56 protein-coding genes, 1 pseudogene, 2 riboswitches and 1 other annotated feature (1 of these 60 only partly in view) are annotated in these 57671 nt (G+C 33.2%); of the genes and pseudogenes, 25 read left to right on the forward strand and 32 right to left on the reverse strand.

From position 1 onward, the window contains the following. Positions 1 to 174: 174 nt before the first annotated feature. Positions 175 to 1794 carry a putative polysaccharide biosynthesis protein gene (locus tag V5E38_RS17105; RefSeq protein WP_499210881.1) on the reverse strand — a complete coding sequence of 540 codons (1620 nt, stop codon included), beginning with the start codon at positions 1792 to 1794 and terminating at the stop codon, positions 175 to 177. 151 nt (positions 1795 to 1945) lie between these two features. Here V5E38_RS17105 and V5E38_RS17110 point away from each other — a divergent pair, with 151 nt between their 5' ends. Then, entirely contained in the window at positions 1946 to 3217 is a 1272-nt protein-coding gene (locus V5E38_RS17110; protein WP_499213594.1) for a BaiN/RdsA family NAD(P)/FAD-dependent oxidoreductase, read from the forward strand. A gap of 234 nt (positions 3218 to 3451) precedes the next feature. Here the strand turns inward: V5E38_RS17110 and V5E38_RS17115 are convergent, their stop codons facing one another. From V5E38_RS17115 to V5E38_RS17140, 6 genes are all read right to left on the reverse strand, one after another. Further along, entirely contained in the window at positions 3452 to 3667 is a 216-nt protein-coding gene (locus V5E38_RS17115; protein ID WP_069034724.1) for a DUF2553 family protein, read from the reverse strand. 198 nt (positions 3668 to 3865) lie between these two features. Continuing rightward, positions 3866 to 4162, reverse strand: a complete 297-nt coding sequence (locus V5E38_RS17120) for a rhodanese-like domain-containing protein (RefSeq protein WP_286133694.1) — start codon at positions 4160 to 4162, stop codon at positions 3866 to 3868. A gap of 167 nt (positions 4163 to 4329) precedes the next feature. Beyond that, a complete protein-coding gene (gene leuS, locus V5E38_RS17125; protein WP_499210882.1) occupies positions 4330 to 6747 on the reverse strand; it encodes a leucine--tRNA ligase in 2418 nt (805 codons plus the stop codon). Positions 6748 to 6826: 79 nt separating this feature from the next. Beyond that, positions 6827 to 7044: a binding site (T-box leader), on the reverse strand. 65 nt (positions 7045 to 7109) lie between these two features. Continuing rightward, complete coding sequence (locus V5E38_RS17130) at positions 7110 to 8309, reverse strand: MDR family MFS transporter (RefSeq protein ID WP_499210883.1); 1200 nt, start codon at positions 8307 to 8309, stop codon at positions 7110 to 7112. A 235-nt stretch (positions 8310 to 8544) separates the two neighbouring features. Further along, a complete protein-coding gene (locus V5E38_RS17135) occupies positions 8545 to 8694 on the reverse strand; it encodes a glycogen biosynthesis protein GlgD (protein WP_097979244.1) in 150 nt (49 codons plus the stop codon). A 61-nt stretch (positions 8695 to 8755) separates the two neighbouring features. Further along, entirely contained in the window at positions 8756 to 9019 is a 264-nt protein-coding gene (locus tag V5E38_RS17140; protein WP_097979245.1) for a DUF2524 family protein, read from the reverse strand. Between the two features lie 193 nt (positions 9020 to 9212). Here V5E38_RS17140 and mnmL point away from each other — a divergent pair, with 193 nt between their 5' ends. The 4 genes from mnmL to V5E38_RS17160 all read left to right on the forward strand — a co-directional run bounded on the left by mnmL (position 9213) and on the right by V5E38_RS17160 (position 13416). Further along, complete coding sequence (mnmL, locus tag V5E38_RS17145; protein WP_248268038.1) at positions 9213 to 10175, forward strand: tRNA modification radical SAM protein MnmL/YtqA; 963 nt, start codon at positions 9213 to 9215, stop codon at positions 10173 to 10175. Further along, on the forward strand, positions 10172 to 10747 hold the full coding sequence (gene mnmM, locus V5E38_RS17150) for a class I SAM-dependent methyltransferase (RefSeq protein WP_499210884.1): 576 nt from the start codon (positions 10172 to 10174) through the stop codon (positions 10745 to 10747). The genes mnmL and mnmM overlap by 4 nt, the downstream gene beginning before the upstream one ends. Positions 10748 to 10921: 174 nt before the next feature. Beyond that, on the forward strand, positions 10922 to 11395 hold the full coding sequence (locus V5E38_RS17155; RefSeq protein ID WP_097979225.1) for a hypothetical protein: 474 nt from the start codon (positions 10922 to 10924) through the stop codon (positions 11393 to 11395). Between the two features lie 869 nt (positions 11396 to 12264). After that, positions 12265 to 13416: a cation:proton antiporter gene (locus V5E38_RS17160; protein ID WP_499210885.1), complete on the forward strand. Its 1152-nt coding sequence runs from the start codon at positions 12265 to 12267 to the stop codon at positions 13414 to 13416. Positions 13417 to 13475: 59 nt separating this feature from the next. Here V5E38_RS17160 and tbcS read toward each other — a convergent pair whose 3' ends face one another. Then, a complete protein-coding gene (tbcS, locus tag V5E38_RS17165) occupies positions 13476 to 14570 on the reverse strand; it encodes a tetraprenyl-beta-curcumene synthase family protein (RefSeq protein ID WP_499210886.1) in 1095 nt (364 codons plus the stop codon). 161 nt (positions 14571 to 14731) lie between these two features. On the opposite strand from tbcS, the gene V5E38_RS17170 reads away from it, so the two are divergent. From V5E38_RS17170 to speE, 5 genes are all read left to right on the forward strand, one after another. Beyond that, a complete protein-coding gene (locus tag V5E38_RS17170) occupies positions 14732 to 15259 on the forward strand; it encodes a gamma carbonic anhydrase (protein WP_097979228.1) in 528 nt (175 codons plus the stop codon). 503 nt (positions 15260 to 15762) lie between these two features. Then, a complete protein-coding gene (locus V5E38_RS17175) occupies positions 15763 to 16296 on the forward strand; it encodes a phosphatase PAP2 family protein (RefSeq protein WP_499210887.1) in 534 nt (177 codons plus the stop codon). Positions 16297 to 16308: 12 nt separating this feature from the next. Beyond that, on the forward strand, positions 16309 to 17460 hold the full coding sequence (locus V5E38_RS17180; RefSeq protein ID WP_499210888.1) for a glycosyltransferase family 4 protein: 1152 nt from the start codon (positions 16309 to 16311) through the stop codon (positions 17458 to 17460). Positions 17461 to 17671: 211 nt separating this feature from the next. Then, positions 17672 to 18508 carry an adenosylmethionine decarboxylase gene (speD, locus tag V5E38_RS17185; RefSeq protein WP_097979231.1) on the forward strand — a complete coding sequence of 279 codons (837 nt, stop codon included), beginning with the start codon at positions 17672 to 17674 and terminating at the stop codon, positions 18506 to 18508. After that, complete coding sequence (gene speE, locus V5E38_RS17190; RefSeq protein ID WP_499210889.1) at positions 18505 to 20835, forward strand: polyamine aminopropyltransferase; 2331 nt, start codon at positions 18505 to 18507, stop codon at positions 20833 to 20835. Before speD ends, speE begins: the two co-directional genes overlap by 4 nt. Positions 20836 to 20949: 114 nt before the next feature. On the opposite strand, the gene V5E38_RS17195 is transcribed toward speE, so the two are convergent. The 5 genes and pseudogenes from V5E38_RS17195 to V5E38_RS17215 all read right to left on the reverse strand — a co-directional run bounded on the left by V5E38_RS17195 (position 20950) and on the right by V5E38_RS17215 (position 23042). Continuing rightward, positions 20950 to 21375, reverse strand: coding sequence for an OsmC family protein (locus tag V5E38_RS17195; RefSeq protein ID WP_097979296.1), 426 nt, complete (start codon positions 21373 to 21375; stop codon positions 20950 to 20952). Positions 21376 to 21413: 38 nt separating this feature from the next. After that, complete coding sequence (locus tag V5E38_RS17200) at positions 21414 to 22109, reverse strand: pirin family protein (protein ID WP_097979297.1); 696 nt, start codon at positions 22107 to 22109, stop codon at positions 21414 to 21416. Between the two features lie 203 nt (positions 22110 to 22312). Then, a complete protein-coding gene (gene fosB / locus V5E38_RS17205) occupies positions 22313 to 22735 on the reverse strand; it encodes a metallothiol transferase FosB (protein WP_499210890.1) in 423 nt (140 codons plus the stop codon). Positions 22736 to 22756: 21 nt separating this feature from the next. Next, positions 22757 to 22882: pseudogene (locus tag V5E38_RS17210) on the reverse strand (DUF2332 domain-containing protein); the annotation flags it as partial. A 22-nt stretch (positions 22883 to 22904) separates the two neighbouring features. After that, positions 22905 to 23042 (reverse strand): hypothetical protein, encoded by a 138-nt coding sequence (locus V5E38_RS17215; RefSeq protein ID WP_499210891.1) that lies wholly within the window; start codon positions 23040 to 23042, stop codon positions 22905 to 22907. A 126-nt stretch (positions 23043 to 23168) separates the two neighbouring features. Between V5E38_RS17215 and V5E38_RS17220 the strand changes: the two genes are divergently transcribed. Continuing rightward, positions 23169 to 23678 (forward strand): DinB family protein, encoded by a 510-nt coding sequence (locus V5E38_RS17220; RefSeq protein WP_499210892.1) that lies wholly within the window; start codon positions 23169 to 23171, stop codon positions 23676 to 23678. A gap of 45 nt (positions 23679 to 23723) precedes the next feature. Here the strand turns inward: V5E38_RS17220 and V5E38_RS17225 are convergent, their stop codons facing one another. Beyond that, positions 23724 to 25031 (reverse strand): amidohydrolase family protein, encoded by a 1308-nt coding sequence (locus V5E38_RS17225; protein ID WP_499210893.1) that lies wholly within the window; start codon positions 25029 to 25031, stop codon positions 23724 to 23726. Between the two features lie 74 nt (positions 25032 to 25105). Beyond that, a riboswitch (purine riboswitch) is annotated at positions 25106 to 25205 on the reverse strand. 88 nt (positions 25206 to 25293) lie between these two features. Further along, a complete protein-coding gene (locus V5E38_RS17230) occupies positions 25294 to 25749 on the reverse strand; it encodes a MarR family winged helix-turn-helix transcriptional regulator (RefSeq protein WP_499210894.1) in 456 nt (151 codons plus the stop codon). Positions 25750 to 25909: 160 nt separating this feature from the next. Between V5E38_RS17230 and V5E38_RS17235 the strand changes: the two genes are divergently transcribed. Continuing rightward, positions 25910 to 26515: a hypothetical protein gene (locus tag V5E38_RS17235; RefSeq protein ID WP_499210895.1), complete on the forward strand. Its 606-nt coding sequence runs from the start codon at positions 25910 to 25912 to the stop codon at positions 26513 to 26515. 471 nt (positions 26516 to 26986) lie between these two features. Next, a complete protein-coding gene (locus V5E38_RS17240) occupies positions 26987 to 27151 on the forward strand; it encodes a hypothetical protein (RefSeq protein WP_176522696.1) in 165 nt (54 codons plus the stop codon). Between the two features lie 125 nt (positions 27152 to 27276). Here V5E38_RS17240 and V5E38_RS17245 read toward each other — a convergent pair whose 3' ends face one another. Further along, positions 27277 to 28266 carry an NAD(P)-dependent alcohol dehydrogenase gene (locus V5E38_RS17245; RefSeq protein ID WP_499210896.1) on the reverse strand — a complete coding sequence of 330 codons (990 nt, stop codon included), beginning with the start codon at positions 28264 to 28266 and terminating at the stop codon, positions 27277 to 27279. A 149-nt stretch (positions 28267 to 28415) separates the two neighbouring features. Next, positions 28416 to 29612: a methionine adenosyltransferase gene (gene metK, locus V5E38_RS17250; protein ID WP_056473295.1), complete on the reverse strand. Its 1197-nt coding sequence runs from the start codon at positions 29610 to 29612 to the stop codon at positions 28416 to 28418. A 210-nt stretch (positions 29613 to 29822) separates the two neighbouring features. Next, a riboswitch (SAM riboswitch) is annotated at positions 29823 to 29936 on the reverse strand. A gap of 311 nt (positions 29937 to 30247) precedes the next feature. Between metK and pckA the strand changes: the two genes are divergently transcribed. Further along, a complete protein-coding gene (pckA, locus tag V5E38_RS17255; RefSeq protein WP_097979305.1) occupies positions 30248 to 31834 on the forward strand; it encodes a phosphoenolpyruvate carboxykinase (ATP) in 1587 nt (528 codons plus the stop codon). Positions 31835 to 32032: 198 nt separating this feature from the next. Further along, entirely contained in the window at positions 32033 to 32560 is a 528-nt protein-coding gene (locus V5E38_RS17260) for a hypothetical protein (protein WP_499210897.1), read from the forward strand. 70 nt (positions 32561 to 32630) lie between these two features. Here V5E38_RS17260 and V5E38_RS17265 read toward each other — a convergent pair whose 3' ends face one another. Next, positions 32631 to 33074 carry a carboxymuconolactone decarboxylase family protein gene (locus tag V5E38_RS17265; protein WP_499210898.1) on the reverse strand — a complete coding sequence of 148 codons (444 nt, stop codon included), beginning with the start codon at positions 33072 to 33074 and terminating at the stop codon, positions 32631 to 32633. Between the two features lie 238 nt (positions 33075 to 33312). Here V5E38_RS17265 and V5E38_RS17270 point away from each other — a divergent pair, with 238 nt between their 5' ends. From V5E38_RS17270 to V5E38_RS17285, 4 genes are all read left to right on the forward strand, one after another. Beyond that, on the forward strand, positions 33313 to 33801 hold the full coding sequence (locus V5E38_RS17270; RefSeq protein WP_499210899.1) for an RrF2 family transcriptional regulator: 489 nt from the start codon (positions 33313 to 33315) through the stop codon (positions 33799 to 33801). A gap of 172 nt (positions 33802 to 33973) precedes the next feature. After that, positions 33974 to 34966, forward strand: coding sequence for an ABC transporter substrate-binding protein (locus V5E38_RS17275; protein ID WP_499213595.1), 993 nt, complete (start codon positions 33974 to 33976; stop codon positions 34964 to 34966). Between the two features lie 12 nt (positions 34967 to 34978). Then, on the forward strand, positions 34979 to 35743 hold the full coding sequence (locus tag V5E38_RS17280) for an ABC transporter ATP-binding protein (RefSeq protein WP_499213596.1): 765 nt from the start codon (positions 34979 to 34981) through the stop codon (positions 35741 to 35743). Further along, the gene (locus tag V5E38_RS17285; protein WP_499210900.1) at positions 35736 to 36542 is read left to right on the forward strand and encodes an ABC transporter permease; all 807 of its coding nucleotides are present in this window, start codon (positions 35736 to 35738) and stop codon (positions 36540 to 36542) included. The genes V5E38_RS17280 and V5E38_RS17285 overlap by 8 nt, the downstream gene beginning before the upstream one ends. Before the next feature lie 921 nt (positions 36543 to 37463). On the opposite strand, the gene ytkD is transcribed toward V5E38_RS17285, so the two are convergent. Continuing rightward, on the reverse strand, positions 37464 to 37943 hold the full coding sequence (gene ytkD / locus V5E38_RS17290) for an RNA deprotection pyrophosphohydrolase (protein WP_097979311.1): 480 nt from the start codon (positions 37941 to 37943) through the stop codon (positions 37464 to 37466). Positions 37944 to 38109: 166 nt separating this feature from the next. On the opposite strand from ytkD, the gene ytzI reads away from it, so the two are divergent. Together ytzI and yidD are read left to right on the forward strand one after the other, a co-directional pair. Continuing rightward, a complete protein-coding gene (ytzI, locus tag V5E38_RS17295; RefSeq protein WP_097979312.1) occupies positions 38110 to 38256 on the forward strand; it encodes a YtzI protein in 147 nt (48 codons plus the stop codon). 24 nt (positions 38257 to 38280) lie between these two features. After that, on the forward strand, positions 38281 to 38535 hold the full coding sequence (gene yidD / locus V5E38_RS17300) for a membrane protein insertion efficiency factor YidD (RefSeq protein WP_098233478.1): 255 nt from the start codon (positions 38281 to 38283) through the stop codon (positions 38533 to 38535). A 47-nt stretch (positions 38536 to 38582) separates the two neighbouring features. Here the strand turns inward: yidD and menC are convergent, their stop codons facing one another. The 6 genes from menC to V5E38_RS17330 all read right to left on the reverse strand — a co-directional run bounded on the left by menC (position 38583) and on the right by V5E38_RS17330 (position 46150). Then, complete coding sequence (gene menC / locus V5E38_RS17305; protein WP_097979314.1) at positions 38583 to 39692, reverse strand: o-succinylbenzoate synthase; 1110 nt, start codon at positions 39690 to 39692, stop codon at positions 38583 to 38585. Positions 39693 to 39703: 11 nt separating this feature from the next. Beyond that, complete coding sequence (locus V5E38_RS17310; protein WP_499210901.1) at positions 39704 to 41146, reverse strand: o-succinylbenzoate--CoA ligase; 1443 nt, start codon at positions 41144 to 41146, stop codon at positions 39704 to 39706. Between the two features lie 207 nt (positions 41147 to 41353). After that, complete coding sequence (menB, locus tag V5E38_RS17315) at positions 41354 to 42172, reverse strand: 1,4-dihydroxy-2-naphthoyl-CoA synthase (protein WP_098429601.1); 819 nt, start codon at positions 42170 to 42172, stop codon at positions 41354 to 41356. Continuing rightward, on the reverse strand, positions 42169 to 42996 hold the full coding sequence (menH, locus tag V5E38_RS17320; protein ID WP_499210902.1) for a 2-succinyl-6-hydroxy-2,4-cyclohexadiene-1-carboxylate synthase: 828 nt from the start codon (positions 42994 to 42996) through the stop codon (positions 42169 to 42171). The genes menB and menH overlap by 4 nt, the downstream gene beginning before the upstream one ends. Positions 42997 to 43014: 18 nt before the next feature. Next, positions 43015 to 44754, reverse strand: coding sequence for a 2-succinyl-5-enolpyruvyl-6-hydroxy-3-cyclohexene-1-carboxylate synthase (gene menD / locus V5E38_RS17325; RefSeq protein WP_499210903.1), 1740 nt, complete (start codon positions 44752 to 44754; stop codon positions 43015 to 43017). Beyond that, entirely contained in the window at positions 44744 to 46150 is a 1407-nt protein-coding gene (locus V5E38_RS17330) for an isochorismate synthase (protein WP_499210904.1), read from the reverse strand. The genes menD and V5E38_RS17330 overlap by 11 nt, the downstream gene beginning before the upstream one ends. A 154-nt stretch (positions 46151 to 46304) precedes the next feature. On the opposite strand from V5E38_RS17330, the gene V5E38_RS17335 reads away from it, so the two are divergent. The 3 genes from V5E38_RS17335 to V5E38_RS17345 all read left to right on the forward strand — a co-directional run bounded on the left by V5E38_RS17335 (position 46305) and on the right by V5E38_RS17345 (position 48650). After that, positions 46305 to 47228 (forward strand): prenyltransferase, encoded by a 924-nt coding sequence (locus tag V5E38_RS17335; RefSeq protein WP_499210905.1) that lies wholly within the window; start codon positions 46305 to 46307, stop codon positions 47226 to 47228. A 99-nt stretch (positions 47229 to 47327) separates the two neighbouring features. After that, a complete protein-coding gene (locus V5E38_RS17340; protein ID WP_097979321.1) occupies positions 47328 to 48077 on the forward strand; it encodes a TraR/DksA C4-type zinc finger protein in 750 nt (249 codons plus the stop codon). 108 nt (positions 48078 to 48185) lie between these two features. Next, positions 48186 to 48650, forward strand: a complete 465-nt coding sequence (locus V5E38_RS17345) for a TspO/MBR family protein (RefSeq protein WP_499210906.1) — start codon at positions 48186 to 48188, stop codon at positions 48648 to 48650. 59 nt (positions 48651 to 48709) lie between these two features. On the opposite strand, the gene V5E38_RS17350 is transcribed toward V5E38_RS17345, so the two are convergent. Then, positions 48710 to 48910, reverse strand: coding sequence for a cold-shock protein (locus V5E38_RS17350; RefSeq protein WP_056473269.1), 201 nt, complete (start codon positions 48908 to 48910; stop codon positions 48710 to 48712). 474 nt (positions 48911 to 49384) lie between these two features. On the opposite strand from V5E38_RS17350, the gene V5E38_RS17355 reads away from it, so the two are divergent. After that, the gene (locus V5E38_RS17355) at positions 49385 to 50173 is read left to right on the forward strand and encodes an AIM24 family protein (protein WP_499210907.1); all 789 of its coding nucleotides are present in this window, start codon (positions 49385 to 49387) and stop codon (positions 50171 to 50173) included. A 78-nt stretch (positions 50174 to 50251) separates the two neighbouring features. On the opposite strand, the gene V5E38_RS17360 is transcribed toward V5E38_RS17355, so the two are convergent. From V5E38_RS17360 to glgB, 6 genes are all read right to left on the reverse strand, one after another. Beyond that, on the reverse strand, positions 50252 to 51046 hold the full coding sequence (locus tag V5E38_RS17360; RefSeq protein ID WP_499210908.1) for a lipase family protein: 795 nt from the start codon (positions 51044 to 51046) through the stop codon (positions 50252 to 50254). 63 nt (positions 51047 to 51109) lie between these two features. Next, a complete protein-coding gene (locus V5E38_RS17365; protein WP_499210909.1) occupies positions 51110 to 53518 on the reverse strand; it encodes a glycogen/starch/alpha-glucan phosphorylase in 2409 nt (802 codons plus the stop codon). Between the two features lie 25 nt (positions 53519 to 53543). Continuing rightward, positions 53544 to 54977, reverse strand: coding sequence for a glycogen synthase (gene glgA, locus V5E38_RS17370; protein WP_499210910.1), 1434 nt, complete (start codon positions 54975 to 54977; stop codon positions 53544 to 53546). Then, positions 54971 to 55990 carry a GlgC family sugar phosphate nucleotidyltransferase gene (locus V5E38_RS17375; RefSeq protein ID WP_097979327.1) on the reverse strand — a complete coding sequence of 340 codons (1020 nt, stop codon included), beginning with the start codon at positions 55988 to 55990 and terminating at the stop codon, positions 54971 to 54973. Before V5E38_RS17375 ends, glgA begins: the two co-directional genes overlap by 7 nt. Before the next feature lie 48 nt (positions 55991 to 56038). After that, positions 56039 to 57166 carry a glucose-1-phosphate adenylyltransferase gene (locus tag V5E38_RS17380; RefSeq protein WP_069034771.1) on the reverse strand — a complete coding sequence of 376 codons (1128 nt, stop codon included), beginning with the start codon at positions 57164 to 57166 and terminating at the stop codon, positions 56039 to 56041. Continuing rightward, positions 57114 to 57671 carry the end of a 1,4-alpha-glucan-branching protein gene (glgB, locus tag V5E38_RS17385; protein ID WP_499210911.1) on the reverse strand. 1374 nt of this gene lie beyond the right edge of the window, so 558 of the gene's 1932 nt are visible here — the last part of the coding sequence; its start codon lies off the right edge, out of view; the stop codon is at positions 57114 to 57116. The genes V5E38_RS17380 and glgB overlap by 53 nt, the downstream gene beginning before the upstream one ends.

Consider the following 57671-nt stretch of genomic DNA (forward strand, 5'->3'; position numbering starts at 1 on the left):
TTAAGAAAACTCGCCGATTAGCGAGCTTTTTTTGCGAAGTCAAAGGCGTAGTTGCATTTATAGTTAATTCCTTAAATCAGCTTCTACGTCATTTTTCTTCTCCGCTGTCAATTTATACACTCTTAATGTGTAAAAAAAGGTGAACCACTACAAAAGAAGGTTCACCATATATTTTTATCCTCTTTTTCCAAACTTAAAACGATTCTTTAAACGAGCTCCTAAAATAATTTCAAATAAGTTTAATTTGTATGCGACACCTAAATAAACAATGGCCCCTACAATCGCTCCAATGATGACAAGGAACATTGAAATCATTCGACCATCTTTATAAGTCCACCAGAAACCTAATAAGTATTCTACAGCATAAACCGCTCCGGCCATTAAGCCAGATAAGATAATCATAAAGATGATCCTTCTAAACACTTTATTGAAAGAGAACTCCGCATTTTTACGAATATAATAGAAATTGTAAACGATTGAAAATAAATAGCCTAATGCGGTCGCTGATACCGCGCCATAAGTTTTGAATAAATGAATTAATGGTACATTTAATATAATTTTTAATATTACTCCGCCTATTAAACCAATAATCGCATATTTTTGTTTATCTAAACCTTGTAAGATTGCTACATTTACTGTGAAAAGTGAATACAATAAAGCTACTGGAGCATAAAAACCTAGTATACTTCCACCAAGTGTACTTTTTTGATAAAAAGCACTATAAATCGGTTCAGCCAAAACTGATATCCCTACTACAGCAGGAAGTGTTAAGAAAAATACAACCTGGTAGGTTTGGGTAATTTGACTTTGTAGCTTTTTATGATTTTTATTTACGAATGCTTCAGTTATAGCAGGAACAAGTGTTAAACCAAATGCCGTTGCTAATGAAACTGGAATCATTACTAGCTTGTGACTTGTGTATGAAAACATTACATAAGTATTCTCTGCAATATCTTTTAATCCAATTGCTTCCATTGCTCTATTGTAAGTAAACTGATCCACTAATTGATATAACGGGATAGCAAGTCCGACAAACACATATGGAATTGAATAAGAAAATAATTCTTTAAACATTTCTATTTTAGTAGGATAGATTAATCCTTTTGATTTTGGAAGAAGTTCATCTAAATGAACTTTTCGCTTTCTCCAATACCATAGTAAGTTTAAAATACCACCTACAGCACCAATTGTAGCTGCAAACGTCGATAACCCAACTGCTTGAGTAATTGTTCCACCCATAACTTTTAAAATGATATAACTTCCAACTAATGTAAATACAATACGTACAATTTGTTCAATTAGCTGTGAAACAGTAGTTGGGCCTGTTGATTGATGCCCCTGAAAAAAACCTCTATACAAACTCTGAGAAGGTACTAATATTAAAGCAGTACTTACTATTCGCATAACTGAAACTACATCCTCTACACTATTACCTTTTGTATCCTTAGGTATCATAAAAGGTGCGATATAAGGTGCAATGATATATAACGTTAAAAACGAAAAAATACCTGTACATATTAAGAGTAGCTGACTTGCATGAAAAAGCCTTCTACTTGTTTCATATTCTTCAATCGCATTGTACTTTGAAACGAACTTTGCTACAGCTAACGGAACACCTGCAGTAGCTATACTGATGAACAATGTATATGGAACATAACCATAATTATATAATGCAGACCCTTTTGAACCAACTAACGCATAAAAAGGGAATGTATAGATCATTCCTAGAAATTTTATTAAAAATGTACCAGCAGTTAATATGAAGGTACCTCGTAGCAATTTTGAATCTGACATAAACTGCCTCCTACCAATTCTCGATCAAACTAACTAATCTATCTTACCATATCATCTAAAAAGAAAAAATTAAAAAATGATAAGAAGTTGGAGCTTACTTGAAATAATGGTAAACTTACTAAAAGAAATTTGTAACGAAAGTAGTGAAATAATGGTTTATGATGTGATTGTAATTGGTGGCGGAACTTCTGGTCTGATGGCTGCAATTAGCGCTGCTGAAAACAAAGCTAAAGTTCTTTTACTTGAAAAAGGAACTAAATTAGGACAAAAACTCCTTATATCAGGTGGTGGTCGTTGTAACGTAACAAATCGCTTACCTATAGAGGAAGTTATTAAACATATACCTGGAAATGGTCGATTTTTATATAGCGCATTCTCTATTTATAATAACGAGGATATCATACAGTTTTTTGAAAACATGGGAGTCGCTTTAAAAGAAGAGGATCACGGGAGAATGTTTCCTGTATCAAATGACTCAAAATCAGTATTAAATGCATTAATGCAAAAACTAAAAAAACATCATGTAGATATTCAGACCAATCGAGCTGTTAAAGACGTACTCTATGAAGATGGTAAAGTAGTAGGAATCATATTGGATGATCGAACAGTCATTCACTCAAAAAGTGTTGTCCTTGCAGTAGGTGGTAAATCTGTTCCACACACAGGCTCGACAGGTGACGGATATGCTTGGGCAAAAAAAGCTGGTCATACAATAACTGAACTCTTTCCTACAGAGGTACCTATTACTTCAAGTGAAGATTTTATTCAAACTAAATCATTACAAGGCCTTGCTTTAAGAGACATTGAATTAAGTGTATTAAATCCAAAAGGCAAAAAAGTGATAGCCCATAAAATGGACATGCTCTTTACTCATTTTGGAATTTCGGGCCCTGCCGCACTACGTTGTAGCCAATTTGTATATAAAGTACAAAAAAAGTTTAAAACAAAAAATGTATCGATGGCGATTGATTGTTTTCCAGAGCAAAACGAGGAATCACTTTTCCAAGACGTAAACAGTATTCTTAAAGATGAACCTAAAAAAGCGATTAAGAACGTTCTTAAAGGTTATGTACCTGAACGATATTTACTATTTCTGCTTTCAAAATGTGGAATTGATGAGGCAACTCCTTGTAATGAAATTGCTACGATGAAATTAAGAGAACTTGTCCAATTATTTAAGGGCTTTTCATTTGTAGTAAACGGAACTCTTTCAATTGAAAAAGCATTCGTTACAGGCGGTGGCGTCTCAACAAAGGAAGTTCATCCAAAAGAAATGTCATCTAAAATCATGAATGGTCTTTATTTTTGTGGAGAAATATTAGATATTCACGGTTACACTGGTGGCTATAACATAACCGCTGCATTGGTAACTGGCAGATTAGCAGGAGGATCAGCTGCGGAATATTCTCAAACGAATTTTTAAGAAATAAACAAAGGACCGAACGAATACATTGTTTCGCTAGGTCCTATAATGTTTACATATGGAAAAGCATAAGGATTGATTCTTAAGAAACTTTATAAAAGTTAAACTGTTATTCCACAAACGTATTGTCTTAGTTGTATTCGAAAAACAATCAAACTGATTTTCTAGTTTTAACTTATGCTTTTCGCTTATTATATTTTTCTTTGGCACAAATCCACCGTCCCTAGTTTAAGGTCAAAGGCGAGCGTTCGATTGTTCGTGTTGCAAGTTCACTAATAAATAGAATCGTCCATCCTCTTCAACATACCCATCTGCCAATTGGAAAGATTGTTTTAAGTCTTTAAAGTAAAACTTTCCAATTAAATACTTTGAAGAATACAACTCCATATGCCCATCTTTAAATTTACCAATTATTTTATCGGTAATATCAATTTTTAATGTTTTAGGCAAATCAACCCCCTCCTTTCTAACAAGCAAAGACCTCAATGAAAAAATATATGAGGTTCTACTTTAATATATGTCACAACTCCATGGTTAATATTCCTTATGCCAAAAAACATTAGCCTAAATTAACCAATTAAATAAAAAATCCAACAAAAACGTTGGATTTCAGTAGGTAGACAAAATATCGATACAGATAAAATTTTTTTATTTGACCTCGCCTTCCCAGGCCATCATTCCACCTTCCATGTTGATCGCCTTATAGCCTAGCTCATTTAAATACTCACAAACATTCTCACTACGAACGCCTGCCTTACAAATAAAAATGTATTCAAATTCTTTATTAAAAACATCTAATTTGCTCGGAATTTGTCCCATTGGAATATGAACTGCTTCAGGAATTTTCCCATACTCAACCTCATAGTCCTCTCGTACATCTACTAAAAATAGCGTTTCTCCTGAATCTAAACGCTCTTTAACTTCATTTGCAGAAATCGTATTCATCATTGCTCATCCTTTCTTTATAGCAACATCTTAACAACTAATTATTTTCTATGCAAAAAGTAAGTTTAATTCTATCCACCTTAAAGGGGGAGGATGAGTTAGTAGAAAAGCAAAAATAAGAAATAACAAAGAAAAAACCTCAAAAGAGGTTTTTTCGAATTAACTATTTAGTTAGCAACGATATTTACTAATTTACCTGGTACAGCAATGATTTTTCGAACAGTTTTACCCTCAACTTGTTCCTTAACTGCATCATCTGATAATGCAATTTGCTCCATTTGCTCACGAGAAGCATCTTTTGCAACAAGTAATTTTGCTTTTACTTTACCATTAATTTGTACTACGATTTCAATTTCGTCTTCTACAAGCTTAGCTTCATCGTATGCTGGCCATGTAGCATATGCAATTGAATCACTATGACCTAGCTTACTCCAAAGTTCTTCACCGATATGAGGAGCAACTGGTGCTATTAATTTTACAAAACCTTCAACCATTTCTTTTGGTAATTGATCAGCTTTATATGCTTCGTTAATAAACACCATCATTTGTGAAATTGCAGTGTTAAAGCGTAAACCTTCAAAGTCCTCTGTTACTTTCTTTACTGTTTGGTGATATGTTTTTTCAAGACTGCTAGAAGTAACGCCTTCTACAATTTTATCTGAAAGCTCTTCATTATCAGTAACAAATAAACGCCATACTCGGTCTAAGAAGCGACGAGAACCATCTAATCCATTTTCTGACCAAGCGATTGATGCATCTAATGGACCCATGAACATTTCATATAAACGTAACGTATCAGCACCATGGCTAGCAACGATATCATCAGGATTTACAACGTTTCCTTTAGACTTAGACATTTTTTCATTATTTTCCCCTAAGATCATTCCTTGGTTGAATAGCTTTTGGAATGGCTCTTTTGTAGGAACTACACCTAAATCATAAAGGAATTTATGCCAGAAACGAGCGTATAGTAAGTGAAGAACTGCATGCTCTGCTCCTCCAATATATACATCAACAGGTAACCAATGCTTTAGTAATTCAGTATCTGCGATTGCTTCGTTATTATTTGGATCAATATAACGTAAGTAATACCAGCAGCTTCCGCCCCATTGTGGCATTGTATTTGTTTCACGTCTTCCTTTTTTACCTGTTACTGGATCTACTACATTAACCCAATCAGAAATATTCGCTAATGGTGACTCTCCAGTACCACTTGGGCGAATATCTTCTGTTTTCGGAAGAATTAATGGTAATTCCTCATCAGGAACAACTGTCATCGTACCATCTTCCCAGAAAATTACTGGAATTGGCTCTCCCCAATATCTTTGACGAGAGAATAACCAATCACGTAGACGATACGTAACTTTTTTCTCACCTGCTTTTGAAGAATCTAACCAATCAATTATTTTTTCAAGAGCTTCTTGTTTATTTAAACCGTTTAAGAAATCAGAGTTAACATGTTTACCATCTCCAGCGTAAGCTTCTTTTTGAACGTCTCCACCTTCAACAACTTCAACGATTGGTAATTTAAATTTAACTGCAAATTCGTGATCGCGCTCATCATGTGCTGGTACTGCCATAACTGCACCAGTTCCATAGCTTGCAAGTACATAATCAGCAATCCAAATTGGAAGCTTTTCGTTATTTACAGGGTTAATTGCATATGCTCCTGTGAAAACACCTGATTTATCCTTCGCTAAATCAGTTCTCTCTAGATCACTTTTCGATTTAACTGAATCGATGTATGCTTCGACAGCATCTTTTTGACTAGCTGTTGTAATTTGATTAACTAAATCATGTTCTGGAGCTAATACTACATAAGTTGCACCGAATAATGTATCAGGACGTGTTGTAAATACTGTTACTTTTTCATCGAATCCATCAACATTAAAGTAAACTTCAGCACCTTCAGAACGGCCAATCCAGTTACGTTGCATTTCTTTTAAGCTTTCTGGCCAATCTAATTCTTCTAGATCTTCTAATAATCGATCGGCATAAGCTGTGATTTTTAAGATCCATTGCTTCATTGGGCGACGCTCAACTGGATGTCCTCCGCGCTCACTTTTTCCATTGATTACTTCTTCATTAGCTAAAACTGTACCAAGAGCTGGGCACCAGTTAACTGGGATTTCATCTACATAAGCTAATCCTTTTTCAACCATTCTTAGGAAAATCCATTGAGTCCATTTGTAATAATCAGGATCAGTTGTATTAATTTCACGATCCCAATCATATGAAAATCCTAGTGCCTGAATTTGATTACGGAAAGTATTTATATTCTTTTCAGTAAACTCAGCTGGATCATTACCTGTATCTAATGCATATTGTTCTGCAGGTAGACCAAATGCATCCCAACCCATTGGATGAAGTACATTATAGCCTTGCATTCTTTTCATTCTTGAAAGGATATCAGTTGCTGTGTACCCTTCTGGATGACCTACATGTAATCCCGCCCCAGATGGATAAGGGAACATATCAAGTGCATAAAATTTCGGCTTGCTTGTATCGTCAGTTGTTTTAAACGTTTTATTTTCTAACCAATACTTCTGCCATTTCTGTTCAATAGAACCATGATTAAAACTCATATAATTGCCTCCTTTTTTCATGTATAAATGGCTCGGCTGTGGTCCTAGCGGTCTACAAATAAAAAAATCCTCCCATCCCAAAAGGGACGAGAGGATTTCCCGCGGTACCACCCAAATTAATGTAAAAAAACATTCACTTGTTTCCGTAACGTGGAACACGACATTTATTACTTGGTAAAAAACCGTTCACAAATGTGGCTTATGGGCGAGTTCATGAATAGAATGGATTGACTTTCACCAACCGTCAACTCTCTAAACCTCTTCATATTCACTACTATTCCCAATCATTGCCGATCATTTAGATTTAATTTATACCATTTTATTATAACCAAAGAAAAAGGTCAATTATACATTGCCTATTTTTAAGAAGCAAAAGTTTGATTATCAGCTTTTACTACTTTTTTTGCTAATCTTTCATAAAGCACAGAGAAAACCATGCTTATTACTAAAAAGACAACTAATATGATAAATAATACCCTCATATTAAAAGTATCAACAAGTGCCCCTCCAATAACTGGTCCGAGCATTCTTCCAACTGTTGCTGCACTATTTACAATCCCTTGATACATTCCTATACGATCTTTTGGAGCAAGCATATTTGCAATAGTTGGTACTGCAGGCCAGACGAACATTTCTCCAATTGTTAAAATGATCATACCCGTCATAAACATTGAGAAATGATCAGCAGTGCTCACAAGAATAGTCGAAGCGATAAAGAATCCAATTCCGAACAACATTTGCTTTCTCATACTTAACTCAAATTTACGTATCGCAGTTGATACGATTGGTTGAGCTAAGACAATAAGTGCACCATTTACAGTCCATAACAGACTATATTTTTTTAATCCAATGTGTAGATTTTGCATTTCTGAAGCAATCGTAGTTTGCCATTGAACATAAACTAACCAACATAAAACATACGCAACACAAACAATCATCAGAGCCTTCATTGAAGGTGTAAATGAAAATTTTTGTTTCTCTGCTTTTTCTACATAGGTTTCTTTTAATTGCTTAGGTTCACCAATATCTTTAAATCCAAATAAAGCTACTAAGAAGAAAATAATATATAATAGCAAATTAGCGGAGAAAATATAATTAATATTAGCGGCCGCAACAACTCCACCTAAAGCCGTACCAATCGCAACACCAAGATTTTGAGCTACATAAATTGCATTAAAAGCTTTACGACCACCATCTGGCCATGCCGCTCCAACCATCGCATACATTGATGGAAATACAATACCAACACCAAACCCTAATATTACGAAGAAACAACTGTAATATGTCCAAGAATGATTAATAACCAAACCTAATATCGCCAAAAACGTAATACTAATACCAGTAAGGATTGACCTATATCCCCCAAATTTATCAAAAAGCCAGCCCCCCAGCATATTTCCAAATACACCGGCCAATGAATTAAACATTAAAATAAGCCCCGCTACAGACAAGGACTTTCCTAAATAAATATGGATGTATACTGTATTGAATGGCCATAAAAAAGAATTACCTGTTACATTTAAAATCATACCGATTAACAAAAACCATAGTTTTTTTGGCATCCCTTACTCCCCTCAAAGCTGTCCCTTTTTATCTATTTTTATCTCGTTAACTCATTAATTGTAGAGGAGAATCTTCCTAGTTTCAAGGGGCACGCATTAAGTGGCGATAGATAAGAAGGACAAAAAACCTAGAAGGTATTAGAGAAGCACCATATAATCCCTAAAATTACCAAAATAAAACGAAAAAAGGAAGGCAAACCTTCCTTTTCCTTTACACCCTATTCCCTTTTCTACCTTACCCCTGCTTTGATCTCTGTGGTTGACCTTTTTTAGCGTTATTCATTTTGACTTGATCTACTGCTGAAAGTTCACCTGAGAATTCTGTTATCGTTTTATTCTTTGTTGTTTGTTCGGGATTACTACTTTTTGATTTCTTTTTAACCATTTTTGGTTTCCTCCTAAGGATTGCATATTCTTGAACATATTCTTGCATATTCTAGTCTCCTTTAGTGCGGAGTAATAATCATTTGATGTTGTAGCTGTGTTAATTGTCTACGTAAACGATTAAATTCATCTCTATTTTCTAAATTTGCAAGGTTTTCAACTTTTTCTAACTGCATAATTGCTTGCTCAAGCCCTGCCTGTGCTTCAGAATACTCGATTCCGTTAAAATGCTCTTGTTGCATGCCAATTTCTAATTGTTGTACTGCATAATCATAGGCTTGTTTCGCTTGTTGTACTTGTTCTTGTCCGAAATTGCGATCTGTTATTCCCAAGAAAATACCTCCTTTGAGACTTTAATGAAGTATCCGCTATGTAGGTTACCTCAAGGATAGTATTTCCGAACCTTTCAATCAGAGTACAATTATTTCTTTACAAATAAGAAAGGTTTTTCCATTTGGTTTTCTTTTTAGAGCATGATAAAATCGATAATATTGACTTAAATTAAGGGAGGGATGAGGAATGACAAAAAACAATCCTTTTCCATATACAATAGATCATAAAAGATATCACTCTTGGAATTATCATTTAAGACAACAATTTGGCGAAAAAGTTTTTAAAGTTTCAATTGACGCTGGATTTGATTGTCCAAATAGAGATGGTACAGTTGCGTTTGGAGGTTGTACTTTTTGTAGCGCATCTGGTTCGGGCGACTTTGCAGGAGATCGAGCTGAAGATGTTGTAACTCAATTTCATAAAATAAAAGATAAAATGCATGAGAAATGGCAAAACGGAAAATACTTAGGCTATTTCCAAGCTTACACAAATACTCACGCACCAGTAGAAGTATTAAAACAAAAGTTCGAACCAATATTAGAGCAAGAAGGCGTTGTAGGTTTATCAATCGCAACAAGACCAGATTGTTTACCAGATGATGTTGTTGAATATCTTGCAGATTTAAATAAACGAACTTATTTATGGGTTGAATTAGGATTACAAACTGTTCACGAAAAAACTGCAAATATTATTAATCGTGCACACGATTATAAAACTTACGTAGAAGGCGTAGAAAAATTAAGAAAGCACAACATCCGTATTTGTTCACATATTATTAATGGGTTACCTCTTGAAACTCCAGAAATGATGATGGAAACAGCGATGGAGGTTGCTAAACTTGATATCCAAGGTATTAAAATTCACTTACTTCACCTACTAAAAGGTACTGCAATGATGAAGCAATATGAAAAAGGACTAGTTGAATTCATGGATTTTGACGCTTATATTAACTTAGTCGTTGATCAGCTTGAAATCATTCCAAGTGATGTAATCGTACATCGTATTACTGGAGACGGTCCACCTGACTTATTAATCGGACCAATGTGGAGCTTAAAAAAATGGGAAGTACTGAATGCAATTGATCGCGAGTTTGAACGTAGAAATAGCTGGCAAGGTAAATACGCAAATAATCGAGTACAATTAACATGATTCTAGATCGCATTTTACCGTACGCTAGAAAGCTTCTCCAATCAACTGTTAATGAAGGTGATCTTACCATTGATGCCACAATAGGTAATGGTCATGATACAGTATTTTTAGCAAAATTGGTTGGTGAAACTGGACATGTATACGGATTTGATATCCAAGAACTAGCAATTAAAAAGACGACTGAAAGATTAAATAATGAAAATTTAAGCAAACAAGTTACACTATTCCAAAGAAGTCATGCAGAAGTAAAAAAACTAATCCCAGCTTCATCACAAGAGAAATTAAAAGGTGCAATTTTTAATCTTGGTTATTTACCTGGTAGTGATAAATCAGTTGTAACTGTACCTGAGTCTACCATTTCAGCAATAGAACAAATACTTGAAATGATGGCACCAGAAGGAATTATCGTAGTTGTAATTTATCATGGTCATGAAGACGGAGAAATTGAAAAAGATGAATTAATGAACTTTGCTCAAAACATCCCTCAAGACTTGGCACATGTATTAATTTATCGATTTATTAATCAAACAAATAATCCTCCTTTTATATTAGCAATTGAAAAAAGGGCTTAAGAAAAACTGTCTAATTTAGACAGTTTTTTATTTTGACCCCAATTTCTCATATTGTTTGATTTCCTCAAAACCATTATAAACACATTAAAAATTTATTAAAAATTCGTTAATGGTAAATTTTTCTTGGGAAATTGGTAAAGATAAAAAAATCAAAAAAAGAAAGAAGGTTTTAAAATGAAAAAAGCTATTTTTGCAGGTGCAGTAGTTAGTCTTTTTACGCTAAGTACAATTACAGTAAATGCCGAAAACATCGCGGCAGCAAATTATTATGTCCATCCACATCATGATCACGATGTAACAACAGATGATGGTGAACATCATAGACATCATCACCACAAAGCAAATAAAATGTTAGAAAACCACAAAAAAGAAGTTGTTAAGTATATTTCTAATTACTTAAACCAACCTGAAGCTAATATAAATAAAGCTGTAGAGCAACATAAAATGGAAATGAAGAAATTAATATTTATCGCAGTTGTATCAAAGCTTTCAAATAAACCTTTGGAAAATATCATCGCTCAAAAAGGTAAAACAAACTCATTTAAAGAAATATTAGATAATAATAATATTAAACGTGAGCAATTTTTTGAAGAAATGAAAAGAGTTCACCGAGATATATTTACTCAAATTGAACCAACTAAAAATTAATTTAAATGAAACAGAGCGCCCGTTAAGTCATTGTACTTATTGGGCCTCTTTTTTTGTTTAAATTACTTATTTTGTAATGAAGTTTAGTAAACAGGATCAAGTTTTTTATTAAGAACATATCTCCTTTTGATAAAACATAAAATTTTTATATCTAGTAACTTTATCGACCTATAAAAATTCACAAAAAATTATTAATAATATCTAATTACGGCGTATTCATGGAATCAATTGAATATTATGTAAAGATATACCAATTTAGTTGATTTGTTTATACAAACCAATTCGTAGTTGATTGAGATAAACCAACTCTAGGGGCGTGAAGAGTTGACTACAAACCTAAACAATTTGAATAGAATACTTCGAAATGTTTTTCAGTTCATTTTACGGAATTCGAATTGGATATTATTATTAATTGGACTAATTGCATTCATCAATTACTGGTCAGTTTTTTACCTTGTTTCATTATATCGAGGATTTCATACAGAATCTTCACAAGTCAATCAGATGACCCTTTGGGTAATTTATGGGTATTTTTATGGATTCTTTGGGAGTATGATTTTAATTTATGTACACTCTTTCGTCCTAAAATATATGTTGTTTTTTCGAAAAATTAAAAGTGCCATTTCGTTTATACTCTTTCATTTTGCTTATTTTATTTCGCTTATTTTTTTAATTCTATTAAACTAAGTTTCTATTTAAATAGTTACAAATCTAATACTTAAGCTGGTTTTTAATTCAATTTTAGTTTATACTTAGATTAAATTTAATGCATTGTTCGGAGGAGCCTGTCACGATTGGGATAAGTATGTAATTTACTTCCCCTATCGTGGCAGGTTCTTTTTTTATGCGTTCAGACGGGAGATGAATTTATGCTTTATGTGCAACTTGCAATTATATTGATTGCCTCTAAATTTTTTGGGGATTTAAGTACAAAGCTTGGTCAGCCTGCAGTTTTAGGAAAGCTCTTAATAGGAATTATACTAGGGCCAGCTGTTCTTGGAATCATTACTGAAACAGAAACATTACATGAAATGAGCGAAATTGGTGTCATTTTACTTATGTTTATTGCAGGTTTAGAAACTGATCTTAATGAATTTAAACGAACTGGGAAAGCTTCTTCTTATGTAGGGGTACTCGGAATACTATTCCCATTATTCTCAGGTTATCTTTATGGAATCTCCATAGAATTAAGTCAATTTGAGGCCATTTTTTTAGGACTGATTCTTTCTGCAACTAGTGTAAGTATTTCGGTGGCTACATTAAAAGAAATGGGTAAACTTAAAACAAAAGATGGAGCAACAATTTTAGGAGCTGCCGTAATTGATGATATTGTTGTCATCATAGCATTAGCATTTGTTATGAGTTTCAGTGGTAGCGCCGTTAGTTTACCAATTCTATTATTTAAAAAGTTTATATTTTTTACATTTGCCATATTAATCGGTTGGAAGATTGTACCTTGGTTCCTAAAAAAGTTTATAAAGCTAAACGTTTCAGAAACATTAATCTCTGCTGCTTTAATCGTTTGCTTCTTATTCTCAGTCTTTGCAGACCAAACAGGTATTGCTGCAATAATCGGCGCTTATATCGCAGGAATTTCGATATCCGTTACTAAGTTTAAACAAGAGGTTTTTGAAAAGGTCGAAACGATTGCTTACTCTGTTTTTGTACCTGTGTTTTTCACTTTAATAGGAGTATCAGTTCAATTCACTGGGTTAAGTCATTCGATTCCGACTATTATTATCATAAGTATTATCGCCATCTTAACGAAGCTAATTGGTGGAGCATTAGGAGCAAAACTGGCTGGATTTCCAACTAAAAATTCACTCGGAATTGGTTCAGCAATGGTATCTCGTGGAGAAGTTGCATTGATTATGGCATCAACAGGTTTAGCAAATAATCTTTTAAGTAAGGAAATGTTTGCGATCCTTGTTATTGTGGTACTAATCACAACTATTGTAACTCCACCACTTATGAAATTATTTTTCACAGAAAAAAGTGAAGTTTTTAATGTAAATGTGTAAACACGAAAAAGGATAGTTTTATTTACTATCCTTTTTCGTATTTACCTGCCTATTCTTTTTTAAACTGATTCCCTGACTCTTCTATTACTCGACTTTAACTCTTTTAATTTAAAATATAACTTTGCATTGCCATAGAAAAAGAATGATGTTAAGCCACCGTTCTTAACAATCCCTCTTCTAATTCTTTTCATCTCATCTGGTCCTGCCATTTTTTTATCAGCCAAATAAATGCCTAGTAATCCCTGGCATATCATTCGATGAAAACGATAGTCTTTTAAATCTTTTAAGGCTTGATCACTTTTAGTTGAAAAATATTCAATCCTATTTAACATGACATCTTTAGACGGGTAATAACTGCAGAAATTTAAATCTCCGCCTTCTTCGTCTTCCTTTTGATCAATTACATAATCTAGTAGTATATGAAGTCCTTGTACATAAGGGAAATAACTCTTATAGACTTGTTCAAATAATTTTTCAGAAATCATTTCGTTAAATGAATAAGAAACTAAACAAAAAATCCCAAGTGTTGAACCTGCGCACGCAGAGAATTCATACCATTCTAAGTCAGAAAGTTCTGGTTGATATTTTTCAAACCAATTTGTTAATCTAGGCACTCGCTCTTCTTTTTTTACATGCTTATGTATTTGTAACTTACAATAATAATCAGCAAGTTGAACTAAGTACTCTTTAATTCCCTCATAATGCTTCGATTGATTTAAACTACTATGACACTTTGAAACTAGTGCACGTAAATATCCACCATCGTCTTGTTCTTCTCGGAAGCGATAATACATTTGATCGGATTTTTGGCATTTTACTGCATCAATCATTGACTCATGTAGTGCTTCAAAATCAACTGGATCAAGCGAGGTACTACGATCGCATAAATTATCTAAGTAATCACTAATTGTTTGATATGCAACGATAAATTCTATTACTGGTTTTAAACTCTTTTCAGAAAGTAATGCTAAAATTGCACCACCTTCACAATGGAATGTTTTTGTATCAATACTCATTAATGCTTGTTTTCTAAGTTCTGGATCTGGGATTGTCGTTGCAAAATTTCTCCAATAGTTCAATTCCTGATGCACTAAAGGAAAAACAGCTTTATAAACTTTCGGCATTAATTGGATCGGATTTTTAGGTAGTGACATTTTTTCACTCCTCCCTATTTTTCATTAATTACATATTGGTAAAATAAGTTATACTCATATTGAAGTAAATATTATGGAGGTGAACTATGTTGCCTTGTTGTTTAGACAATTTCAACTAAACAATCATCGTATTTTTTTTATATGCTTGGCAACGGTATAGTATGATATTACCATACAAAGGGAAGCAACCCAAAATCGAACCATCAGCTTTTATCGCTTCAACTGCAACTGTTACCGGTTCTGTCACAATTGGAGCAAATAGTAGTGTATTTTTTGGTGCAGTAATCCGTGGTGACGTTAATGATACAATCATTGGAAATGATGTAAATGTTCAAGATTTATCTGTTCTTCACCAAAGTCCAAAATGCCCTCTAATTTTAGAAGATGGCGTAACAATTGGACATAGTGTTATTTTACATAGTTGTACAGTTAAAAAGAATGCATTAGTTGGGATGGGTTCAATCGTTTTAGACGGTGCCGAAATCGGTGAAGGGGCAATGATTGGTGCAGGTAGCTTAGTTCCAGGAGGAAAAGTAATACCTCCTAACACATTAGCATTTGGTAGACCAGCTAAAGTAGTACGTGAATTAACAGAGGAAGACATCATTGATATGGATCGAATTCGTAGAGAATATATTGAAAAAGGACAATTCTATAAAAAGGTAGAAGAAGAAAATCAGGTAAAATAATTTGAGGTTTTATTTACATAAAAGTGTAAAAGAGAAGGACTGGATTTAAGCCTTCTCTTTTTGTTTTACTGATAAATTTAATAATTTCGGTCTATTCTAAATCTATTTTATGAGAATTTCATGTAATTACTTTTGTTTTGGCCCAGGTTATTTATGACTTGTGGTCCAATTTGCAGTTTTTACGGGTTTTATTTGCTGTTTTGACTTTTTTAATTGTAGATTTGATAGTTTTATTTGTAGTTTCAGCTTTTTTATTTGCACCTTCAAGGATTTATTTGCTGTTTTAGCCTTTTTATTTGCACCCTCACGTTTATTTCTTTATCCCGATTTTATTTGCACTCTCAGACAGATTTGACGATCCCAGCATGCCTTATTTATCCCCGCTCCAATCCGTTTAATAAAAATTTACATATCTAAATTATTCATTTACAAAAGCTTCTATTTAAATCCATAAACCCTTTTTATAATGAAGTTAAAAAGATCAGCATAATGGAGGATGAAAAATGAGCGCTATTCTTCAAAAGATACACACATATGAATGTCAACTGTTTTATCGCGTTAATTCATTGTTCCAGAAGCGTTACTTGAATTTTTTCTTTCGGAATATTACACATCTTGGCGGAGCTACTTTTACAATTGCATTAGCATTATTTTTATTACTTTATTCCAAAGGTGAATTGCATGAAGCATCAATCTTATGTTGTTGTACCCTTTCTCTTAGCCATATTCCTGTTCATTTTCTTAAACGTTTTTATCCACGTAAAAGACCTTATCTTAAACTAGAAGGTACGTTTGTTCTAAAAAATCCTTTAAAAGATCATTCCTTCCCTTCTGGTCATACAACGGCAATTATTTCTGTTGCACTTCCCATAATGATTTATATACCATTTACGTCATTTATTTTACTTCCTTTAGTTTTGTGCGTCTCTTTCTCTCGAATTTATCTTGGCTTACATTATCCATCAGATGTGTTTTTCGGAATATTACTTGGTATATTTACTACATTTATTTCACAGTTTTTTATCTATCATTTGTAAGGAGGAGAAGTTATGAGAGTCGCTATTTTTACAGACACCTATATTCCTCAAGTGAATGGTGTTGCCAAAACTTTAAATCGATTTACAAATTACTTAAAAGATCATGGCCATTCATACCATGTGTTTGCTCCTGAGGACTACGGTTTATCATCAACGCAAGATGTAACAAGATTAAAATCTGTACCATTTAAAATTTATCCTGAATGTAAAATTTCATTTCCAAACCTTTCTAAAATGAAAAAGACGCTTAAAGAATTTAATCCGGATATTGTTCATATCGCAACGCCATTTACGATTGGATTAAGTGGGCTCCATATTGCTAAAAAAATGAAAATTCCTTTAGTTGCTTCATACCATACAAATTTTGATCATTATCTTCAGTACTATAACTTAACATTCTTAGAAAATATTTTATGGAAGTATTTAGATTGGTTTCATAGACCTACTCAAAAAATATTTGTTCCTTCGAAGGATACATTCAATCATTTAGAGACAAAAGGTTTTAACAATCTCTCTATTTGGACCCATGGCGTTGACTGTTCGATCTTTTGTCCAACTTTGAATCATAATGAAATTAAACAAAAATATAATATTACTTCTAAATATACGGTTTGTTTTGTCGGAAGAATTGCACCTGAAAAGGATTTAGAAACCTTATCAAAAATAATAAACTACACTAAACAGCGTTTTAACAAAAATTTAACTTGGATAATCGTTGGAGATGGTCCAAAAAAAGAAGAAATGATTAAGAAAACTGGTACCAATCAAATTATTTATACAGGCTACCTTCAAAAAAAGGACTTAGTTGAGATATACGGAGTGTCAGATTTAATGGTCTTTCCTTCTGATACTGAAACATTTGGAAATGTAGTACTCGAAGCAATGGCGTGTGGAACACCAGTGATTGGTGCAAATGCAGGCGGAGTTAAAAATATAATTAGAGATTATTCAACTGGCGTCCTTTGTGAGCCACAAAATACCTCTTCATTTTGCCAAGCAATTGAGGATTGCTTACATGGAAACGAGATGTTAAAGCATATGTCAAAAAAAGCAAGAGATTATGCATTAACACAGGATTGGAATAGTATCTTTAATAAATTAGTACTGGAATTTGAACTAATTTTCACACCACAAACACCAATCCTCATATCTAAGAAGGCTTAGTAATTTTTCAGGCTTTTTATTTTCTGAATATTTTAAATAAAACAATAAAAAAACATGGTTGATCAGTAACTCCTCAATCATCAACTTATGTGAATAATGAATAATTCAAAAACAAACAATATATATTGAGTAGTTACACTAGCGACTATTATACAGTCGCTTTTACTTTTCGTACGTACTTTTTTACTTTGTAAAATTAGGAGGACAATAGATGAATATTTCATCGTCAAATAATTTTCAACTTTATGGATTCAATAATTTAACGAAATCTTTAAGTTTCAATATGTATGATATTTGCTTTACCAAAACGAAAGAAGAACGTGAAGCATATATTCAGTACATCGATGAACAATATAACGCTGACCGTTTAACAAAAATTTTAACTGAAGTTACACATATAATCGGAGCCCACATTTTAAATGTTGCAAAACAAGATTATGATCCTCAAGGAGCAAGTGTTACGATTCTCGTTTCAGAAGGTCCGGTTGATAATCCTTCATCTGAAACTTTTTCCGAATCACCTGGCCCATTACCGGAGTTAGTAGTAGCAGCTTTAGATAAAAGTCATATTACTGTTCATACCTACCCAGAATATCATCCGGATGATGGAATTAGTACGTTCAGAGCAGATATTGATGTATCTACTTGTGGAGAAATTTCTCCTTTAAAAGCTTTAAACTATTTAATACACCAATTTGATGCCGATATTATGACAATTGATTATCGTGTTCGAGGATTTACTCGTGATGTTAGCGGTTATAAATTATTTATTGATCATGATATAAACTCAATCCAAAATTACATTCCTCAAAAAATAAAGGACATGTATCAAATGATTGATGTGAATGTGTTCCAAGAAAATATTTTCCACACGAAATGTAAGTTGAAACAATTTAATTTAGATAATTATCTTTTTGGCTACACAAAAGAAAAATTAGACGAGGATGAAATTTCACAAATAGAAGAAAAAGTGAAGTATGAGATGGATGAAATTTTTTACGGTAAAAATTTATGGAATGGTCCTGATGTGGAGGATATTGATGGATGATGGATCACAGTAAAACACCGCTTTTAACTGAATTAGTCCGTTATGCTAAGGAAGATATAACAAGCTTTGATGTACCCGGGCATAAAAGAGGTAATTCACTGGAAGAATTAAGAGAGCTTTGGAGTGATATGGCTCTTAAAATGGATGTCAATTCTTCAAAGCGTGTTGATAACTTATCGCATCCAACAGGTGTAATCCAAGAAGCCGAAACTTTATTAGCAGATGCCTTTCATTCAGATAACGCTTATATGTTAGTAAATGGTTCGACTTCTGGAGTTCAATATATGATTATGAGCGCCCTTGAACATGGAGATAAAATTCTCCTACCAAGGAATGTACACAAATCCGCAATAAATGCATTAATCTTAGCAGGTGCTAAACCAGTATTTATTGAACCAGAAATCGATTATGAGTATGGAATTGTAAATGGCGTTTCAGTAAAATCTGTTCTTCATGCTCTAGATTTAAATTCTGATGTTAAAGCCATCCTGATTATAAATCCTACCTATTTTGGAGCAACTTCAGATTTAAAACAAATTATCGACATCGGTCATTCCAGAGGGATTCCTGTTTTAGTAGACCAAGCACATGGTGCTCACTTTTCGTTTCACCCTGATTTACCAACTAATGCTGCCCTTCTTGGTGCTGACCTTGTTACCCTTAGTTTGCATAAAACTGGTGGTGCTTTAACACAAGCATCAGTTCTACTACATAATGATGGGATCATTACAAAAAATAGGGTTAGATCTACAATAAATTTATTTCAAACAACATCTGCTTCCTATTTACTTATGTGTTCAATCGATGTTGCAAGAAAGAAATTAGTTTTAGAAGGTCAAGAGCGTTTTGAAAAATTACTCAATTTAACAAGAAAAGCTAAAGAAGAAATTAACTCCATAAAAGGATTAAAATGTATTACACAAGATTCATATCGAAATGGAGTCGGGGTATTCGATTACGATGAGTTAAAATTTGTTGTGAAAGTTTCAGATTTAGGAATGTCAGGTTTTAAAGTATATGACATGCTTGCAGAGGAATATAAAATTCAAATCGAACTTGCCGAACCTAATGTCATTTTAGCAATTATCTCGCTAGGTGATAATGAAGACACCATTCGAACCTTAATTGATGCATTAAGAGATATTAGTGACCGATATTACGGTAAACTTCCGAAACTTGAAACAGATATAAGCGTTGCATTAAAAAATCCTAAAATGGTCATGACTCCTAGAGAAGCCTACTATCATCCTAAACGTATTATTTCAATTCATGATGCTAGTGGATTAATTAGTGGTGAATCAATCATGATTTACCCTCCTGGTATCCCTCTTTGTATACCTGGTGAACTAATTTCAACCGAATTGATTCAGCATTATCTTTATTTAAAATCAGAAGGAACGATCACAATCAACGATGATGATGATCCTTATATAATAAAGGTCGTCGATCGAAGTTTGGAGGAAAATTTAATGGATTTATGGTATACAGAGAATCACCAAGAGGATACGAAGTTCTCCATAAAGGTTCAAGAACATATTCATTCTGAAAAAAGTGAATTTCAACAAATTGATTTCTTTAGAAGTGAAACATTTGGAACATTCTTTACTCTAGATGGTTATATGATGGTGACTGAAAAGGATGAATTTATCTACCATGATATGATTACGCATGTATCAATGGCCGTGAATCCAAACATTAAAAAAGTACTAATTATCGGTGGTGGCGACGGTGGTACCGCTCGTGAAGTACTACGATACCCAGGTGTGGAAGTTGTTGATATGGTAGAAATTGATGAGCGAGTAGTAAGGCTATGCCAACAATACTTACCTTTAACTGCTTCAAAATTAGATCAAGATAAAAGATTAACCTTATATTTCGAAGATGGCCTAAAGTTCGTACAAGAAGCTGATGAAGGTTATTACGATCTGATTTTGGTAGATTCAACTGATCCTATTGGACCTGGTGAGGGGCTTTTTACAGTTGCTTTCTATAACAATTGCAAACGGGTATTAAGTGAAGAAGGTATACTAATTAACCAGCATGAAAGTCCATATTACGCTAGTTACGCGCACGAAATGAAACGTGCACATTCCAAAATTAAAGAAACATTTCCGATTTCAAAAGTCTATCAATTCCATATGCCAACTTATCCATCTGGACATTGGTTATTCGGATTTGCTTCAAAAAAATACGATCCAATTAAAGACATTAAAGCTGATGAATGGAATAAGCTAGGGATTGAAACAAAATATTATAATACAGATCTACATGTTGGGTGCTTTATGCTTCCTACTTATGTAAAAAAACAATTAGATAATGAAGAGTAAGTCTAAAAAACATATTTTATGTACTTTGTCTACAAACAAAAACCAGCAAATTGCTGGTTTTTTAATTGCAATAAAAAAACTGCCCCAAATTACTTTAGGGACAGCTACATTTTATTATAGTACTTCATCATCCTTCGTTCCATTTAAAGTGAAACTTGCTGTAATGTTAGCGTTTAAAGAATGAGCTACTGAGCAATATTTATCCTTTGATAATTTGATCGCTTTTCGAACTTTTTCTGTATCTAATTCTCCACCTAATATATAATGCAAGTGAATGTCAGTAAAACGCTTAGGATGCTCCTCAGCTCGCTCACCATTTACTTCAATTTCGAATGAAGTTAACTTTAATCTCATTTTTTCTAGGATTAATACGATATCAATCGCTGTACATCCTGCGACTGCATTAATTAATAGTTCAACTGGTGTAGGTGCACTATTGTCTCCACCTAAAGACTCGGCAGTATCCATTTTTATCTCATGGCCAGATGGTGCAATTCCTGAAAAGGCTAACTTGCCATCCCATTTAATACTTGTTTTCATTTCCTATTTCCCCTCCAATAATTAGATCATTTCATCTATTATTTTTTCATTTCTACTACTAAATAATGTGAAAAATCTTTTGATTTTATTTTAATATCTTCTTCAATTATTTTTGCAGCATCACTAGCTTCCATTAGTTCTCCATTCACGATGGCATTTCCTTCTAATAAGACTAAATACGCTTGGCGATCCTTTTTCATTTCAAAAGTAATTTCTTCATTTTCATTTAATGCAAGCGAGTAAATATTTGCATCTTGGTGAATTTTAATTGGAGCACTTCCTTCAACAGGAGATACCATATGATACCATTTTCCTTCTCTCTCTTCCCAATCTGATATTAAGTCTCCGTAATTTGGAGTATGACCTGCCTTGTCAGGAATAATCCATAATTGGATTAATCTTAATAAATCCCTGCCCATATTGTGTTCACTGTGATACACACCCGTTCCTGCACTCATGTACTGAATATCACCACGTCCAATTTCATGTTTATTCCCCATACTATCAGCGTGAGTTAAATTCCCATTAATGACATATGTTATGATTTCCATATCACTATGTGGATGAGTACCGAATCCTCTGTGCGCTTTAATTAAATCATCGTTTAATACTCTTAATACACCAAAGTTCATATTACTTGGATCATAATAATTTGCAAATGAAAAATGATGAATTGTTTTTAACCAACCGTGATCAGCGTGACCTAATTGTTTACTATTGATTTTTTCGAACATAGTTTATCGCTCCTTTTATTTTTATCTTTAATTCGAGATATTAACTAAAGAATATCCTATCTACATATCTTATTAATCCACTTGTTAATTACGATGATTTCTAGATAATATTACTGAGCTCTTAACTATATTGTATCAAAAAATATCTTTAATTCAAGATATTTTTTTGTAGAAAGTTCATTTAAACTTTCTATCCAACAACTTTAAATATAAAAATCCATATGTGGTTTTGCTTGCTTATAATATTCAATCCGATCTTTCAGTGTACCTGTATGAAATTCGAATTTATGTCCATCTGGATCAGTAAAATAAATTGAATTTTTATCCCGTTTATCTCTTTCGCGTCCATTTAATATATTCACCTTAAGTTGAACTAATTTATCATACATTTTTTCAAAGGAGTCTTCGTCAATTGTAAAGGCCAAATGGGTATATGAATAATGAATTTCATTTCTAGGAATAGCTTTCTCTTCATTTAATGCAAGCCATATTCCATTCAAATCAAAATAGGCTGTTGTTCTGCCTTTTACTAAGAGAGTTGCATCAAATACGTTTCTATAGAAGTCGATTGCTAAATCCAGATTAGATACTGAAAACAACAAATGATTGATTCCTTTAATCTCCATTTTTACTCCCTCATTTCATTGTTATTTATTAATTTTACTAAAACCTCCATCAAACCATTTCCCATGACCTTCTGTTTCACTAATTACTTTTTCATGCTTTATCCCATCAATATAATAGTCAAGATGTAGCATTCGATCCCAAACATTTTTAGTAAACTGTCTTTTCCCTTTACCAGTGTAAAGTACATAAATCATGAATCTCTTCGTCTTCTGCAATTTTTATTGATAAATATTCATATAATCTACTAGATTTTTCACATTCATTTTTTGCAAATTGCGTAAAACGTTCCTTCAGCTGAATATTCATATTAATCATCCTTAATATTTTTATTTTTCAAACTTCTATTTACAAAATTTTACCATTCGTTATAATTTCTTTATTGTACTACTCTACTCTTTAAATCTTAAATAAAAACTTTGGAGTGATTAATTGATGTCCAGACCAAATTCAAACGAATATAATCCACACTTTAAAGGTTATATTGAGCTAGTTCCTGAAGGTGACTTACAAACTATTTTGAAGAAGCAATTAGAGGAATCAATCAGTTTTTTTAAAGCAATCACTATAGAAAAATCCGAATATCGATATGCGGAAGGGAAATGGAGTATTAAGGAAGTTCTAGGACATTTAGTAGATACTGAAAGAATAATGTGCTATCGTCTTTTGGCAATTGCAAGAGGGGATCACAATCCATTACCGTCTTTTGATGAGAATGCCTATAATGAAAATGCAAATTTTAATCGACTTGAGCTAGAGAAAATTATTTATGAATATCAAACAGTTCGTCAGTCGACTTTATCTATGCTAGAAAACTTATCTAATGAAACATTAGAAAATGAGGGAAATGTTCTAAATCACCCGACGACACCTCGTGCTATTGCTTATATTATTGCAGGCCATGAGTTACATCATTTAAAAATCATTAATGAACGATATTTTTAAAATAGAAAGAGCAGGAAAATCCTTTTCCTGCTCTTCTTTGTAAGATTAAACAAATCTACTCTGTAATCGATTTACTTCTGCGATTACTTTTTCTTCATCAATTGTTAAGCTAATACGGTCTTTTACGATTGCTTTCCCATCAATGAATACATCACATACATCGCTACCACGTGCAGCGTATAGTAAGTGTGAATAGGCATTACTTAATGGTTGTAAATGCTCTTTATCAAATGGATAAATTGTAATAAAGTCTGCCTTTTTATTAGCTTCAAGTGAGCCAGTATGTCCCATTCCTATCGCTTCCGCGCCACCTCGAGTAGCCAAGGTTAATGCAGTTTGTGCTGAGAATTTCGTAGCATCTTTATACATTCCTTTTTGTAGCAGTGCAGCTATTCTCACTTCTTCAAACATGTCAAGATTGTTATTAGATGCTGTGCTATCCGTAGCTATACCTACTTTTACTCCAGCGTCTAATAAACTAACCACATCAGCAACCCCAGAACCTAACTTTAAATTACTAATTGGATTATGAGCAACTCGTACATCATATTCCTTTAGGATCGCTCTTTCTTCATCATTTAGCACTACACCGTGAGCCATTACTGTCGGCTGATTAAATACACCTAATTGACGAAGATGTTCCACAGGTCGGTTTGAATAACGAGTTTCAATATCTTGAATTTCATAATCTGTTTCAGATACATGAATGTGCATCATTAAATCATTTTCTTTTGCGATACGTGCACTTTCAATTAGAGCTTCTGGTGTACATGCATATGGGCTATGAGGTGCAACCATCGTTGTTAGACGGCCATCAGCAAACCTTTTGTAGTCTTTTGAAAATTGCTCAGCACCTTTAAGATTCAATCTTTGCTCTTCTTCTGTACCAAAGCTAAATATTGAATATGAAAATGCTCCTCTAATGCCAGTTTCACCAATTGTCTCCATGACACTGTTTGGATCGATTCCATTAGGGTTAAACATATCTGAGAATGCTGTAGTTCCCGATTTAACCATTTCTAAAATACCAAGCTGTGCACTTACAGAAGCAATTTCCGTTGTATATTGTCTTTCGATTGGCCATATTTTAGTTTCTAACCAAGGCTTTAGCAGCATATCATCTCCAATACCACGTAAAAGCGTCATAAGAATATGAGAATGTGTATTTACAAGTCCTGGCATTACCCATTTCCCTTGAAGATTAATTATTTGATCCGCATCCTTTTTGAACTCTTCAGAATGATTTCCGACATAAGTAATGAATTGATCTTGAACGATCATCATACCGTTTTCAAAGATTTTATTTTCTTGATCCATTGTAAAAAATGTTGCATTTATATAGACTGTTTTCATTATTTTTTCCTCCCTAGTCACTTTCATAATTGTGTGAAAATAAAAAAAATCCTGATTACGAAGAAAGATGTAAATAAAATTACATTCTTTTTCGTAATCAGGATTTTACGGTTCCTGGTAGAGACCCTCATACCATATCAATGAGGTTATACATTTTTGTATGTTGTTATATTAAAACATAATATACGATTGGTAAGTAATGTTCAAGGATTTCTATAATTTAACAAAAACTAATCGGGATTCCTACCTTTCAATATACACTCTATTCTAATTTCCCAAGTATTCTTATAATCTTATGCATTGAGTAGTCTAAATCAAGCAAGTCTTCCTCATCAAGCTGACCGATCCGTTCACAAAAAATATGATAAAAATCTTCCCATCGTTTTGTGACAACTTTTTTACCTTTTTCAGTAAGGATAATTTTTACACTTCGTTTATCATTCGGATCTTGAATTTTAGAAACATATTCTTTTTCTTCTAATTTCATAATTAATGGAGTCATTTGCTGTTTAGAAATGCTTATATTTTGAGCTAGCTCTGTAATTGAAATTCCATCTACTGTTTGAAACAATTCTTCTAGTATATGACTTTGCAAATGAGTTAGCTCGGATTGCTTAATCTTTAAAGTATTTTTAGAGCTTTGCTTGTTAAACTTATTAAAAACTAAAGGTAGTAGTTGGATAAACTTCTCTGCGATTTGATTTGGATTTGAATTCATTTTATTACAAACCTTTCTAGGAAAAATTTCTAAATTGACATATAGTAAATAAAAGTTTATTATTTACCCGAGATATAATTCGATAATATCATAAATCAATAAATTAAGCTAAATTAAAAAGTAAATAATTATTTACTACTTAACTAAAGGAGTGGTGTAGATGAATTCAACTGGATTAACTTTTAGTGTCTATCCTCTTAGCGTAGCTGGTACACCTATAGGATTAGCTACTGGTCCTGATGATAATTATGAAAAAATAGCTACTGCACTTAAAGAGCTAAAAGGCAATACTAATCAGCTTTTACCAAGAATGTATGCAGTCTATATGGGACCAGAAACAGAAGAAAAAGTATTTAACGCTCTAAATCGATATAAAAAAGCAGGTTTATTAGGTGATTTAACAATTGGCTGCCTCATGGATCCAAGTCTATCTCTAGATTATTGGTTAGATTTTGTTCGTAAAGTAATTAAAGAGTATGGCACCTTCCTTGATTCAATTCAAATCACGAATGAACCTAATTTATCATTTATGGATGGCTCCAAACCATATGTATTAGAAGCGCTTGTACAAGGCGTTCTAACTGTAAAAGTAGAAATTGAAAAAAGCAATTTACCTATTAAAGTTGGATTTGGCTCAGTTCCTGAGGGAGAAAAGACAGTTCCACATTTTTGGGAAAATTTAATAAAAATTGGTGGGGACGAATTCATTCAATCAATTGATTATGTAGGTCATAATTTTTATGTTATGTATTTGAGGAACCATTAAAAATTGAGGAAGTTGCTGTTTCAGTAGAAAACATACTACGTAAATTTCGAGAAATATTGGATAGTAATGGTTTCCCGTCAACTCTTCCAATCCACATTACAGAGAATGGATGGCCTACCGGCAAAAATCCACTTATACAAATCGAAAGGTCATATGAGCAACAATCAATCGTACTTGAGGTAATTATTCGAACAGTCTATTCACTGCGTCAGGAATTAAATATTACTCATTATGAATTTTTTTGGTTTAAGGGATGCTGATAGTTCAAAAGACGACCTATTTCATCAATTTGGTATTATGAAGGATGATTATACGATTAAGCCTGCTTATCTCACCTTTAAAAAATTAATAAATGAATTAAGCAAGTAAAATCAATTACTTCTAAAAATTAGAATGAAGTTAGTCAATTCGTTAAGACTAAAACAACGAGAGTTTCACTTACTCTCTACTATATATATGGAGGTAATGAAATTGAGCAAAAAAAATAACCCCATCAGAAATGAAGAGCAAATGAAAATACAAGCAGACCTTAATAATCTTGATCCAGGCCATTCTGTGGATGAGCACCGTAAAATTGAAACAGCCAATATAATGTTAGCTGGAGAAGAAATCAGACAGCAAAATGAAAATCTATAAAAGAAATCCCTCAAAAAGTCATTTTGAGGGATTTCTTTGTGTAAATAAAAAGTTAGCTTATTTTTTGAGACGCAGGTAATAAGCACCGTATATAGAGGTGAAGCACCGAAGAAAGCAAGCGTTTGTCAACAGTCTGAAATCCCTCGAATGTTAATAACGACATTCCCCTTCTTATGCCCTTTTTCTACGTAACGATGTGCTTCAACAATTTGTTCAAGCGGGTACTGTCGATCAATAACAGCTTTTAATTTATCCGCTTCAATAAGTGCTTTTATATAGTTTAAATCTTCATAGTTCATATTCGCTACACCAAGTATGGTTTTTTTATTACTAATTACATTACTCCATATAGCTTGAAAATAAACTGAAAGCTTCCATACTGCACTTAATAAATAGACCCCGTCCTTGTTAAGCAATCTTTTACAATTAGGAAAGGAGCTTTTACCTACCGTATCAAAAATAATGTCATAAGTTTTCTTACTCTTAGCAAAATCTTCATTTGTATAATCAATTACTTTATTTGCCCCTAAAGCCCTTACCAATTCTAAATTTGATGTACTACATAATGCGGTAACTTCTGTACCAAAATATTTAGCTAACTGAATTGCATATGTTCCAACACTTCCTGAAGCACCATAAATAAGTACTTTTTGTCCATTTTGAATAATACTTCTCCTTAGAAAGTGTAATGCAGTAAGCGCCCCAACAGGTACAGCTGCAGCTTGCTCAAAGGACATATTTATTGGTTTTTTAGCTAGAACACCTTCTTCATGTAAAGAGATATATTCAGCATTAGCTCCAAAAGTAAATCCACTATATCCAAAAACTTGATCACCTGTTTTAAAATTTCTTACGTTTTTGCCAACTGTGACTATTTCTCCTGCAAGCTCACAACCTGGTATTTGATTTTTCGGCTTAGTGAGGCCAAACATAAGTCGTGAAGGTAGCCAATACATAAAAGGAAAATCGGAGCTTCGAAGTTTTACATCTCCTGCGGTTACAGTTGTTGCGTGTATTTTAATTAATACCTCATCATCTTTTATTTTTGGTTTTTCAACTTCTGTTGTTTGAAGAACTTCTGGTGGACCATATTTTGTACATATAATCGCTTTCATTGGTTCCTCCATTACAAACTTTAATTGAGTCATTTAAACCTATGAAAAATGATTTTTAAGTATACCTCTATGTAGAATAAAACAGTGTGAATCTAACTAAACAAAAAAGACTGAATATAGCATATGCCATATTCAGCCTTAATCATTTATTATAGACCTGCTTCAGTTTTTAAAACTTCTGCTTTATCAGTACGCTCCCAAGGAAGATCGATATCTGTACGGCCAAAGTGACCATAAGCAGCAGTTTGTTTGTAAATTGGACGACGTAGGTCAAGCATTTTAATAATTCCAGCTGGACGTAGGTCGAAGTTGTTGCGAATTACTTCAACTAATTTTTCTTCTGAAACTTTACCTGTACCAAAAGTATCAATAGCGATTGAAACTGGTTTAGCTACACCAATTGCATATGCTAATTGAACTTCAGCTTTATCAGCTAAGCCAGCAGCCACGATGTTTTTCGCAACGTAACGTGCAGCGTAAGCAGCGGAACGGTCAACTTTAGTTGCATCTTTACCAGAGAATGCGCCACCACCGTGACGAGCATATCCACCGTAAGTATCAACAATAATTTTACGACCTGTTAAACCAGCATCCCCTTGAGGTCCACCGATTACGAAACGACCTGTTGGGTTGATAAAGAATTTTGTGTTTTCATCAATTAACTCAGCTGGTACAACTGGTTTAATTACAAGTTCTTTAATATCATTTTCAATTTGAGCTTGAGTAGCTTCTGGACCATGTTGTGTTGATACAACAATTGCATCAATACGAACTGGTTTGTTGTTTTCATCATACTCAACTGTTACTTGAGTTTTACCGTCTGGACGTAAGTAAGAAACTGTTTCATTTTTTCTAACTTCAGTTAAACGGCGAGCAATTTTGTGAGATAATGAAATTGGAAGTGGCATTAATTCAGGTGTTTCATTTACAGCAAAACCGAACATTAAACCTTGGTCTCCTGCACCGATTGCTTCAATTTCTTCATCTGTCATGCTACCTTCACGAGCTTCTAAAGCTTGGTCTACACCTAGAGCGATATCTGCTGATTGCTCATCGATAGAAGTTAAAACTGCACATGTATCTGCATCAAATCCGTATTTTGCACGGTCATAACCGATTTCACGGATTGTTTCGCGAACGATTTTTGGGATATCTACATAAGTAGAAGTTGTAATTTCACCTGCAACAAGTACTAAACCTGTTGTAACTGAAGTTTCCGCTGCTACACGAGCATTCGGATCATTTGCTAAAATTGCATCAAGAATTGAATCTGAGATTTGGTCACAGATTTTATCTGGATGTCCTTCTGTAACTGATTCTGAAGTAAATAAACGACGTTGTGACATTGAGTCCCCTCCTAAATTGAATGTGACGGATCTCTTTTTTCTCAACATAAGAATAAAAAGTTTGTTCCTATTCCTATGTTTCCCATTTAAGATAAAGATAACTCAGTGTAAATTACGAAATTGCCACTGTATTTAAGTTTTGAGCAAAAAAAAAGCCTTCCTCTTATCAAATATTACATGAGGAAAGGGTTCTTGGTTATTTACCTTTCGCTCTTATCGTCCAAGACATAAAAAAAGTCTTGCATCAGGTTCAGCACCTTTCACTAAAAGTGAGGTTGCTGGGCTTCGTAGGGCCTGTATCCCTCCACCTACTCGGGATAAGAGAGTATCCGTATGAAAAGTATCATATTAAAATTTCACTTTCTTGTCAACAATTTTCATCATAACTTAAACATAATTCTACAATAACTTTATCTCTACATTCATTTCTATTTAATGGGAAATTACTAATTATTATACTTACATTTAATAAACTACTTCATTAAATAAGTAAATTTTACTCAAATTTATTTTTTAATCAAATTCATAACACATTTTGCCAACTAATAGTATACACTATTAAAATAAATGTGTTATACTATTTATCGAGATACCTACATGGCAGACAAATTATATTTAAAGGATGGTATTAGTATATGAAGACAGTTGATGTAAACTTTGAATTAAACGAATTACTTACTAGTAATCAAGTGTATAACCAACTAAGCGTTTCTGAGTTAGTTGAAAAAGTCCTAACAAGACAAGAAGGAATTTTAACGTCAACAGGAGCAGTTAGCGTTTCAACAGGCAAATATACTGGACGTTCACCTAAAGATAAATTTATTGTTCAAGAGGCATCTGTTGAAAATTTAATCGATTGGGGTTCAGTAAATCAACCAATCTCTGCTGACGTATTCGAAAAATTATATAGCAAAGTACTTAACTACTTAAAAGATCGTAACGAATTATTCTTATTTAAAGGATTTGCTGGTGCTGACACGGAGTATCGTTTACCTATCCAAGTAATTAACGAATTTGCATGGCACAACTTATTTGCTCATCAATTATTTATTCGCCCAACTGAGCAAGAGCTGCAAACTCATGAAGCAGAATTTACAATTGTTTCTGCTCCAACATTTAAAGCAGACCCAGTAGTTGATGGAACAAATTCAGAAGCATTTGTTATTGTATCATTTGAAAAGAAAATTATCTTAATTGGTGGAACGGAATATGCTGGAGAAATGAAAAAATCTATTTTCTCAATCATGAATTTCCTATTACCACAAAATAATGTTTTACCAATGCACTGTTCTGCTAACGTAGGTAGCGAAGGCGATGTAGCATTATTCTTTGGACTTTCAGGAACTGGTAAAACTACATTATCTGCAGATGCAGACCGTAAGTTAATCGGTGATGATGAGCACGGCTGGTCAGATAATGGTGTATTCAATATTGAAGGCGGTTGCTACGCTAAATGTATCAATTTAACATTTGAAAAAGAGCCACAAATTTTCTCTGCAATTAAATTTGGTACAGTGTTAGAAAATGTTGTTGTTAAATCTGATAGCCGTTTAGCTGACTATGATGATACAACTTTAACAGAAAATACTCGTGCTGCATACCCAATGCAAGCAATTCAAAATATCATTGAGCCAAGTGTTGCTGGTCATCCGCATGCAATTATCTTTTTAACAGCTGATGCATTTGGAGTATTACCTCCAATCAGTAAACTAACAAAAGAGCAAGCTATGTACCACTTCTTAAGTGGATTTACTAGTAAATTAGCAGGTACTGAGCGTGGCGTTACTTCTCCACAAGTAACATTCTCAACATGTTTCGGATCACCATTCTTACCGCTTCCAGCTGTAGAATATGCAAAAATGCTTGGTGAAAAAATTGAAAAACATAATGTAAATGTATTCTTAGTAAACACTGGTTGGACTGGTGGAGAATATGGCGTTGGTAAACGTATGAATCTTTCTTACACAAGAGCAATGGTTCACGCTGCACTTGAAGGTGATTTAAACAACATTGAAACTACACAAGATGAGTTTTTCGGTTTAGCAATTCCAACTCATGTACCTGGTGTACCTGATAGCGTATTAGTTCCTTCAACTACTTGGGAAGACAAATCAGCTTATGATCAAAAAGCTCTTGAATTAGTAACTAAATTCAAAGAAAACTTCAAAAAATTTGAAGGCTTTGATGCTAAATTAGCTGAACTTGGTGGACCTTTAAAATAATCTAATAAAGTAAAATGTAAGGGCTGTCCAATAAGTCGGGATTTATGACTTTTTGGCAGCCTTTTTTTATTTAACAACTAGATTACTCATTAAAAGGAAATTTTTTACATTTAAAGAATAAGATTAATATAATATTGAATTTGACTGAATATCATTAATACTCACCAGTTATTTTATCGGATTTAATGGAGGATTTTAATGAGATCAATAAAGTTATTAACTCTGATTTTTTCATTTACAGCAATTTTATTAACTACCTATTTTTTACTTAATACTGGTACCTCGTCTCAAAAATTAGATAAGCATGATTCACAAACATCTAAAGAAAGTGAGCCGAATATTGAATCTTTATCCAAAAGATATTTTGAAATAAAAAATTCTGACAATCAATTACTTTATGGAGTTGAATATTATTTGGTCGTATCAGTACCGGAACGTTTTAAAAACGATATAAAAAATGGTCGAATAGAAATAGAACTACCTAAAAAAGTCCAATCAATATTTGGTGTCAATATTGAAGAAATAAATCATAATGAAGTATACGAAATCATAAATAGAAGAGCCGTTTTTGATCTCAATAGTTCTATTGCTACTTCAAATATGACAATAGATCAAAAAAATTATATTAAAAATAATAATGATTTCTACACTATAAAAATATATTCTAATAAAAATAAATTAATAAAAAGCGATGTTATAAAGGTACAAAATTTTCATAAGAATTGAAAAAATTACATTAAAAAAATGAGCCGAAGATTGGCTCATTTTTTATTTTTTATCAAATATAATTAGAATCTTATTTTTCAGCAGGTCTATTTCCCATAGAAATAGAAATACGATTCCAACTGTTAATTTGATTGATTATGAATACAAGATTTACATATTCTTCTTCGCTAAAGTGTTTACTTACACGATTATATAGTTCTTCAGAAACACCTTTATTCGAAATTTGTGTAATATGCTCTGTTAACTCTAAAGCTGCTTTTTCTGCATCTGTGTAAAAATCGCAATCTCTCCATGCACTAATACAGTATAAACGTTGTTCCGTTTCTCCTATTTCCCTCGCTTCAGAAGTATGCATGTCAAGGCAAAATGCACAACCATTTATTTGTGAAGCGCGAATTTTGATAAGTTCACGAAGTTTATGGTCTATATCAGTTGCTTTAATAAACTTTTCCATTTCCATCATTATTTTAAGTGCTGCTGGTGCTAATTTTGAATAATTAATTTGTTTTTCCATTTTAATTCCCCCTAAAAAAGTTAATTCTAAAAATAATTGAATTAATTGTAGTTTTTGGAAATATATAAATTGGCGACAAAGTTAATCGCCGATTTATACCATCTATATTAAATTGTTTATTTCATTATGTCAAACTTCTTTTAACTTTGAGTTACTCCTAAAAGTAAATGTTTGACAAAGAAATAAAACATTTCTAAGATTAATTAAAAATAATCTCATTTATGAAGAAGGTGTTTTGATGCAGTATAGCGTTGGAGTTGAGTATGCACTTCATTGCCTTGTTTATTTAATTGACACTCCTGAAGATTCTCCGATTGGAATAAAGGACCTATCCTTCTTTCAAGGTGTTTCAGATACATATCTTTCAAAGATTTTTAGTAAGCTTTCTAAAGCTGGTATTGTCAGTTCAGTTCCAGGAGTTAAAGGTGGTTTTAAACTAGCTAAATCTCCAGAAGAAATTTCTTTTTGGGATGTAATTGAAGCAATTGAAGGTTCTAAGCCTATATTTCAATGTAAAAATATTAAAGATAACGGCTATCTTATTAGAGAAAAAGGTTGTACTGCAAGTGCCACCTGCACGATCAATTTAGTCATGCTCTCTGCCGAAGAAAAAATGCATGAGTATTTACGCAGTAAAACACTGTCATGGTTAAACAAAGAATTAGAAAGTGTTTTGCCTAACGAAATACGTGAAGATACTCGAAAATATTTTTCAAAGAGTAGATAAAAACCTCTCTAATTTCCTAAAAAAGGAAGTAAGAGAGGTTTTTCTTTGTTCAACCACATCAGATAACTCATATGTAACCGAGCGATTTTAGCACATTTTACTCCGCATTCACCCATTTTCTCCTATTGCATAGGCTAATTGTATATTTTCGATTAGGAGGGATTAAATGAAAATCAAATGGCTCGTTATTTTGTTTTTATTAGTTGCTTCTATTTTAGGTGCATGTTCGAAAGATAAACCTAAAGATGGTACCACAAAGGTTAGAGTTGCAGAAGTGACACATTCATTATTTTATGCACCTCAATATGTGGCCATTAGTGAAGGAATCTTCAAAAAGCATGGATTGGATGTTGAAATAACAACTACTGCTGGTGGAGATAAAACGATGACTGCTGTATTGTCAAACGGTGCAGATATAGGATTAGTTGGGCCAGAAACAACTATATATGTATACGCTCAAGGGGCAAATGACCCAGTAAAAAGCTTTGCCCAATTGACTCAAACTGATGGAACATTTCTAGTAGCTAGAAATCAAACTGTACCATTTAATTGGGATCAACTAAGAGGCAAAACATTTTTAGGTCAAAGAAAAGGTGGAATGCCACAAATGGTTGGCGAATACGTCCTAAGTAAACATGGGATCGATCCACATAAAGATTTGAACCTTATTCAGAATATTGACTTTGCAAATATCGCGAATGCATATGCTTCAGGTACTGGAGAGTATGTCCAATTATTTGAACCTACAGCAAGTATTATGGAAAAAGAAGGAAGAGGTAAAATCGTTGCTTCATTTGGCTTGGAGTCTGGAAAAGTTCCTTACACTGCTTTTATAGCAAAAGAAAGTTATTTGAAGAGGAATGCGAAAACAGCTCAAAAGTTTACAGATGCAATTTATGAAGCTGAACAATGGGTTGATACCCATTCTGCAGAAGAGATTGCAAAAAGTGTTGCACCATTCTTTAAAGATACGCCTTTAGACATTTCAGTAAAAGTTATTGATCGTTATAAGTCTCAAAATTCTTATTCAACAAATCCAATATTAGAAGAAGATGAGTGGAATAATCTTCAAAAGATTATGAAGAACTCTGGTGTATTACCAAAAGAAGTTCCACACTCAGTTTTAGTTGATACAAAATTTGCCGAAAAATCTACGGAGAAGTAGTTGGTTAACAAAATGAGTTATCTAACAGTTAATGATATTTCTCATGTATTTTCATCGAAGGAAAAGGCAATTAAAATATTGGATGGCTTAACGTTTGAAGTTGAAAAAGGTGAATTTGTATCTGTATTAGGCCCAAGTGGCTGTGGAAAAAGCACACTTTTATCGATTATTTCCTCATTGCTTACACCATATAATGGTTCAGTGAAGTTTAAAGGGAAGCCTTATGATATAAAATCGGGAGAAATTGGTTACATGCTTCAGCATGACTATTTATTCCCTTGGAAAACAATTAAAGAAAATATTTTTCTAGGTCTTCAGATTCTAGATAAGGATACCGAAGAAAATAAAAATCGAACGCTAGAATTGTTAAATGAAGTTGGATTAAAGGATTATGAAAATGCGTACCCAAGAGAATTATCAGGTGGGATGAGACAACGCGTTGCCTTAGTGAGAACTCTTTCAACAAGCCCTTCGATTGTATTATTAGATGAACCATTTTCCGCTCTAGACTATCAAAATAAAGTAAAACTTGAAGAATTAGTTTTCAACTTATTTAAGAAGTTAAATACTACTGCTATCTTAGTAACACATGACATTGAAGAAGCGGTAGCTATGTGTGATCGGGTTATTACGCTAACAAATGCGCCTACAAAAATATCAAAAATTTTCAATTTACCAGAAGAATTACGTGTTCGCTCTCCTTTTGAAACACGACACCAATCACTCTTTTCTTCTTATGTTTCTGCGATTTGGAAGGAGTTGGAGAAACGTGGATAAAGTAAATGACGAACTAAAATCCTATCACACTAGTATCGTCAAAAAAAATCGCCGTAAAAAGCTACTCATATTTTTCTTCCAACTATTAATTATTATTATCTTTTTTATAGCTTGGGAGCTTTTAAGTCATCGAAAACTAATTGACCCATTATTGTTTAGTTCACCTTCTAAGATTTACGATTTACTCATCGCAAAATTGGGAGATGGCTCCATTTACCATGATGCTATGACTACAATCACTGAAACACTCGTTGGATTTATTTTAGGCACAATTATCGGGATCATTCTAGCAATCATTCTTTGGTGGTATCCATTTGCCTCAAAAGTACTTGATCCATTTTTAGTAGTCTTTAATGCCATGCCAAAAGTCGCGCTTGGTCCAATCATCATTGTAATTTTTGGCCCCTCATATTCGTCCATAATTGCCATGGGGATCATAATAAGTTTTGTCATAACAGCGCTGGTTATTTATCAAGGCTTCTTACAGGTAGATGAAAATTATGTAAAAGTCATTAAAAGTTTTGGAGCTACAAAAACTCAAATCTTTAAAAATGTTATCTTTCCTGCTAGTATACCTACCGTCATTTCAACATTAAAAGTAAATGTCGGATTAGCTTGGGTAGGAGTGATTGTCGGAGAGTTCTTAGTTTCAAAAAACGGACTTGGCTATTTAATCGTTTATGGCTTCCAAGTATTTAATTTCACTCTTGTTCTAATGAGTGTATTAATCATAAGTGTATGTGCTGCTTTGATGTATATTATTGTTGAATATATTGAGCGAAAAACAATAAAGAAATAATTTGGTTTAATATGACTTAAAGCTCACTTACTATAGTGAGCTTTCTCTTTGTTGAAAAACAACTTTTCAATTAATTATCAAATTTTCATAAAAGGAGTAGAGTAATGTTGATTTCCATTACAGGATGCTCGCTTTCCATGGGGCGAAATTCTTTCGCCTCCTCGGCAAGCCTGTGGGGTCTCAGCCTTCCCGCTTATCCCATAGGAGTCGAGCATCCCTCGGTTCCAATCAACTTATTCATCGAAAAAAGTCTACTTTAAAAATCTAATCAAATAGCCTTTACTTAGCGTAATCTAACAGTTGTTTATTAATCAGTCTGTGGTCAATGAAAATAAAACATTAATTAAACTAATCTGTTTTTCTAAATATCAGCTCAAATATTTATAACCTCTGAAAAATGGAAACATGAAATTGCTCAAACATATTAACATTTAAAACCATCAATAGAACATCCAAAATATGATAGTTTCATTATTAAATAAAAGTTCATTTAATGTCCGTTTTCCATATTGACTATTTTATATTTCAACACTCTGAAAGCTCACTTAATATGTGTGCTTTTTTTCATGCCGTTTTATCTTCCTCATTAACCTTTTATGAGGAACCTTTTCCCCTTTTTCAGCTGTTTTACTTCCTCATGAACCCTTTATGAGGAACCTTTTCCCCTTTTTCAGCTGTCTTACTTCCTCATGAACCCTTTATGAGGAACCTTTTCCCCTTTTTCAGCTGTCTTACTTCCTCATGAACCCTTTATGAGGAACCTTTTCCCCTAATTGAGCTGTCTTACTTCCTCATGAACCCTTTATGAGGAACCTTTTTTCCTTTTTGAGCTGTTTTACTTCCTCATGAACCCCTTATGAGGAACCTAATTTCTTTTTTGCGCTATCTTACATCCTCATGAAACTATAAAAAAAGCTCACCTTATAAAAGTGAGCTTTTTTTAGTATTCAAGTAACTTAAACTTTGTGAAAATACTTCGTCACGCATGATAAAACTAAATCGGCGATCTTTTTTTATGTTTGGTGGAAATTCGTCTAACAATACTGGGCCGTTTGTTTCAAAATAGTGCTTTTGTGTTAAAAGTTCTCCTATTTCGGCAAAATAAATATTTTTTATAATAATTTTATCCTTACCTGTAACTCGGTATTGCCCTAAATAATTAATTTTAGATACATTTCCACCTGTTTCTTCTAAAACTTCACGTTTTGCTGCTTCTTCAGGTGACTCGCCTTCCTCGACTTTTCCACCTGGGAATTCGTATCCTCTTCTTTGATGGTCTGTGAGTAACCATTGGTCTTTGTATTTACAAATAACCCAAACATGTTTTGGATTGAGTGAAAATGGATGTTTCTCAAACGATAATTCAACTGTATTATGGTAAAAATCTTTAAATATGTACATTTTAACCTTCCTACATTCATACTTGTTTTTCCATTGTACTATTTCTATTAAAATGTTTCATCATTATTGAAATAATATTCCTGAAACTTTATGAAAATATTTGATTGCCTTGCATATTGGACAGTATACTATATCATAGTAGTATAACTATTTAGGAGGATATAGTATGACTGGAGTATTTATTGTTAGTGGAATAATTATCGTTGTTGTATTCGGTGCTTTCGTTCTTACTGTAAATAAAGGCTATGGTGTACAACATAAAGTCGATAAGCTAGAAGACGTAAAAATGAAAAATAACCATGATGAGAAATAATTCTAGCAGACGAAAGGTTTGTATATGAATAAAATTTTAATTGGAATCATTAGATTTTATCAAAAATGGATTTCACCTGCAACGCCACCATCATGTAGATTCTATCCAACTTGCTCTAGTTATGGACTAGAGGCAATACAAACTCATGGTGCCCTTAAAGGAACTTATTTAACGACTAAAAGAATACTTAAGTGTCACCCACTACATCCAGGTGGATATGATCCAGTACCTGATAAAATAAATAAGGAAACAAAAAAAGATACGGTCAAAGAAACTTGAAATGAATAACAAGTTTAATTTGATCGTATTTTTTTAATTAGTGATTTTTATTGAGAAGTATATTGATAAATCTTTTTAGAAATGCTTCGGATTCTCTCTTCATCCACTTCTACCCCTAAACCAGGGCCAACTGGTACTTTAACTTTTCCATTTATTAAAGCTACTTCTGGAAAAATAAGATCATGCTCCCAATGCCTAGATGAAGCCGAAATATCTCCTGGTATTGTAAATCCGGGAAGAGATGCTAATGCAACGTTTTGAATTCTAGAAATCCCGGTTTCAATCATGCCTCCAACCCAAATTGGAATATTCTTTTCAACACAATAATCATGAATTTCAATTGATTTAGTTAATCCTCCGACTCTCCCAGGCTTTACGGTAATGATTTTGCATGCGTTTAATTCATACGCAATTTGAACATCCTCTATGGAACATATACTTTCATCTAAGCAGACTGGAGTAGAAATTTCCTTTTGAAGAATAGCGTGCTCGATGAATTGGCGTTCGCCGAAGGGCTGTTCGATCATTAACAGATTAAATTCATCTAATTTTTTTAGTTTCGGAATGTCTTCAATCGAATAATCTGAATTGGCATCAATCATTAGAGGGATTGTTGGATAGTTATTTCGTATAGTTGAGACAATTTCGTAATCATTTTCTTTTGAAACTTTAACTTTAAATCGTTCATAGCCTTCTTTTATATATGCACTAATTTGTTTCAACATTTTTATTGGCTCGTCTATACTAATTACTACCCCAACTGGTATCTCTGCCTTATTGCCCCCTAAAGCTTGTGCTAAAGTGATTGAATGTAGTTTACTATACAAATCCCAATATGCACCTTCAAGCCCAGATTTAGCCATTTGATTGCCTTTAAATTGATTTAAATGTGTAGCAACTTCACTTGGATGGTTAAACTGCTTTTTTAATAAGATCGGTATAAAGAAATCCTGTAAAGTATGTAGAGCTGTTTGGATCGTTTCCTCTGTATACCAAGGCTCTGAAAAAGCAACGACTTCTCCATAACCGTATATTCCGTTTGCATCTAAAATTTTAACAATTATACTTTCACGTTTTTCATATGTACCATAGCTTGTTTTAAAAGGTACTTTTAGAGGCTGTTCAATTAAAAATAATTCTATTTGCCTTATCAACATGTTTATTCCCCTTATAGAAGCTTAAGTAGTTCTCTTCTAACTAGCTTGTTTGTTGCATTTCTTGGTAGGTTGTCTACATAAAATATTTCCTTTGGAATTTTATACCCTGCGATTTTATCTCGACAATACTCGATTAGTTCTTCTTGAGACGGAGGATTAGAGGATTTACTAACAACAAATCCAACAGGTACTTTTCCCCAATTCGGGTCTTCTTTGCCTGTTACACCAGCTTCAATGATATCTGGATGCGATATTAGTACTGATTCAATCTCTGCTGGATATATATTCTCTCCACCGGAAATAATTAGGTCACTTCTACGGTCAACTACAAATAAAAAACCATCCTCATCTACATAACCCAAATCACCTGTATAAAGATACTCAGATGAATCAGTTAACTTGGAAAGTTTATAATAACCTTTACTCACGTTCGGCCCTTTGACTACAATTTCTCCTACTTCTTTTGGTAAACAAGTTCGTTGATTTTCTCTTATTTCTAGCGTACATCCAAATAAAGCTTTACCTGCCGAACCAATTTTAGAAAGCATATATTCAGGAGAAAGCGTTGCTACTTGTGAACAAGTTTCAGTCATTCCGTATGTTTGATAGACTGGCACATTTAATTCTCTTGCCTTTTGTAAAAGAGGTAACGGAGCAGGCCCTCCACCAAGTAAAGCTGCCCTTACGCTGTTTAAATCATTTGTACCTTCAACAATAGTTAATAGGTCATTTAATACTTTTGTTACAACAGATAGAATTGTTACATTATGCTTTATGACACAGTCCTTAATCGTATGTGCATCAGCTTTATTCGTTAACACAATTTTCATGCCATAAATGGCACTTTTATATACAGTAGATAAACCACCCACATGGAACATTGGCAAACAGACTAGCCACACATCTTTATGATCTAATCCTAAATTTAATACTGAAGCAATTGCACTGCTCCAATGATTAAAATAAGTTTGTAAAACTGCTTTTGGGAAACCAGTAGTACCAGATGTGTACATCATAGTTGCGATTTTATCACCATCAAAATTAGACTTGATTGGAAATTCCTTTGATTCACTGTTCTCCATTTCATTTATATTTAACAGTTTTATATTTTCAGGAATTTTCACCGTATTTGATTTCGCTACGATTAAAAATACAGAATCACTATTTTCTAATTGATATACTATTTCGTCATCACTTAATCTTATATTCAATAAAATTGATGTTGCTCCAATATAATGAAGTGCATAAACAACTTCTATAAATTCAACAGAATTATTCATTAAAACCGAAACATGAGATCCGTCTTTTATACCAAAATGGTGAAATTTATATGCAAGATTTATAACTCGATCATGTAAATCCTTAAACGTAATTTCTTCCCCATCTGTTGCAATTGCTATTCGATTAGGGGTTAATCTTACTCTCTCAAGCAAAAAATTCGGAATTTGATTCATCAAAAACACTTCCTGACTAATATCTAAATTTACAAAAGTTCATTAAAGAAAACTCTTCGATTGGCGAAGATAGAGGCGTAGTTGCATTTATACTTAATTCCTAGATTGGACAACTACGTCGAGGTTTCATCTCCGCTGCCAATTTATACTTTCTTAATGTGCAAAAAAGCTTGATGATTTCTCATCAAGCTTTTATCTTCTTTCAAATCAAGGAAAACGTGGGAATTTATCGAAATCAGGTGTACGTTTTTCTTTAAATGCATCGCGACCTTCTTTTGCTTCCTCAGTTGTGTAGTAAAGAAGTGTTGCATCTCCAGCTAGCTGTTGAAGTCCAGCTAAACCGTCTGTATCTGCATTCATTGCTGCTTTTAAGAAGCGAAGTGCAGTTGGACTCTTTTCAAGCATTTCTTCAGCCCATTGAACTGTTTCAGCTTCTAATTCTTCTAAAGGTACTACTTTATTGACTAAGCCCATATCTAATGCTTCTTGTGCATTATATTGACGGCATAAGTACCAAATTTCACGAGCTTTTTTGTGCCCTACAATACGAGCTAAATAGCCTGAGCCATAACCAGCATCAAAGCTACCAACTTTAGGACCAGTTTGTCCAAATTTAGCGTTTTCAGCTGCGATTGTTAAGTCACATACTACGTTTAATACGTTACCTCCACCAATTGCATAACCAGCTACCATTGCAATTACAGGCTTTGGAATAACGCGAATTAAGCGTTGTAAATCTAAAACATTCAGGCGAGGAATGCGGTCTTGTCCAACATAACCACCGTGTCCGCGAACACTTTGGTCTCCACCAGAACAGAATGCTTTTCCACCTTCACCTGTTAAAATAATAACACCAATTTTTTCGTCGTCTCTTGCATAAGCAAAAGCATCAATCATTTCCGATACTGTTAATGGTGTAAATGCGTTATGTACGTGCGGACGATTGATTGAAATTTTAGCAATTCCATTATATGTAGAATATAAAATTTCTTCATACTTTCTTTCTTGTACCCATTCAATAGTCATGAAATTTCCTCCTTTTCACTTTTCAATAAAAACCCAATTACTATTGTAGCAAATTTTTCCGAATGTTCCACATGAATTGCATGGCCTGCGTGTGGAATTTTAATAATTTGGCTATTTTCTAGCTTCTCGTTCATTTTCTCCATTATTAAGCAAAACTTTTCATCATATTCTCCACAAACTAATAAAGTAGGTTTTTTAAATTGCTTCAAGTCACTCCATAGAGATGGTTGAATGCCCGTGCCCATCCCTTTTAGACTATTACTTAAGCCGATTAGTGACTGATTTAATCTTCCTTGTTTAATCTTTTGTTGTGACTCTGATGTCAAATTCTTTTGAGTTGCAAATAAGGGAATATTTTCCCAATAATTAACAAATACTTCAATACCTTCATTTAGGATCATTGAAGATAAATGATTGTCTTGTTCGATTCGAGCTAATTTTTCATTTTCAGTTTTAAGACCAGCCGTGCAGCTTTCTAACATAAGCGATTTAATTTTTGTTGGATAGGCTAAAGCGAAATAGAGGGCTAGTCTACCTCCCATCGAATAGCCTAATAGATGCACCGAATCAATTTGCTTTTTTACTAAAAAATCATGTAAATCTTTAGCAGCAAATTCCATTCTGTACCGTTCATCATTAATTGGACAATCTGTTTTCCCATGTCCTAATAAATCAATTGCTATTACATGATAATTTCGTTCTAGTTTACTTATTAAACTTCCCCATGTCTCCTTTGAACCTGTGAAACCATGCAATAATAATATAGTTTGCCCTTGGCCAGATTCAATATATGAATATGTGACCTCATTTATTTTAATTTCCATGAACAAGAACACCTAATTTCATTTCTCGTATTCTGCTTTTACAATGCTCCAAACTTTTTGATGAAGATCATAATTTTCTTTACGACTTGTCTGTATTTCAATAACATGCAATCCATTATTCTTTTTACCTAATTCATCTTCAAGTTCAAACCAATTATGAATTTTCGTATGAACTCCACCGAAAAGGGCAGTTGCATGCTCGAATTCCAATCCTAAAGGAGTTCCGAATAACTCTTCAAAATGTTTTTCTTCTTTTGATTGAGGTAAAAATGAGAAGATTCCTCCCCCATCATTATTAACAAGGATCACTCTTAAAGGTAAATGATGTAGTTTAGAAAGGACTAGACTATTTAAATCATGATAGAAAGACAAATCTCCAATTAATAATGTGACACTCTCTCCAGCAGCTGCCATCCCCAATGCGGTTGCAATTGTCCCATCTATTCCATTTACCCCTCGATTACAAGCAATTTTTAACTTTTTAGATTGATTATGTAAAAACGTATCCACATCACGAATAGGCATACTGTTTGAAACAAACAATGTACTTTCTTCAAGTAAATTTTTTGCTAAAACTTGAACGATTTTCCCTTCAAAAAGTTCATCAAACTGTTTTGCTTGTTCTAGTCCATTTTTTGTTTTTTCATTAATTGTTTTCCATTTATTCAACCAATCTATTTCATGACTACTTGTTTTCTCGTATGACTCCAAAATTGCATTACAAAACTGGATATCATCACAAGAAATCATTTGAGTTGCTTTTAATGTCGGATCCCTCCATAGGTCTCCTTCGTCAATTACAATTAGCTCGCAATCTTTTTGTTTTTGAATATATTGGCTAAACGTTTTAGATACAGGCATTGCTCCGAATCGTACGATAACTTCAGAATCAAGCGAATCAACAATGTCTTCAAAACGAAGAAATGTATCATATGTATCGATTACATTCGAGTCTTCATTCCCATTAATTGTTCTTCCATTTGAAAGAGGATCACATAGAACTGGATAGTCTAATAAATTCCCTAAAGATTTAATCTTCTTTAAAGCTCCTTCTTCAACATAAGGACCACAAACTAATAAGCCTTTTCTTTTTGATTGAAAAAGCTTCGTGAACTCATTACTTGTTTCATTTGAAATTGTTGCAAGAGTTTCAGTAAGTATTGTGTGAGCAGAATTTTTACGCTTTCCTGCTGAGTATATGTCATCAATCGTAAAATTAGGAACTAAAGGTTCTCGAAGTGGCACATTCATATGTACGGGCCCCATTGGAGCGGTCACACATGAACGGTACAGTCGATTAACGCTTGACCGCGCGTATTCGTACATAGCTTCCGAAGCCTCTGGTAAGGCTAACTCAATAAATTTTTTTACAAATGAACCGTATAAACCAATCTGATTCATAGCTTGTGGTGCACCTATATCTCTAAGCTCATGTGGTCGATCGGCTGTCAGTACGATTAATGGAATTCTTGATTCCTTTGCTTCAGAAATGGCTGGCATATAATTAGCAGCAGCAGTTCCAGAAGTACAAATTAAAACTGTAGGCTGTTTCGTACTTTTAGCGATTCCTAAAGCAAAAAATGCTGCCCCTCTTTCATCTACTGCAATATAAGACTTTAATTTTGGATGTTCATTTACTAACATCGATATTGGTGTAGAGCGTGATCCAGGACTTATTACAACGTTTTTTATATTTAATGCACTTATTTCATCTACAAGAGCACCAATATACTTTGTTAGTGCTTCATTATCTTTCATTTCGTAACCCTCCTAATGCATTTAGCATTGGCAGAAACTTTACACCAGTTTCAAAAAATTCTTCCTCTGGTTTTGAATCTTGTACAACACCACAACCGGCATATAATTTTGCTTTATCTTCTTTAATTAAGGCACTTCGTATGCCTACAGCAAAATCACCATTTCCGTTTAAATCAATCCACCCAATCGGTGCACCATACCATCCTCGGTCCACAGGTTCAAGTTCACGAATTAATTTACATGCCTCTTCCTTAGGAAATCCTCCAAGTGCAGGGGTTGGATGTAATGCTTGAATTAATTCAATTAAAGAAACATGATTATATAATTTCCCTTCAACTGGCGTGAATAAATGCAATAAGCTTTTAGTCGCCATTATTCTTGGTGTTGAAGGTATTGATAATTCATTACAATATTGTTGTAGCGTTTCTCGTATATAGTTTACAACAAAAGCATGTTCACCATTATTTTTTTTACTATTTAATAACCAATTGGCGGCTTCTGTGTTTTCTTCCTTAGTTATTCCTTTTGCGGCAGATCCCGCAAGACACATCGAAGAAGCTGTATTATTTTTCTTAGAAATTAATCGCTCAGGTGTAGCGCTAATAAATACAGTATCTTTTAATTGATAAGAAATAACATAGTTAACATTTCTTGTTGCTTCTAATTCATAAATTACTTTTGTTGAATTTACTTCTGCAGAAAATGTTGCATCTAAAGTTCGATTTAAAACAACTTTTTCTAATTCTTCGTTTTTCATTTGATGAATTGCTTCTTTTACGCTTTGAATCCATTCATTTGGTTCAAATTCATCTTTGTTAATACATTCTGATTGTGTAAAGCTTGGTTGCTTCATTCCAAACTTTTCTAAAAAATCATCATATTCTTTATATTGAAGCAATAAATCCTCTACTGTAGTTTGTTCATTAATTTCATAATTAGAGGTGATGAATGTCCCTTCGTTTGTAACCGTCACCATTAATTTAGGTACATAGAAATGGGAGGTACCAAAATTCTTCCAATCTTGATCATTTTTATAGTTATCAAAAAAAGAGAAACCCCCAAGAGCTATCGGTCCTGTACCAAAGCAATTTTCTTGCTCGATATACACTTGCTCTCCAAAGCGTTTCCATTCTTTTTCTATTGCAGAATACTGTTCTTCTGTACTATGATGAAAAGGAACTAAAGTACCAATTCCTGTGAGAATTAACGAGTTTTCTTGGTTTGACCAATAAAAGCGTTCAGTAAAACCCAATTCATGATAAAAATGGTAAACACTTAGGGGATGGATATTCATTATTTTTTCCACTTTACAAATGAAGCGTTTTGAACAAGCTTTTGCCTTTTGAAGAGAATGCTCAAAGAAGGCAATCGATTCCAGTTGACCTGTTCTAAGCATAATAGTTCCCCCTAGCTTAAATATACGTTAAATACATGATATAACTAAAGATACAACGATGAATGTAGACTGTCAATTTTATGAAGTTCGTCCATACTTTTTTAAAGTAAAATGACCTACATTTTCAAATAATATTAAAAAGGAGGATGTTAAAATGCAACCAACTGTTCAATCTCCAACTTCCTCAACAGGTTTTAGAACATGGTGGAATTTATTAAGACCACATACATTAACCGCAGCGTTCATTCCTGTTGCGATTGGAACAATGTTAGCGCACATAGCTCACTCATTTCATTTACTTTTATTTCTTTCAATGCTTATTGCAAGTTTACTAATCCAAGCCGCTGCAAATATGATTAATGAATATTATGATTATAAAAGAGGGCTAGATCATGAAGGTTCTGTCGGTATCGGTGGAGCAATCGTAAGAGATGGTATTAAACCTTCAACTGTTTTAAATCTTGCTTTTACTTTTTTTGGTATCGCTCTTTTATTAGGCATTTATATTTGTACTCAAAGTAGTTGGTGGATCGCAGTTATTGGACTTATTTGTATGGCAGCAGCTTATTTTTATACTGGTGGACCACTTCCAATCGCATACACTCCATTTGGTGAGTTAGTAGCGGGCTTTTTTATGGGAGTTGTAATTATTGGTATTACTTACTATATTCAAGCTGGAAATTTACCATCAAATGTGATCTTACTTTCGATCCCTACTTCAATTACAATTGGAGCAATCTTAACAGCAAATAATATTCGTGACCTAGATAATGACAAAGAAAATGGACGTAAAACACTTGTTATCATATTAGGTAAAAAGAATGCAATTATCTTTATTGGTTCATTATTTGCAGTTGCATATGCTTTAGTTATTTTATTTGTTATCATGAATTTAATTACACCTTTTGCACTTATTTCTTTAATAAGTATTCCTGTTGCAATAAAAGCAACAAAAGGATTTATAGGTAAGACCCAACCAATGGAAATGATGCCAGCCATGGCAGCAACAGCAAAAACAAATACTATAATGGGATTCCTTCTTGTTATAGGCTTAATAATTGGAAATATTTTTTCCTAATTAAGGCAGAACAATTCCTCAAAAAACTTAATTCATGTTTTCCTCCTTTTTGAACAAAATATGGATAGTCATATTCATTTATTGAAAAGGGGGAGCATGATGCTTTCACAATCACAAATCCAAACATTTAAAAACGAACTACTTAAACAAAAAGAACATATAGAAGAAAGACTAAATGACCCAGCATTTACACCATACTCACTTAGAGATTCTGTTGATGAGCTTTCACTTGCAGACAACCACCCAGGTGATTTGGGTACTGAATTATTTGAGCGTGAAAAGGACATATCTCTTCATGAGCATTTAAGAAACGAACTAGATGACGTTAATACAGCGTTACAAAAAATTGAAAATGGAACATATGGCATATGTGAAGTAAGTGGTGAAGAAATACCTTTTGAACGGTTACAAGCTCTTCCTACAGCAAAAGCGATGATCGAACATACTCACGATCAGCATATTTCAAGTTCAAGTATAAGATATGATCGCCCTGTTGAGGAAGAAGTATTAAACCCACCATTTAGTAGAGATCCTAAAGACCGCTCAATGATGTATGACGCTGAAGACGCTTTACAAGATGTTGAAAGATATGGAAATTCTCAAACTCCGTCAGATTTTGAATTTAATAATATCGAGGAGTATGGAAGCGCATATACTGAGAGCTATGAAAATGTTGGTTATGTTGAGGAATTTGAAAACTTTATCGGAACTGATATTTATGGAAAAAATCGAACTGTCTACCCTACAAGAAAACATGAACAATATGAACAAGATCTTGATGACTATGAAGAACAAGCTTTAAACGGAGAATTATCTGAAATTGATGTGAAAGACATTGAAAAGTACTAAATGAGTTAATATTTCATTAAAAAACGATTACTCTAATGTAGTCGTTTTTTTTATATTTTGAAATTAAATACATATACTTAATCAAGACAACTTAATTGAGGAGGTTTTATGAATATTAAGTTAATTGTTTTATTTTTCTCCTTATACTGTTTATTTTTTATTTCTTCTATTTTATTTCCGATCGACTATGATTGGTATAGTCACCTAATTAAACCTAGTTATACTCCTTCTGGAAAAACAATCGGGATCATTTGGGCATTCTTGTATTCTTTCATTTCTTTAAGCGTATGTATAATCGTTTCTTTAGGAGAATCCTTTAAAAAAGCAAAATGGTTTTATATTCTATTTATTATTAATTATGTTTTTAACCAGTTGTTTAGCTATTTTGAATTCAAACAAAAAGATTTACTTATGGCTACAATTGACTGTGGACTCGTCTTTGTTACAGCAATTCTTTTAACGATGATCGCATATAAACATTCAAAAACTTCGTTTGTATTACTCATTCCCTATTCTATTTGGTCATTATTTGCAACCTTTTTAAATTACAATATCTACGTACTAATTAGATAGATTTTTAGATTAATATAAAAAAGGCATCCTAAAAAAGGATGCCTTGAACATAACAAAAATTATTTTTTGTTTACGTTAGCTGCTTGTGGTCCACGGTTTCCTTCGATGATTTCGAATTGAACTTCTTGACCTTCTTCTAAAGTTTTGAAACCTTCGCCTTGAATTGCAGAGAAGTGTACGAATACGTCGTTTCCACTTTCAGTTTGGATGAATCCAAAACCTTTTTCGCTGTTAAACCATTTAACTTTACCGAATTCCATCGATAATACCTCCTAAAAATACATATATACACTATTAATGCGTGCATAAAAGAGGGGTAAAGAAAAAGAACGCCATTGTCCAATCGGCTAAAGGATTGCTACAACATTGAAAGTGGTCAAAACTTCTTTTCAAGACAAAGAAAAATGAGCGTTACTAAAAATTTTGTAGTGCAAATGTATCGTTAATTTCTTACCTTCAAATAAATATGCAGTTAATAGTAACTTAAATATATCATATCTAAAAAAGTGCGTCAATGACACTTAGGCTTAATTGAGAGAATTTTTTATATAATTCTTATAATTTATCTTTTATACATTTTGACCTACCTAGCTTCCTATAAAAATTGCATATTTTCTCATTAAATAGTTAAAATAAATGAGGATTATGTAATAATTTATCAAATTTTTTATTATTAAATAACTAGATTTTAGTATTACAATATTTGTATAGTTAAACTAAAAGGAGGCATAAAAATGAAAAATTCTCATGAAGTTACATATAAAATTCATGGCCATGATATGCAGTTTGTACAAGTAGAGCTTGATCCAAAGGAAACAGTCGTTGCTGAAGCTGGAGCAATGATGATGATGGATGATGGGATCGAACTTGAAACAATTTTTGGTGACGGTTCACAGCAATCAGGTGGATTATTCGGAAAATTGGTTGGAGCGGGTAAGCGCCTTGTTACAGGTGAAAGCTTGTTTATGACTAGTTTTACAAACCGATCAAACTCATTAAAAACAGTTAGTTTCTCAGCACCATACCCTGGAACAATCATACCTTTAGATTTACATGAGTATGGAAATAAAATTATTTGTCAAAAGGATTCATTCTTAGCCGCAGCAAAAGGCACTTCAGTTGGGATCGAGTTTAGAAAGAAATTAAGTACCGGCCTATTTGGTGGCGAAGGCTTCATCATGCAAAAACTCGAAGGTGATGGTCTTGCTTTCTTACATGCTGGTGGTTCAATTTACCAAAAAACTCTTCAACCGGGTGAAAAAATTAAAATCGATACCGGATGTATTGTTGGATTCACTGGTGATGTTAATTATGAAATTGAATATGTTGGAAATGTAAAAACTGCACTTTTTGGAGGAGAAGGTCTATTCTTCGCTACATTACAAGGTCCTGGAACAATTTGGGTTCAATCATTAACTTTAGCAAGATTAGCTTCTCGAATTGGTCAATACTTACCAAGTTCTTCTAAGGAAGAAGGAAGTATATTAGGTGGCCTTGGAAATCTACTGGATGGTAATGATTAATTCAGTTTTTAAAAACGTTTTTTTGATTACATACAAAAAACTAGTCAACGAATTCTTGACTAGTTTTTTTCTGTACTATTAGATTACTTCTTCTTCTTCTGGTTCTGTCTCACGTAATTTGTAAGTAAAGGTTGGAGTATAATCATAATCCAACTGCATCTTCTTTACGCCTTCAATATAAGTCGATAAATGGTGACTATTCTTAATAGACCCTTTATTTAGTGAAAAAGTGATTGGATGTTGCACTTGAACGTATTCTAAATAAATGTTTAATGGCTTCACTTCTACTTTAAAGGGTGGGCTTAAAGGGACCATATCATATAAATTTACAAATCTTAAACTATGCCTAACATTTTCATCGTAGTTTTCTTTAAACTTTATATTTCCTACTTTTGGAGAACCAAATGAATAGACATTTGGGTTGCAAATTCCAGTCATTGCTATTTCATATCCTAATAACGTGGCCAATGAACCACCTAAGCTATGACCTGTTATGAATATTTTTTTTGAAAGAGCCTTTTCCTTCACAATTGCTAAAAGCATTTCTCGACAAGATTGATAAATTGATAGAAACCCCGAATGGACACTCCCACCGTTCATCACATAAGGAAATAAGTCTTGATCAATTTTCAAATCAGCTAACCAATCCAAATCTGATTTCGTTCCTCGAAACACAATGATTACGGATTCATTATTTTCAATAATATAGCCAAACCATTCTAGCTGGCTAATTGCACATGCTTTAATTGTATCTACTAATGAATAGCTTGCAGGAATCATAAATTTACCATCATTATCAAACTGAGCATATGCCTGTTCAATGCAAAGTAATAATTCTAAGGCCTTATCATAGTCAACTGAAAGGAATTTCAACGTATCTCTCCTTTCTTGCTTTTCATCATTATATGAAAAACCTCCTAATAATCTAAGAGGAGGTTAAGAATGGTGTAATGTTCTTTGATGAATATTCCATATTTCTGATGCGTATTGACGAATCGTGCGATCACTCGTAAAAAACCCCGATTTCGCAACATTGTTAAGACTTTTTATAGCCCAATCTCTTTTATTTTGATACGTATGATTAATACATTCATGAGCTTTTACATATGAAGAGAAATCTCTAAGTAAGAAATACTCATCATTATAAGACATGAGCGAATCAAAAATTGGTTCAAATTCTTCCCTTGGTAAAGGAAATAACCCGTGAAGCATTTGATCTAACACCTTTTTTATTCGTAGATCATGATGGTAATAATCACTGCTTTTATATCCACCGTATTGGTAATAATTTAATACCTCGTCAGCTGTAAGTCCGAATGTAAAAATATTCTCCTCGCCAACTTCTCTTAAAATTTCAATGTTTGCACCATCAAGTGTACCAATCGTTAAAGCACCATTCATCATAAATTTCATATTCCCAGTACCCGATGCTTCTTTACTTGCTGTCGATATTTGTTCACTTACATCCGCTGCTGGAAAAATAATTTCACCTAGTGAAACTCGGTAATTTTCAATAAAAATTACTTTAATAAATTGACTTATATAGCGATCATTATTAATAATATCAGCTACTGAATGAATTAATTTAATGATCTTTTTAGCAAAGTAGTAGCCAGGAGATGCCTTTGCTCCAAAAATAAAAGTTCTAGGATGCATTTTAAAGTGTGAATCTTCCTTCAAACGATTATATAAATACATGATATGTAAAACATTTAGTAATTGTCTTTTATATGCATGCATCCGTTTTACTTGAATATCAAAAATTGAACCTGTATCTAATGCAATTCCATTTGTATAATGAACATAATTTTCGAGAACTTCTTTTCTCTTTTTCTTTACATTCATAAATTGCTCTAAGAATGCATCGTCATTTTGATACTCTAATAGATTCTCAAGTTGAGTTGGTTCGTGTATCCAACCGTCTCCGATCGAATCATTTATTAAGCTACTAAGCTCAGGATTACATTGGAGTAACCATCTTCTATGAGTAATACCATTTGTTTTATTATTAAACTTGAATGGTTCATACTCATAAAAAAGCTTCATTTCTCTTTGTTTTAAAATTTCAGTGTGGATTTCAGCAACTCCATTAACGCTCTTACTGCCTACAATTGCTAAATGAGCCATTTTAACGACTCCATGAGCAATAATAGCCATTTGTTCAATTCGGTCCCAATCACCTGGGTATTTGTTCCAGAGTTCTTTACAATATCTTTCATTTATTTCTTCTACAATCATATAAATTCTTGGTAATAATGGCTTAAATAAATCAACTCTCCATTTTTCAAGTGCTTCTGATAAAGTTGTATGATTCGTATATGAAATCGTTTGAGTTGTAATTTCCCACGCTTCATCCCAGGATAACTTTTCAACATCGATTAATATTCTCATTAACTCAGGAATCGCTAAAACTGGATGTGTATCATTTACATGAATAGCAATTTCTTGATGGATTTTACGAATATTACCGTACTGCTCCTTATATGAATCTACTATTCTTTGAATACTTGCAGAAACTAAAAAATATTGCTGTTTTAGACGTAAAATCTTTCCTTCATCATGTGTATCATCTGGATATAAGAATTCTGAAACTGCTTCAGCCTCTCGCTTATATTTCATCAGTGATTTATTTGAGGAATGAGTAGACGCTTCAGCACTCCATAATCTTAATGTATTTACCGTGTTTGTATGATAGCCGATAATTGGTAAATCATATGGTACCGCTGTGATTGCTTCTGCACCATGAAGGCGGAATTCCAATCGATTTTTATTATTAACTGTTTCTACTTCTCCACCGAATAAAACTTCAATTGCTTCATCATCTCTTCGAACTTCCCAAACATTTCCGTATTTCAGCCATTGTTCAGGTAGCTCAACTTGATATCCATCAACAATTTTTTGGTCAAATAGGCCATGTTTGTAGCGGATGCCACATCCATGACCAGGCAAGTCTTGTGATGCTAGCGAATCTAGAAAACAAGATGCTAGCCGTCCAAGTCCACCATTTCCAAGACCAGCATCGCTTTCAAACTCCTCAAGAGCACTTAAAGAAATTCCTAATCTCTTGAGGCCAGATTCACATAACTCTCTAAGCCCTAGATGAATTAAGTTACTTTTCATAAGCTTTCCTAATAAGAATTCAATTGATAAATAATAAACTTGTTTTTTTCGCTCTAATCGGTATTGTTCACTCGTACCTAACCAATTACCGCTTATATGTTCACGAATCATCGTTCCAAGTGTTTGAAATTGCTCTTGAGTAGTGCTATCTGCAGTACTCTTTCCATGCATACTTTCTAGCTTCTCTTTAAAACTCCACTCAAACTCCTCCACACTAGAAAACATGGAATCACCTCGCCCTAAAAGATTTTTACTTTGAAGACTGCATATATAGTTTTGCATATTCTTTAGCAGATTTTAACCAACTTGAATCTTTTCTAATTGCATTCCTTCTGACTGATTTCCAATGTTTTTTATTCTCATAAATACTCAATCCACGTTCAATTGTGTGAAGCATATCGTGAGCATTATAGTTAGTAAAAGTAAATCCATTTCCACTCTTCGTCTCTTCATTATATGACTGGACAGTATCATTTAGCCCCCCAGTCTCTCTTACGATTGGAACACACCCGTATTTCATCGCAATAAGCTGACCTAGTCCACATGGCTCAAATAGTGAAGGCATAAGGAATAAATCTGCACCTGCATAAATCTGGTGAGCAAAGCGTTCATCAAATCCAATGTAAGCTCTAACTTTATCATAGTAGTTATGCTCCATTGCTTTAAAAAAGTTTTCGAATTCTTCATCGCCAGAACCTAAAATTACTACTTGGACATTATGATCCATAATTTGTGGGAATACGTGTTGAATAAGATCAATACCTTTTTGACTTGTTAATCGGGAAACCATTGCAATAATAGGAATATTCTCATCAATTTTTAATGCAAGTGACTCCTGCAATTTCAATTTATTTTCTGTCTTATTTTCGATTGTAAATTCATCAAAATTAGAGTGTATTTTCCGATCAGTAGCTGGATTATAGATTGTTTCATCAATTCCATTTACTATCCCAAAAAGTTTGTGATCTTGCTCACGTAATAGTCCATCTAACTGCTCTCCAAAAAATTCATGCTTAATTTCTTCTTTATATGTTGGACTAACAGTTGTTATGAAATCACTTGAAATGATTCCAGCTTTCATAAAGTTGATACAATCGTAAAATTTTAAATAGTCATCGCGAAAATATTGTTCATCAATTCCTAACATATCGTCCATTACTTCTTTTGAAAATACGCCTTGGAATTGAAGATTATGGATTGTAAATATAGATTTTATTTTTGGATTAATATCTTTTAATGCGCCATACTCTTTCATGAAAAATGGGATCATTGCAGTATGCCAGTCATGACAGTGAATGACATCAGGTTTAAAGTCTAATTCTTTAATACACTCAATTGCAGCTAGTGAAAAGAATGCAAAACGCTCTCCATCATCAAAATGACCATACAACTTATCACGATTAAAATAGTACTCGTTATCGATAAAATAATAAGTTGTACCTTCTACTTTCAATTCAAATAAACCACAATACTGTTTTCTCCAGCCTAGATTTATAGATAGCTCTTTTACTAGCTTAGCTTCATCTCTATATTTAGCGGGAATTAACGAGTAGAATGGAAGCATTACTCTTACATTCGTATTTAGTTTATTTAAATACTTAGGGAGAGCGCCTGCAACATCTGCAAGCCCTCCCGATTTAACAAAAGGTACACATTCTGAAACAATATATAAAACATTTACCACTGAATCAACGCTCCTTGGACTGAACCTTTTTGAAGCACTACTGGCTCACTTAAGCTTCCTTTTATTTCAACACCATCTTCTATTCGAACATCTTTATCTAATATAACGCCATCTAATATACAATTATCTCCAATGTTTGATTTTTGCATAACAACACAATTTCGAATAATTGTATTTTTCCCAATTTTCACAGCTCTTGAAATAATACTATTTTCAACTGTTCCCTCAATTTCACATCCATTAGCTACAATTGAATTTTTCACAATTGCTTCTTTTGAATATTTTGTTGGTGGCTCATCTTTAACCTTAGTAAAGACAGGATAAGATTTTAAGAATAATTGATTCCATATCTCAGGATTTAATAATTTCATACTTTGCTCGAAATAATCCTCAATTGTTTGAATGATTGAAACTTGTTGAGGTATTTCATACGCACTTAGTTCAACCTCATTATTTTGATCGCGTACAACGTCCATAATTGTTTCATAGCCTTTTTCGTGGAAGTTTTCAAAAAGCTTTAACAATAACTCTTTTTCAAGGATATAGATATTTAAAGATTTACCGAACTGCTTTAGCTCAGTAATTTGTGCATTTGTTTCGATATGTCTCTTTAAAACTGGTCTAAAATCCACAGAGCAAATCGTATAAGTATTTGCTACTACTACATACTTTTGAGTAGAACGTTGTAAAAATTGAATATGCTTTTCGATGAAATCGAATGTACCAAAAGCTCCATCAGTTGGTTCTGGCGTAAAAATAAATAATCCATCCTTTTTACGATTTAAGTCCCAATGTTTACCGGAGCCCAAGTGATCAATAATTGATCGATAAGGTTGATCAGGAAATACAGCAACACTCGTAATACCAGAGTTCACCATATTACTTAACATAAAATCGATCAAACGATATCGACCTGCATAAGGAAGTGTTGCTAATGGTCGATGCTGTGTTAACGGCTTTAAAGATTCAAAATGTGTTGACGCCTCAATTATTCCTAGCATAGTATGTTTCATCAAATAACCCTCTCAATCTATTTTTCTATTTGAGGAATGAGCCACCTCTTATTCTTCGCTTGTTACTAGAATTACCTCTTCATAATCTTTCTCAGGACCTAACAGGCTTCCATCAGGAATAACCATTCCAGGAGCTACTACAGCACTCTCAATTCGAACATCTTTTCCAATAACACAACCTGGCATAACGACAGAATCTTTTATCATACTGCCTTCTCCGATTGTTACACCTTGGAATAATACAGAATGTGATATAAATCCTTCAACAACACATCCCTCATTAATTAGAGAGTCTTCAACGATTGCTGTAGGTGCAATATATTGTGGCGGTTGATTTGGATTAACTGAATATATACGCCAATCACGGTCATAAATATTTAGTTCACTATCTTCATTTAACAAATCCATATTTGCTTCCCATAAGCTTTTTACTGTACCAACATCTTTCCAATAACCTTTGAAAGGATATGCAACTACTTTTTTCTTTTCTTCTAATAAAAGCGGAATAACATCTTTACCAAAGTCATTACTTGATTCTGGATTACGATCATCCATCTCTAAAAACTCTTTTAAAACATTCCATTTAAAAATATAAATTCCCATTGATGCTAAATTACTCTTCGGATATTGAGGTTTTTCTTCAAATTCTATAATATCCATTTCATCATTTGTATTCATAATTCCGAAACGGCTAGCTTCATCAATCGGAACTTCGATAACTGAAATCGATACATCTGCCTCTTTTTCAATGTGATAGTCTAGCATTTTACTATAGTCCATCTTATAAATATGATCACCTGAAAGAATCAAAACATATTCAGGCTGATATTGCTTTATATAATTTAAGTTTTGATAAATTGCACTTGCAGTACCTGTATACCATTTAACTCCAGATGCTTCTGAATATGGTGGTAAAACAGTTACCCCACCATTTAAGCGATCTAAATCCCATGCACTTCCTATACCAATATATGAGTTTAGTACTAGTGGCTGATATTGAGTTAGCACCCCAACAGTATCAATACCTGAATTTGTGCAATTACTTAAAGTAAAATCTATTATTCGATATTTACCTCCGAAAGCTACGGCTGGTTTTGCTAGTTCTTTTGTTAAAGAACTTAATCTACTCCCTTTTCCCCCTGCTAGTAACATTGCTACGCATTTTTTCTGAACCATTGCTGCTAATCCCCTTTCGCATTTTAACTGGACGAATGATTGTAAAACTAAAGGCAGGTAATGCCATTTCAATACTGTATGGTAAACCATGGTATGGTATTTCTTCTGATTCAATGGCAGAACGATTTATTTTACTATCTCCACCAAATTGTATATAGTCACTTGAGAGCAATTCTTTATATCGATGCTTTGCAGGTACTCCAATTCGATATGTGTCATAAGAAATTTCTCTAAAATTACAGATTACGATGACATAATCCTCTTTGTTTTTTCCTTTACGGATAAATGAAAATACACTTTGATCTGCATTATTTGCATCAATCCATGAAAATCCATCCCAATGATTATCAACTTCATAAAGTGATTTATTTTTTTTATAAATCGATAATAATTCTTTGAAATATTTGTTCATCTTGGAATGATATTCATAATCTTTAATCATCCAATCAACTTGCTCTAAATCCTTCCACTCATCAAATTGCCCAAATTCACTACCCATAAATAG

This window comes from Rossellomorea sp. GAMAL-10_SWC (assembly GCF_049568075.1).
In the GTDB taxonomy this organism is placed as follows: Bacteria; Bacillota; Bacilli; order Bacillales; family Bacillaceae_G; genus Gottfriedia.

What these genes read in the sequence shown, in the direction of transcription:
- V5E38_RS17105 (WP_499210881.1), bottom strand. Translation starts at nt 1,794, where the DNA reads ATGTCAGATTCAAAATTGCTACGAGGTACCTTCATATTAACTGCTGGT.
- V5E38_RS17110 (WP_499213594.1), top strand. Translation starts at nt 1,946, where the DNA reads ATGGTTTATGATGTGATTGTAATTGGTGGCGGAACTTCTGGTCTGATG.
- V5E38_RS17120 (WP_286133694.1), bottom strand. Translation starts at nt 4,162, where the DNA reads ATGAATACGATTTCTGCAAATGAAGTTAAAGAGCGTTTAGATTCAGGA.
- leuS (WP_499210882.1), bottom strand. Translation starts at nt 6,747, where the DNA reads ATGAGTTTTAATCATGGTTCTATTGAACAGAAATGGCAGAAGTATTGG.
- V5E38_RS17130 (WP_499210883.1), bottom strand. Translation starts at nt 8,309, where the DNA reads ATGCCAAAAAAACTATGGTTTTTGTTAATCGGTATGATTTTAAATGTA.
- V5E38_RS17135 (WP_097979244.1), bottom strand. Translation starts at nt 8,694, where the DNA reads ATGGTTAAAAAGAAATCAAAAAGTAGTAATCCCGAACAAACAACAAAG.
- mnmL (WP_248268038.1), top strand. Translation starts at nt 9,213, where the DNA reads ATGACAAAAAACAATCCTTTTCCATATACAATAGATCATAAAAGATAT.
- mnmM (WP_499210884.1), top strand. Translation starts at nt 10,172, where the DNA reads ATGATTCTAGATCGCATTTTACCGTACGCTAGAAAGCTTCTCCAATCA.
- V5E38_RS17155 (WP_097979225.1), top strand. Translation starts at nt 10,922, where the DNA reads ATGAAAAAAGCTATTTTTGCAGGTGCAGTAGTTAGTCTTTTTACGCTA.
- V5E38_RS17160 (WP_499210885.1), top strand. Translation starts at nt 12,265, where the DNA reads ATGCTTTATGTGCAACTTGCAATTATATTGATTGCCTCTAAATTTTTT.
- tbcS (WP_499210886.1), bottom strand. Translation starts at nt 14,570, where the DNA reads ATGTCACTACCTAAAAATCCGATCCAATTAATGCCGAAAGTTTATAAA.
- V5E38_RS17170 (WP_097979228.1), top strand. Translation starts at nt 14,732, where the DNA reads ATGATATTACCATACAAAGGGAAGCAACCCAAAATCGAACCATCAGCT.
- V5E38_RS17175 (WP_499210887.1), top strand. Translation starts at nt 15,763, where the DNA reads ATGAGCGCTATTCTTCAAAAGATACACACATATGAATGTCAACTGTTT.
- V5E38_RS17180 (WP_499210888.1), top strand. Translation starts at nt 16,309, where the DNA reads ATGAGAGTCGCTATTTTTACAGACACCTATATTCCTCAAGTGAATGGT.
- speD (WP_097979231.1), top strand. Translation starts at nt 17,672, where the DNA reads ATGAATATTTCATCGTCAAATAATTTTCAACTTTATGGATTCAATAAT.
- speE (WP_499210889.1), top strand. Translation starts at nt 18,505, where the DNA reads ATGATGGATCACAGTAAAACACCGCTTTTAACTGAATTAGTCCGTTAT.
- V5E38_RS17195 (WP_097979296.1), bottom strand. Translation starts at nt 21,375, where the DNA reads ATGAAAACAAGTATTAAATGGGATGGCAAGTTAGCCTTTTCAGGAATT.
- V5E38_RS17200 (WP_097979297.1), bottom strand. Translation starts at nt 22,109, where the DNA reads ATGTTCGAAAAAATCAATAGTAAACAATTAGGTCACGCTGATCACGGT.
- fosB (WP_499210890.1), bottom strand. Translation starts at nt 22,735, where the DNA reads ATGGAGATTAAAGGAATCAATCATTTGTTGTTTTCAGTATCTAATCTG.
- V5E38_RS17215 (WP_499210891.1), bottom strand. Translation starts at nt 23,042, where the DNA reads ATGAATATTCAGCTGAAGGAACGTTTTACGCAATTTGCAAAAAATGAA.
- V5E38_RS17220 (WP_499210892.1), top strand. Translation starts at nt 23,169, where the DNA reads ATGTCCAGACCAAATTCAAACGAATATAATCCACACTTTAAAGGTTAT.
- V5E38_RS17225 (WP_499210893.1), bottom strand. Translation starts at nt 25,031, where the DNA reads ATGAAAACAGTCTATATAAATGCAACATTTTTTACAATGGATCAAGAA.
- V5E38_RS17230 (WP_499210894.1), bottom strand. Translation starts at nt 25,749, where the DNA reads ATGAATTCAAATCCAAATCAAATCGCAGAGAAGTTTATCCAACTACTA.
- V5E38_RS17235 (WP_499210895.1), top strand. Translation starts at nt 25,910, where the DNA reads ATGAATTCAACTGGATTAACTTTTAGTGTCTATCCTCTTAGCGTAGCT.
- V5E38_RS17245 (WP_499210896.1), bottom strand. Translation starts at nt 28,266, where the DNA reads ATGAAAGCGATTATATGTACAAAATATGGTCCACCAGAAGTTCTTCAA.
- metK (WP_056473295.1), bottom strand. Translation starts at nt 29,612, where the DNA reads ATGTCACAACGTCGTTTATTTACTTCAGAATCAGTTACAGAAGGACAT.
- pckA (WP_097979305.1), top strand. Translation starts at nt 30,248, where the DNA reads ATGAAGACAGTTGATGTAAACTTTGAATTAAACGAATTACTTACTAGT.
- V5E38_RS17260 (WP_499210897.1), top strand. Translation starts at nt 32,033, where the DNA reads ATGAGATCAATAAAGTTATTAACTCTGATTTTTTCATTTACAGCAATT.
- V5E38_RS17265 (WP_499210898.1), bottom strand. Translation starts at nt 33,074, where the DNA reads ATGGAAAAACAAATTAATTATTCAAAATTAGCACCAGCAGCACTTAAA.
- V5E38_RS17270 (WP_499210899.1), top strand. Translation starts at nt 33,313, where the DNA reads ATGCAGTATAGCGTTGGAGTTGAGTATGCACTTCATTGCCTTGTTTAT.
- V5E38_RS17280 (WP_499213596.1), top strand. Translation starts at nt 34,979, where the DNA reads ATGAGTTATCTAACAGTTAATGATATTTCTCATGTATTTTCATCGAAG.
- ytkD (WP_097979311.1), bottom strand. Translation starts at nt 37,943, where the DNA reads ATGTACATATTTAAAGATTTTTACCATAATACAGTTGAATTATCGTTT.
- ytzI (WP_097979312.1), top strand. Translation starts at nt 38,110, where the DNA reads ATGACTGGAGTATTTATTGTTAGTGGAATAATTATCGTTGTTGTATTC.
- yidD (WP_098233478.1), top strand. Translation starts at nt 38,281, where the DNA reads ATGAATAAAATTTTAATTGGAATCATTAGATTTTATCAAAAATGGATT.
- menC (WP_097979314.1), bottom strand. Translation starts at nt 39,692, where the DNA reads ATGTTGATAAGGCAAATAGAATTATTTTTAATTGAACAGCCTCTAAAA.
- V5E38_RS17310 (WP_499210901.1), bottom strand. Translation starts at nt 41,146, where the DNA reads ATGAATCAAATTCCGAATTTTTTGCTTGAGAGAGTAAGATTAACCCCT.
- menB (WP_098429601.1), bottom strand. Translation starts at nt 42,172, where the DNA reads ATGACTATTGAATGGGTACAAGAAAGAAAGTATGAAGAAATTTTATAT.
- menH (WP_499210902.1), bottom strand. Translation starts at nt 42,996, where the DNA reads ATGGAAATTAAAATAAATGAGGTCACATATTCATATATTGAATCTGGC.
- menD (WP_499210903.1), bottom strand. Translation starts at nt 44,754, where the DNA reads ATGAAAGATAATGAAGCACTAACAAAGTATATTGGTGCTCTTGTAGAT.
- V5E38_RS17330 (WP_499210904.1), bottom strand. Translation starts at nt 46,150, where the DNA reads ATGCTTAGAACAGGTCAACTGGAATCGATTGCCTTCTTTGAGCATTCT.
- V5E38_RS17335 (WP_499210905.1), top strand. Translation starts at nt 46,305, where the DNA reads ATGCAACCAACTGTTCAATCTCCAACTTCCTCAACAGGTTTTAGAACA.
- V5E38_RS17340 (WP_097979321.1), top strand. Translation starts at nt 47,328, where the DNA reads ATGCTTTCACAATCACAAATCCAAACATTTAAAAACGAACTACTTAAA.
- V5E38_RS17345 (WP_499210906.1), top strand. Translation starts at nt 48,186, where the DNA reads ATGAATATTAAGTTAATTGTTTTATTTTTCTCCTTATACTGTTTATTT.
- V5E38_RS17350 (WP_056473269.1), bottom strand. Translation starts at nt 48,910, where the DNA reads ATGGAATTCGGTAAAGTTAAATGGTTTAACAGCGAAAAAGGTTTTGGA.
- V5E38_RS17355 (WP_499210907.1), top strand. Translation starts at nt 49,385, where the DNA reads ATGAAAAATTCTCATGAAGTTACATATAAAATTCATGGCCATGATATG.
- V5E38_RS17365 (WP_499210909.1), bottom strand. Translation starts at nt 53,518, where the DNA reads ATGTTTTCTAGTGTGGAGGAGTTTGAGTGGAGTTTTAAAGAGAAGCTA.
- V5E38_RS17375 (WP_097979327.1), bottom strand. Translation starts at nt 55,990, where the DNA reads ATGAAACATACTATGCTAGGAATAATTGAGGCGTCAACACATTTTGAA.
- V5E38_RS17380 (WP_069034771.1), bottom strand. Translation starts at nt 57,166, where the DNA reads ATGGTTCAGAAAAAATGCGTAGCAATGTTACTAGCAGGGGGAAAAGGG.